The organism is Rothia nasimurium (genome assembly GCF_928381415.1).
GTDB lineage: Bacteria > Actinomycetota > Actinomycetes > Actinomycetales > Micrococcaceae > Rothia > Rothia nasimurium_H.
The window spans coordinates 227,073-283,646 of sequence record NZ_CAKMSF010000004.1; the positions used below are offsets into that span (position 1 = coordinate 227,073).

Consider the following 56,574-nt stretch of genomic DNA (forward strand, 5'->3'; position numbering starts at 1 on the left):
GCGACGACGCCGAGACCGGCAGCCAGCGGGTTCACCAGGAAGTAGAGGTACACGATTGAAACAACCGACAGCACCCAGGCAAAGATAAGGGCTTCCCGGTCGGTGAGCTCGCCGGTGACCAGCGGACGCTTCTCGGTGCGCTTCATCAGTCGATCAGCTTCGCGGTCGATATAGCAGTTGAAGGCACAGGACGCACCGGCGGCAAGTGAGCCGCCAATCATGGTGTGGAGCACCAGCCAGAGGTTGGGGAAGCCGCCGGCGGCAAAAATCATGGTGGGCGCGGTGGTCACCAGAAGCAGCTCAATAATCTGCGGCTTTGTGAGGTGAATGTAGGCCCTAATTTTGCGACCCAGGGAGACGCGGCCGGGTGCAGGCGCAGCGGGGGTTTGCTGGCCTTCTTCGGTACGGTCGATCACGGTGTTGATGCCATGGCCCTTCACGTATGCTGACTTCCCTTGACTGTTGTGTGTGCAGCTCTTCGGTTCCCCCGCCGGGTGATTCACTATGTGAAACAGGTGGCGGTTTTCGGCGTGTTGGGGTGCGGACGCCGTCTGCGCGCCCGAGTGCCCCTCGCACCGATTTTTTGGGTGGTGCCCATCACTTTTAGCCGGGGTTGGCCGGTTTGTGAGCACGCCAAAAGAGCTTTTGGTCAAATTACATCGTATAACGCCTACCTACCCCCTGGCTAATAGATTAAGCGCACCCCTAAAGCGGGGGCGTCCGCTGAGAGGCAAACCAAGCCCACATATGCGCAGGTGAACTATCCTGGAAGTAGCGTCTTTTGCCGGTTTTACCGTGTGCTTGTGTGGGCTTGCCCCGCGGGGCGGCGGTGGGCGGGTAGAAGAATAAGTTTGATGAATATTTCTGGGTAGCCAGATTGAGAGAGGACGGCTGATGCCTAACCTGAATCAGAAGCTTGAATGGACCGAGAAAGACCAGCGCGCGGTTGATACCGCGCGCGTGCTTGCTGCGGACGCCGTTGAGAAGGTTGGCTCGGGCCATCCCGGTACCGCGATGAGCCTGGCTCCTGTGGCCTACCTGCTCTTCCAGAAGGTCATGCGTCAGGATCCCCGCGATGACCGTTGGGAGGGTCGTGACCGCTTCATTCTCTCCCCCGGCCACACCTCGCTGACCCTGTACAACCAGCTCTTCCTGGGTGGTTTTGGTCTGGAACTTGACGACATTAAGGCCCTGCGCACCGCTGGCGCCCTGACTCCCGGCCACCCCGAATTTGGTCATACCAAGGGCGTCGAAATCACTACCGGCCCCCTGGGCCAGGGTCTGGCGTCCGCTGTGGGCTTTGCCTACGCCCAGCGTCGCATGCGCGGCCTCTTCGACCCCGAAGCTGCTCCCGGCACCTCCCCCTTTGACCACACCGTCTTCACCATTGCCTCTGAGGGCGATGTGCAGGAGGGTGTAACCGCCGAGGCGTCCGCTCTGGCCGGCCACCAGCAGCTGGGCAACCTGGTCGTGATCTACGACCGCAACCACATCTCCATTGAAGATGACACCGACGTCGCCTTCACCGAGGACGTCGCAGCCCGCTACGAGGCCTACGGCTGGGACGTTGCCAAGGTCGATTGGACCGCTGGCGGCGACTACAAGGAAGACGTCGAGGCCCTCTACGACGCTATCGTCGCAGCAACCAAGGTCACCGACAAGCCCTCCTTCATCGAGCTGCGCACCATTATCGGCTACCCCGCCCCCACCAAGCAGAACACCGGTGGCATCCACGGCTCCAAGCTGGGTGCCGACGAAGTTGCAGCCACCAAGAAGGTACTGGGCTTCGACCCCGAACAGCACTTCGTGGTGGAGCCCGAGATTCTTGAGCACACCCGCGCCCTGGTTGAGCGCAGCGCAGCTGAGCGTGACGAGTGGCAGAAGTCCTTCGATGCCTGGGCTGCCGCCAACCCCGAGCAGGCCAAGCTCTACGAGCGCATGGTTGCTGGCAAGCTGCCCGCCGAACTTGATGAGGCCCTGCCAACCTTTGAGGCTGGCACCTCCATCGCAACCCGTGCAGCATCGGGCAAGGTTATCAACGCAATCGCTCCGGTTCTGCCCGAGCTCTGGGGCGGTTCAGCCGACCTAGCAGGGTCAAACAACACCACCATCGATACCGAGAAGTCCTTCAACCCCGAGTCCCGCTCCACCAAGAGCTGGACCGGCCACCCCTACGGTCGTGTGCTGCACTTCGGTATTCGCGAGCACGCCGCCGCAGCTATCACCAACGGTATCGCGCTGTCTTCGCCCACCCGTCCTTTCTCCGGAACCTTCTTCGTCTTTACCGACTACCAGCGCCCGGCCGTCCGCCTGGCAGCGCTCATGGGTGTGCCCAACATCTTCGTCTGGACCCACGACTCTATCGGTCTGGGCGAGGACGGCCCCACCCACCAGCCCGTTGAGCACCTGACCGCTATGCGCGCAATCCCCAACCTCGATGTTGTGCGCCCCGCTGACGGTAACGAAACCGCTGTAGCCTGGCGCAAGATTCTGGACATCAAGGACCACCCCGCCGGCCTGGTGCTCTCCCGCCAGAACCTGACCAACGTGGCTCGTGAAGACCTGCACGCGGACGCCGAGGGTGAGAAGTTCGCTTCCGCTAACGGCGCTGCCCGCGGCGGTTACGTGCTGGCTGACACCGAAGGCACCCCCGACGTGATCCTCATTGCCACCGGTTCTGAGGTCGAGGTTGCCCTAGCTGCCCGCACCCAGCTAGCAGAAGAGGGTATCGCCGCCCGCGTTGTTTCCATGCCCTGCCGCGAGTGGTTCGCAGCTGAGTCTGCCGAGTACCGCGAATCAGTCATCCCCTCCGCCGTCAAGGCCCGCGTGACCGTTGAAGCCGGCCTGGCCATGCCCTGGATGGACATTCTAGGCGAAGCAGGCCGCGCCGTTTCCCTGGAACACTACGGTGCCTCAGCCTCAGCCGAGGAACTCTTCGCCGACTACGGCTTCACCGCCGAGAACGTCGCTGCCAAGGCTCGCGAGTCCATCGCCGCTGCCCGCTAACCGAACGTCAAGTTAAGGAAAACATTATGACTACCCCCACCCAGAAGCTTTCAGACGCAGGCGTCTCCATCTGGCTCGATGACCTCTCCCGCGAGCGTCTCACCAGCGGTAACCTGCAGGAGCTCATCGACACCAAGAACGTGGTCGGTGTAACCACCAACCCCTCCATCTTCGCTGCCGCTCTGTCGAACGGCGCAGCCTACGCCGAGCAGATGAAGAAGCTGGCAGCAGAGGGCACCGAGGCAGAGGCAGCTGGCTTTGCTGCCATGATTGACGACGTGCGCGACGCCTGCGACGTGTTTGCCCCCATCTACGAGGCAACCCAGGGCTTTGACGGCCGCGTCTCCATCGAGGTCTCTCCCCTGCTGGCCCGCGAATCAGCTGCAACCCTGGCCCAGGCTAAGGAGCTCTACTCAGCAGTTGGCCGCGAGAACGTCATGATCAAGATTCCCGCCACCGAAGAGGGCCTAGAGCCCATCGCTGAGGCCCTGGCTGAAGGTATCTCGGTCAACGTCACCCTGATTTTCTCCCTGGAGCGTTACCGCGCCGTCATCAACGCCTACCTGCTGGGTCTCGAAAAGGCACTGGAAAACGGTAAGGACCTCTCAAAGATCCACTCCGTTGCCTCCTTCTTCGTCTCCCGCGTCGACACTGAGATCGATGCCCGCCTTGAGGCTATCGGCACCGACGAAGCCCTCGCCCTGCGCGGCAAGGCCGGTGTAGCTAACGCCCGCCTGGCCTTCGAAGTCTACGAGCAGGCCTTCTCCTCAGAGCGCTGGGCCCGCCTGGAAGCCGCAGGTGCCAACCGCCAGCGTCCGCTCTGGGCATCCACCGGCGTGAAGAACCCCGCCTACCCCGACACCCTCTACGTCACCGAAATTGCAGCCCCCGGCACCGTCAATACCATGCCCGAGGCAACCCTCAACGCAACCTTCGACCACGCAGAGGTTGCGGGTAACGCTATCGAGGGCACCTACGAGGAATCCACCGAGATCCTCAACCAGCTCGAAGCTGTAGGTATCTCCTACAACGACGTGGTAGAAAAGCTGGAAACCGAAGGCGTTGAGAAGTTCGAGGTCTCCTGGAAGGAACTGCTCGACACCGTTACCGCCGCACTGGCTGACAGCAAGTAGTACCGTTTCACGCTGAGGGTGGGGGTCGTATCCCCCACCCTCACTGGACCCACTCACCATCACCCCAGCCCGGCGGCAAGCACCCGCCGGCCCGGTGGGCACTAGTACACTAGAACAAGAGAACCGCGGCAGCCCCCACACCTTTCACAGCTGCCGCCCCAACCAACCTGTGAAGGATTCACGGCGGTGGCCAACACTCACGATTCAAACCCCCTGCGCGACCCGCGCGATCGCAGACTGACCCGGGTGGCAGGCCCGTCCTCTCTGGTCTTCTTCGGCGTCACCGGCGACCTTGCGCGCAAGAAACTGCTCCCAGCCGTCTACGACCTGGTCAACCGTGGCCTGCTCCCACCGAGTTTCGGCCTGGTGGGCTTCGGACGCCGCGAGTGGAGCCACGAGGACTTCCAGAAGGAGGTGCGCGGGCACGTTGAAGCCCACGCCCGCACCCCCTTCCGCGAGGACGTCTGGAACCAGTTCGCTGCCGGTATTCGCTTTGTCACCGGCACCTTCGACTCCGATGAGTCCTTTGAAAAGCTCAAGGCAACCCTGGCCGAGCTCGACGAGACCCGTGGCACCCGAGGGAACCACGCCTTCTACCTATCTATTCCTCCCAAGGACTTCGACCAGGTCCTACAGAAGCTAGCTGACCATGACCTAGCCAACCACAACCAGCATGAGGGTTGGCGCCGTGTGGTCATAGAAAAGCCCTTTGGTCATAACCTGGAGACCGCCCGCGAACTCAACGCCATTGTAGAGCGAGTCTTCCCCGCCGATTCGGTCTTCCGCATCGACCACTACCTGGGTAAAGAGACCGTGCAGAACATTTTGGCCATGCGCTTTGCGAACCAGATGTTTGAGCCCCTCTGGAACGCCACCAACGTAGACCACGTACAAATCACCATGGCCGAGGACATCGGCATCGGAACCCGCGCTGGCTACTACGACGGCGTGGGCGCTGCCCGCGACGTCATTCAGAACCACCTGCTGCAGCTGCTGGCACTCACTGCCATGGAAGAGCCCGTCAGCTTCAACGCCGAGCACCTGCGCGCCGAGAAGGCCAAGGTGCTTGAGGCAGTCCAGATTCCCGATAATATTGCCTCAGCCTTTGCCATCGGCCAGTACGCTGCCGGCAACCAAGGCGGTGAAGAGGTCAACGGCTTCTTTGACGAGAACGACATTCCCGCCGACTCCCGCACCGAAACTTTCGCCGCCCTCAAGCTGAACATCAACACCCGCCGCTGGGCGGGCGTTCCCTTCTACCTGCGCGCGGGCAAGCGCCTGGGCCGCCGCGTCACCGAAATTGCTGTGGTCTTCAAGAAGGCCCCCAACCTGCTCTTTGGCGGCAGTGCCGATAGCTCCGGCCAGAACGCGATTGTGATTCGCGTGCAGCCCGATGAGGGAATGACCCTGCGCTTTGCCTCGAAGGTGCCCGGCACCCAGATGGAAATCCGCGACGTTAACATGGACTTTGGCTACTCCCACTCCTTCACCGAAGAGTCTCCCGAGGCCTACGAGCGTCTGATTCTCGATGTGCTGCTCGGTGAGCCCCCGCTCTTCCCCCGGCATGAAGAGGTTGAGCTCTCCTGGAAGATTCTTGACCCCTTCGAAGAGTACTGGGAAGAAAACAAGATTAAACCCGAAGCCTACGCCCCCGGTTCGTGGGGCCCGGCTTCAGCCCACGAAATGTTGGAACGCGACGGCCGTGCTTGGAGGCGCCCATGATGAAGAAACTCAAAGACACCACTGTGGGCGAGGTTGCCAAGGAGCTCTCCCGCCTGCGCAGTGAGGAGGGGGCAACCACGTCCTCTCGTGTGCTCACCCTGGTCATTCTGGCCGAGAAGGGCCACTCAAAAACCGCTGTTGAGGCGGCCTTGAAGGCCTCCTACGAGCACCCTTCCCGCATTATCGTCCACATTGATTACGGTCAGGACGCCGACGATCGGCTTGATGCCCGCATTTACGTGGGCGGCGACGCGGGTGCTTCAGAGCTCATCATTCTGCGCGGGTACGGTTCAGCGGCTGTTGCTACCGAGTCCCTGATTTCGGGGCTGCTGCTACCCGACTCCCCCATCGTTGCCTGGTGGCCCCACTCGGTTCCCGAGAACCCGGCAGAGCACTCTATCGGCAAGATTGCCCAGCGCCGTATCACCGATTCAGCCCGCGCCTACGACCCCCTGGGCGTGCTAGAGAAGCTGGCTGCCAGCTACAAGGACGGCGACACCGACCTGGCATGGATTCGCCTGACCCTCTGGCGTATTCAGATTGCCGCTGTCTTCGACCAGATTGAGCCCTCCCCCGTCAAGCGCGTGGTGGTCTCCGGTTCGTCCATGAGCCCCTCGGTCGTTCTGCTCGGTGCCTGGCTGGGTGACCGCCTGGGCGCTGAGGTGCACCTGCGCACCACCGACGTGCAGCGCGGTCTCTACAGGGTAGAACTTGAACGCGAAGACGGCTCCATCATCATCCACCGCCCCGGGCGCAACATTGCTACCATTTCTTCCCCCGGTGTGCCCGACCAGCAGATTTCCCTGCCGGCCCGCTCCCTGGCCGACTGCCTGGCAGAAGAGCTTCGCCGTCTTGACCCCGATGAGGTCTACGGTGAGGTGCTCAGGTCTGTTGTCTCTAGCGGCAACATCGTGGTGGATGTTAATGTCAATGACGTTCACGATGACAACGCTGATTACACGGAGGTCTACGATGCCTAACCCTGTAGTGGTTCCCCACCGCGATAAAGCCCAGCTCCAGCTGGCCGGCGCCACCCGCATCATCAATGTGGCTGCCACCGCTGTGGCAGCCCGCGGTATTGCCCACCTGTCGCTGACCGGCGGCACCATGGGTATTGCGGTGCTTGCGGGTATTGCAGAAAGCCCGCTGAGCGCTACCGTGGACTGGTCCAAGGTTCATTTCTGGTGGTCAGACGAGCGTTTTGTGCCGCGCGGCCACGCTGATCGCAACGAACAGCAGGCCAAGGACGCCTGGCTCACCTCCCTGGGGCTGCCGGAAGAGAACCTGCACGTCATGGGTGCCTCAGATGTTTTTGACACCCCGGAGGAAGCTGCCGAAGCCTACACCGCTGAGCTGGCTCGCTACGCCCCCGAGGGTGAAGCGTCCCCCCTCTTTGACCTGACCCTGCTGGGTATGGGGCCCGATGGCCACATCGCCTCCCTCTTCCCCGACCGGGCCGAGATTCTAGAGGCTGAGGTCACCACCCTTGCGGTGCACGACTCCCCCAAGCCCCCGCCCACCCGCGTAAGCCTGACCCTGCCGGTGATCAACTACTCGGAGCGTATCTGGTTCCTGGTTGCCGGTAGCGACAAGGCCGAGGCAACTGCCCGCCTGCGGGCGGCGTCCGCTCTGCCTGAAACCCAGCTAACCGCCGAGATCCTCACCCAGACCCCGGCAGCTGGGGCCCGCGGTCTGCTTGAAACCCTGATTCTGGCAACCGAGGACGCCATCGGCTCAGCTTCCTAGAGTTCAGGTATTCAGAGATAAAAAAATTCCCGCCTACCGGTGAACCGGTAGGCGGGAATTTTTGATGTAAGCCTAGATAACAGCAACCTCAGAGAAACGCAGCACCAGGGCGTAACCGATAATCGCAAAGACCCACAGCAGAATCACTGTAACGGTCAGGCGAATCAGGTTTTTAGATGCCATGCCCGAAGAGTTCAGGGAGGTGGTCATGCCACCACCGAACATATCTGAAAGGCCGCCGCCCTTACCGCGGTTCAGTAGAACCAGCAGGATGGTAAGAATGCTCGCGATAGCGATGAGGACCATCAGGATAATCTTGAGGGTTTCCACGCAGAACCTTTCAGTCGGGTTGAAGGGCGTTTCGAAGCGCCATCAATCTACTATACCCCTAGTTAGGGTATTTTTTAGGCCTTGTAACGAGCGATGTTAGCGAATTCGGTGGCGTCGAGGGAAGCGCCGCCCACCAGTACGCCGTCGACGTCTGCCTCAGCCATGATTTCGGGGGCTGATGCTGCCTTGACGGAGCCGCCGTAGAGTACGCGGACCTTGTCGGCGACCTCTGCGGAGTAGAGCTTGGTCAGTTCCTCGCGGATGGCCTTGCTCATTTCCTGGGCGTCAGCTGCGGTTGCAACCTTGCCAGTACCGATAGCCCAGACGGGCTCGTAGGCAACAACCAGGGTTTCAGCCTGTTCTGCGGTTAGGCCCTCGATGGAGCCGCGCAGCTGGTCCAGGGTGAAGTCGACGTGTTCGCCGGCTTCACGCTTGTCGAGGCCTTCACCGACGCAGAGTACGGGGGTGAGCTCGTTGCGGTAGGCAGCCTGTACCTTAGCGGCGCAGACGGCGTCGGTCTCACCGTGGATAGTGCGGCGCTCTGAGTGGCCGACCAGCACGTAGGTTGCACCGAGCTTCTTGAGGAAGACGCCGGAGATGTCTCCGGTGTAGGCGCCGGAGTCCTGGTCTGAGAGGTCCTGGCCGCCGTAGACGATGTTGAGCTTGTCGCCGTCAACGAGGGTCTGTACTGAGCGGATGTCGGTGAAGGGAGGGAAAACGGCAACTTCGGCGGTGTCGTAGTCGAAGTTGGTGTCGTCTAGGGTCCAGGCCAGTTTCTGGAGCAGGGTCACACCTTCGGTGTGGTCCATGTTCATCTTCCAGTTGCCTGCGATGAGGGGCTTGCGAGTCATGGGCTCGTTCCTTTCGCGAAATCTTGAGGTGGGTGGGCAGGACGCGGCGGGTGCGCCCGTCCTGCCCGCTGGCGGGTTAACCGCCGGGTGGCTTACTGCCACGTGGTGTTGTTTTAGGCGCCGAGTGCTTCGAGGCCGGGCAGGGTCTTACCTTCGATGTATTCGAGGGAAGCGCCACCGCCGGTGGAGATGTGGCCGAACTGGTCGTCGGAGAAGCCCAGGTTGCGCACTGCTGATGCTGAGTCGCCGCCACCGATGATGGAGAAGGCCTCTGACTCGACGAGGGCGTCGGCTACTGCCTTGGTGCCGCCTGCGAAGGCTTCAATTTCGAAGACGCCTACGGGGCCGTTCCAGAAGACCAGCTTAGCTTCCTTGATCTTCTGGGCGAAGAGTTCGCGGGTGGCGGGGCCGATGTCAAGGCCCTCTGCCTTGGCGCCCAGCTTACCGCCGGTGAGGTCTTCGATGGGGCGGATTTCAGTGTTAGCGTCGTTGGAGAAGTCATCTGACCAGACGATGTCTGAGGCGATGATGAGTTCGGTACCCTTCTTGGGGGCTTCTTCCATGTAGCGCTTGCAGTTTTCGATCTGGTCTTCTTCCAGCAGGGACTGGCCGATCTCGTAGCCCATGGCCTTGGCGAAGGTGTAGCCCATGCCGCCGCCGATCAGCAGGGTGTCTGCCTTGCCGATGAGGTTGTCGATAACTGCCAGTTTGTCTGAGACCTTAGCGCCACCCATCACAACGACGAAGGGGCGGTCGGGGTTCTTGATGACCTTCTGCAGAACGTCAACTTCGGTCTTGACCAGGTCACCCAGGTAGGCGGGCAGTTCCTTGGCAATGTCGTACACCGAGGCGTGCTTGCGGTGAACGGCGCCGAAAGCATCGTTGACGTAGGCACCGTTCTCGCCGGTCAGGGCAGCCAGTTCTGCTGCGAATTCGGCGCGCTCGGCGTCGTCCTTGGAGGTTTCACGGGCGTCGTAGCGCACGTTTTCTACGACCAGCAGTTCGCCGTCCTTCAGGGCCTCGGCCTTAGCCTTGGCGTCCTCGCCCACCAGGTCGGTTGCGATGACAACGGGGAAATCTGCCAGTTCAGCCAGGCGCTCAGCGGCGGGCTTGATGGAGTACTGGGGGTCTACCTTGCCCTTAGGGCGGCCCAGGTGGGCAGTGACGATGACGCGGGCACCAGCCTCGGTCAGCTTCTTGAGGACGGGCAGGGAGGCGCGGACGCGGCCGTCATCGGTGACGACGCCGTCCTTGAGGGGTACGTTCAGGTCTGAGCGGACGAGGACGCGGCGGCCTGCTACGCCACCGTCGATAAGCTCTGCAAGAGTCTTAGCCATGGGAGTTTTCTCTCCATTATTTGTGAGGGTGAATGGGGTGGGCACCTGGTGAGTGCTGGGTATAGGTAAGGGTTAGCGAATCGCGCGCGTGCGCGTGGATCCGCTAACCCTATCCTATTGCTGTCTCATGAAAGACCGGTGGATGTCAGCTTAGAGAGCTGCAACAACCTTGTTGGTGAACATGACCAGGCGTGATACGTAGCCGTATTCGTTGTCGTACCAGGCGATAACCTTGACCTGGTTGCCGATGACCTTGGTCAGGGGGGCGTCGAAGACGGTTGAGACGGGCTCACCTTCGATGTCCTTGGAGACGATGGGCTCCTCGGAGTAGGTGATGATGCCCTTCATGGCACCCTCTGCTGCTTCCTTGACGGCTGCGTTGACTTCTTCAACGGTAACTTCGCGTGAAGCGGTGAAGGTCAGGTCGGTGATGGAGCCGGTGGGGGTGGGAACGCGAACAGCGAAGCCGTCCAGCTTGCCCTTCAGTTCGGGCAGAACCAGGCCAACAGCTGCTGCTGCACCGGTTGAGGTGGGAACCATGTTCAGGGCTGCGGCGCGGGCGCGGCGCAGGTCTGAGTGGGGGGCGTCCTGCAGGCGCTGGTCAGCGGTGTAGGCGTGGATGGTGGTCATCAGACCGCGCTCGATACCGAACTTGTCGTTCAGTACCTTAGCCATGGGTGCCAGGCAGTTGGTGGTGCAGGATGCGTTTGAAACGATGTTCATGGTGGCTGAATCGTACTGGTCGTCGTTGACGCCCATAACGAAGGTGCCGTCGATGTTCTTACCGGGTGCAGAGAGGATAACCTTCTTGGCGCCAGCTTCGAGGTGAGCCTTTGCCTTCTCACCGTCGGTGAAGAAGCCGGTGGATTCGAGAACAACGTCTACGCCGAGGTCTGCCCAGGGGAGGTCTGCGGGGTTGCGCTCAGCCAGAACCTTGATTTCCTTGCCGTTGACGGTCAGGCCGTTTTCAGAAACAGCAACTTCGCCGTCGAAGCGACCCATGATGGAGTCGTACTTGAGCAGGTGTGCGAGGGTCTTGACGTCGGTCAGGTCGTTGATAGCAACGATTTCGAAGCCTTCGCCGTGCTGCTGTGCTGCGCGGAAGAAGGTACGACCGATGCGGCCAAAGCCGTTAATAGCTACGCGTACAGTCACTGAAATCAAACTCCTAGATACAGTTAGTGACGTTGGTGGACGAGACGCCGGTTCTGGCGTTTCATCGCCGAACTTGGGAAAACGTGGTTCCTTCAGCTCAAGCGGGTGAGCTCTCGTCCGGTTCGTTAACCATCATACCCTGTTTATGTGAGTTTTGGTGTGTTTCTGTCGTTTTTTTAAGTGGACTTACGTGCGTTTATGGACGCTTGACCCCCGTTTTGACCTGCAAATATGGGTTTTGTCGGGTGAGAGCATGAGGAAGACCACCCAGTAAAGGGCAAACCAACAAAAACCCACACAGCCTAGTTGGGGTGGTTTGTGCCGTTCACGCCCGCTTCAGTACCCGGGATTCCACGCTCGGCGGCTCGCTTATCGGCCATGGCAATCAGGCGGCGGATACGACCGGCGATAGCATCTTTGGTCATGGGTGGTTCAGCCAGGCGGCCCAATTCGTCAAGGGACGCCTGCTTGTGGGCAACACGCAGTTCGCCGGCGTAGCGCAGGTGCTCGGGTACCTTATCGCCCAGGATTTCCAGAGCCCGTTCAACGCGGGCACCGGCGGCGACAGCGGCCTGGGCTGAACGGCGCAGGTTGGCGTCGTCGAAGTTAGCGAGGCGGTTAGCGGTCGCGCGAACCTCTTTACGGGCGCGGCGTTCCCGCCAGTTGTCGAGGGCGTCAACAGCACCCATGCGCTCTAGCAGCAGGGAGATGGTCTCACCGTCGCGCACGACCACCCGGTCTACTCCGCGTACTTCGCGGGCCTTGGCAATCACGTCGAGTCGGCGGGCGGCACCGACCAGGGCTAGGGCAGCCTCGGGGCCGGGGCAGGTAAATTCCAGGGCGGACGAACGCCCGGGCTCGGTCAGCGAACCGTGAGCCAGGAAGGCCCCGCGCATGACAGCTTCAGCATCGGCCAGGGAGCCGTTGACCACGGCAGGGGGTAGACCGCGGACGGGGCGACCGCGTCCGTCCAGCAAACCGGTCTGACGGGCTAGCGCTTCGCCGCCCTGATCAACGCGAACAACGTAGCGTCCGCCCCGGCGCAGCCCGCCACCCGAGATAGAGGTAATGGAAGCCTCATGGCCGTACATTTCGGCGATGTTATAGCGCAGGCGCTCTGCGGTAGTTTCAAGGTCAACTTCAGCCTCGACCACGATTTTGCCTTGCACAAGGTGCAGACCGTTCGTGAAGCGCAAGATTGTGGCCACCTCAGCTTTGCGCACGGATGAGCGCGTGGCTTCGTAGTGTGCCAGCTCTTCTTTGACCGATGCCGTCAGGGCCATGCGGGTCTTCCTCCAAAGTAGTGTCTGCTCTTGTAAGCGAGGGTGCCGGTGTGTGGTCGGCGTTAGCGTTTGAAGACGTGCTTGTAGGCAGCTGCTAGTTTAAGGGGGTCGTGGACGCCCGGTTGGTCGGCTTCCGCTACATCAGCCCAGAGCACCTTCGCCCCTAGCTGGGCCGCTACGTCTTCAAATGTGGTGCGCTCTCCTGCGGTCGCAGGATCAGCGATAACTGTATTAACCCTAATTTCTGGAACGTATTCACGCAAAACGAGCAGGTGGTCTGCGGCACTCATACCGCGGGTTTCTTTGCCGTCAAGTTCCAGATTCATGACCAGGCAAATCTGGGCGCTGGTGTTGAGTATGGCGTCGCGCAGGCCGGGCAGGAGCAGGTGCGGGAGCAGGGAGGTGTAAAAAGAACCCGGCCCTAGCACCACCCAATCGGCCTCGTGCACCGCGCGGACGGCGTCCGGGCAGGCTTCGGTGTTCTCGGGTAGCAGGCGAACCTTGTCTACACGCCCTGCCTTGGCCAGGGTGGCCTGGCCCTGGACGGTATCGCGGAAGGTCACCCCGTGGTCGTTGGTGGTGACGATATCACCCTCGATTACCAGGGGCCTAGTAGCCATGGGGAGCACGCGTCCGCGGGCGTTAAGCAGGGCCCCGGCCCAGTCTAGCCCGGCGATGGTGTCGCCTAACAGCTCCCAGAGGGTGACAATCAGCAGATTGCCCAGGGCATGGTTTTCAAGGGCGGTGGGACGTTCGGGGCTGCGGGAGGTGAAGCGGTGCTGCATAACGTCGCGCCAGGTACGACCCCAGTCAGTGTCGTCGCACAGGGCCGAAAGGGCCATGCGCAGGTCGCCAGGTGGCAGCACGTCCAGCTCTTCGCGGAGCTTACCCGAGGAGCCACCGTCGTCCGCCACGGTCACCACGGCGGTCAGGGCGGTGGTAATGAGCTTGAGGGCAGATAGGGAGCCGTAGAGGCCGTGCCCACCACCCAGGGCAGTGACGCGCACGGGTAGGTCGTGCCCCTGGGCAGTGACAGGCAGTAGTCCGGTTTCGGGGAACCGGCTCATGCGGGTTGCCTCAGACATTATTCTCGCCCCATGTCGCGGTGGTGCACGGAGATGTTGACATCTTCCATCTCGCTCAGGCGGCGGGCGATTTCTTCGCTTACGGCCACAGAGCGGTGCTTACCGCCGGTGCAGCCGATAGCAAAGGTTGCATAGAGCTTGCCCTCACGGCGGTAGCCAGCGATCACCGGCTGCAGGGCAGCGATGTAGTTGCTGATGAACTCTTCAGTGCCGTCCTGGGCAAAGACAAAGTCGCGGACGCCGGCGTCCTGCCCGGTCTGGGCCCGTAAGCCGGGCACCCAGTGGGGGTTGGGGATGAAGCGCATATCGGCCATGTAGTGAACGTCCGAGGGGGTGCCGTACTTAAAACCGAAGCTCATGACGGTGATGTTGACCAGGCGTTCCTTGCCCGGAGCGTAGGTTTCACGCACCTTCTTAGCCAGCTGGTGGATATTCATGCCGGTGGTATCAATGACGTAGTCAGCCTCTTCTTGCAGGCCAGCAAAGATACGGCGTTCTTCGGCGATAGCTTCTGCAACCAGACCTCCCTGTTGCAGGGGGTGGGGGCGACGCTGGGCTTCGTAGCGAGCGATGATGTCCTTATCGGCAGCGTCCATAAAGAGCATGGAGAAGTCGATATCAGAGGCGCGGAGCTTATTGATAGCTTCGGGCAGGTCGGCCAGCTGTCGGCGGGCACGAATATCGATGCCCACAGCTACCTTGGGGAGTTTGCCCGGTGAATCTTTGACGAGCTGGGCCAGGGAGCCGAGCATCTGCGGGGGGATGTTATCGACCACGTACCAGCCCTCGTCTTCGAGGGTGTTGGCTGCGGTGGATCGACCGGCTCCCGAGATACCGGTGATCACAAGAATTTGCGGCTTGACGGTCTGCTCGCTGGAGTTGGGTGACATGGGTGGGGGTCTCTCGCTTCCACGAATCATTCGGTTGGTACTTCTAGCTTAGTGCACTGCTTCACTCTCGGGTTCATTCCCAGGTCCCGGAGCAAAGCGTTCCCGTATTTTCTGGGCCATAGCGGGGCCAATGCCCGGTACCTCTTGAAGTTCTTCGGCGCTTGCTTCAGAAAGCTGTTTGAGAGAGCCAAAGTGTTTGATGAGGGCTTCGCGTTTGGCGGGGCCCAGCCCGGGTACGGTGTCGAGGGCTGATTTGACCATTTCTTTACCCCGCTTAGAGCGGTGGAAAGTGATAGCGAAGCGGTGGGCCTCATCGCGAATACGCTGAATTAGGTACAAGGCGTTAGAGGTTCTGGGCAGAATGACGGGGAAGTCGTCGCCCGGCAGCCAGAGCTCTTCGAGTCGCTTGGCGATACCGACCACATAGATATCGGTAATTCCCAGGTCTTCGAGGGCCCGGGTGGCGGCGGCAACCTGGGGCTGGCCACCGTCCACCACGACCAGGTTGGGCGGGTAGGCGAACTTGGCCGGCTCCTTGGTGTGCAGGTCCTCGTCGCTGATTTGACCGGACGCCCGCACCCGGGCCCCTGGGGCCTCGTCGGTGAGATAGCGGCGGAAGCGTCGGTAGATGACGTCGTACATGCTGGCGGTATCGTCGCGGGCGGCGTCCCCGGTAATGGAGAACTTGCGGTAGTCGCTCTTCTTGGGCAGGCCGTCCTCAAAGACCACCATGGAGGCCACCACGTTAGTGCCCTGCACATGGGAGATGTCGTAGCACTCGATGCGCATGAGGGCTTCGGGCAGTTCCAGGGTCTCTTGGAGCTCTACCAGGGAGGCCGAGCGGGTGGTGAGGTCCCCTGCCCGGCGGGTCTTGTGCAGGGTCAGGGCCTGTTTGGCGTTCTCGGCAACGGTTGCCATCAGCTCAACCCGGTCGCCGCGCTGGGGCACGCTAATGGTCACCTTGGCACCGCGCACACCCGAGAGCCATTCTTCGAGCTTCTCGTGGTTTTCGGGTAGGACCGGCACGTTGATGTGGCGGGGTATCTCGTTGAGGTTGTGGTTAATCTCTTCCTCGGTTGACCCAGCGGCCAGGGCGGCAGCGGCCTCGCCGTAGACCTGAACCAGTAGGTGGTCGACCAGGGCTTCGGGGGTGGAGTCTTCGACCTTCTCAACGATCCAGCCTCGCTGGCCGCGAATGCGTCCGCCGCGCACATAAAACACCTGCACCGCAGCTTCTAGGTCATCTTCAACAAAGTTGAACAGGTCGGCATTCACCGAATCGGGCAGCACCACGGCGTTGCGTTCAAAAGCCTTGGTCAGGGCTTCGATGTCATCGCGCAGGCGGGCAGCCTTTTCAAAATCAAAGTCGGCGGCGGCGTCCTTCATCTGCCGAGTCAGGTCGGCAATGAACTTCTCGGCTCCCCCGGCCATGAAGGAGCACAGGTCCTCAGCGATTTTCTGGTGGTCTTCGCGGCTCACCCTACCCACGCAGGGGGCGGCGCACTTGTCGATGTAGCCCAGCAGGCAGGGCCGGTCGGACGCCTGCGCCCGGTTGAAAACGCCGGCTGAGCAGGTGCGCACCGGGAAGACCCGCAAGAGGGCGTCAAGGGTTTCGCGGATAGCCCAGGCCTGGGAGTAGGGGCCGAAATAGCGCACCCCCTTCTTCTTTTCCCCGCGCATGACCTGGGCGCGCGGGAAGCGGTCTTTAAGGGTGACAGCCAGGTAGGGGTAGGACTTATCATCGCGGAAGGCGATGTTGAAACGGGGCTTGTATTCCTTGATCCAGGTGTACTCCAGCTGCAGCGATTCGAGCTCGCTGCCCACCACCGTCCACTCCACCGAGGCGGCCGTGTGCACCATAGCGTAGGTTTTGGGGCTCAGGGAATCTACGCGGGCAAAATAGGAGTTCAGGCGGTTGCGCAGATTCTTGGCCTTACCCACGTAGATAATACGACCCACCTCGTCGCGGAAGCGGTAGACCCCGGGGTTGGTAGGGATTTCGCCGGACGCCGGGCGGTAGGAGGCAGGATCGGCCACGTGTATCAGGTCCTTTGAGCTAGGTCAGGAGCGGCAGGAGCCTCTAGCCCGCGCTGGGTGCTGGGCTAGATTCCCCCGTCGCGTTCTGCTGACGGTGAGACGTTGTATTCGTTTTTGCGGGGCTGGCCAGAGAGCTGGGCGATAGCGTCCATAATCTGGTCGGTGGTCTGGCGGCGCTGCTTGCCGCTCATACGCTCCCCCAGTTTTTCGAAGGTCATGGGCTCCCCCACCCGCACCGTAAAACGGTGAGGGTAGACCATGTTGGAGCCCGGCTTTTGAATCTTATCGGTACCAATCAGGCCGATGGGCACTACGGTGGCCCCGGTCATGTGAGCCAGCCAGGCCACCCCGATTTTTCCCTTATAGAGGTAGCCGTCGCGGGAGCGGGTGCCCTCGGGGTAGATACCGAAGACCTTGCCCTCGTTGAGGCGGTCGAGGGCGGTTTCGAGGGCCTTCATGGACTCTTTTTTGTCGGTGCGGTTGACCGGAATAATGTCGATGACCTGGAAGAGGGTCTTCATGGCCTTGCCCTTAAAGCCCGGTGAGTTGACGTACTCAGACTTGGCGAGAAAGGCAACCCGGCGGGGCATGAGGGCTGAGATAATCACGGAGTCAAGGAAGGCCAGGTGGTTGGAGGCCACGATGACGGGGCCCTCAGCGGGGAAGTTCTCAAGGCCGGTCACGCGGGCGCGGAAGACGGTACGGAGCAGGGCTTCGACGGTCTTTTGAGTTGCCTTGTATTTGAGGGACATGAGAACTCCTTGGTGCACAGCTGGCGGGGCCTACCGTGGCAGGCACCCCACCCGGGGTATGCTTTTTGAAATTTTAGGGCTGTTTTGACCTATTTAGCATACCCCGGCGGGGTGCTGCTGCCCTAGAGCATCTCAGCTAGGAAGCGGCCGGTGTGGGATTCGGGAACGGTTGCCAGCTGCTCGGGGGTACCGGTTGCCAGCACGGTGCCACCGCCGTCGCCGCCTTCGGGGCCCATGTCGATGAGCCAGTCGGCGCTCTTGATGACGTCCAGGTTGTGCTCGATGGTAATGACGGTGTTGCCCTTATCAACCAGGCCCTGCACCACCCCAAGAAGCTTGCGGATATCTTCAAAGTGCAGGCCGGTGGTGGGCTCATCGAGCACGTAGATGGAACGGCCGTTAGAGCGCTTTTGCAGCTCGGTAGCCAGCTTGACGCGCTGGGCTTCACCGCCGGAGAGGGTGGTCGCTGACTGACCCAAACGCACATAGCCGAGTCCCACGTCCACCAGGGTGTCAAGATAGCGCGAGATCTTGGTGAAGGCGGCGAAGAATTCGGCGGCTTCAGAGACCGGCATTTCAAGGACGTCGGCAATAGTCTTGCCCTTGTAGTGCACTTCGAGGGTCTCGCGGTTGTAGCGCTTACCCTTGCAGACCTCACAGGGCACGTAGACGTCGGGCAGGAAGTTCATCTCAATCTTGAGGGTGCCATCGCCCGAGCAGGCTTCGCAGCGCCCGCCCTTGACGTTGAAAGAGAAACGACCGGGCTGGTAGCCGCGCATCTTGGCTTCGGTGGTTTCTGCAAAGAGCTTGCGGATGTGGTCGAAGACGCCGGTATAGGTCGCCGGGTTTGAACGCGGGGTGCGGCCGATGGGCGACTGGTCCACGTGGATAATCTTGTCGAGGTGCTCCAGGCCGGTAATGGTCTTGTGACGGCCCGGCACCTGCTTGGCCCCGTTGAGCTTATTCGCCAGGGAGGTGTAGAGAATATCGTTGACCAGGGTGGACTTGCCCGAACCGGAGACGCCGGTGACGGCGGTGAGCACACCCAGGGGGAACTCGACATCTACGTTCTTGAGGTTGTTTTCACGAGCCCCAATGACCTTGATGGTGCGCTTGGGGTCAACCGGACGGCGGGTGGCGGGCACCGTGATGGCGCGGCGTCCGGCCATGTAGTCACCGGTCACGGAGTTTTTATTCTCAAGGAGCTCGGCAAAGGTACCCGAGTGCACGATCTGCCCGCCGTGCTCACCAGCGCCGGGGCCGACGTCCACGATCCAGTCGGCTTCCTTCATGGTGTCTTCGTCGTGCTCCACCACGATGAGGGTATTACCCATGTCGCGCAGCTTGGTGAGGGTTTCAATCAGTCGGCGGTTATCGCGCTGGTGCAGGCCGATGGAGGGTTCGTCCAGCACGTAGAGCACGCCCACCAGGCCGGAGCCAATCTGGGTTGCCAGGCGGATACGCTGGGCTTCGCCACCCGAGAGGGTACCCGCTGAGCGGGCCAGGTTCAGGTAGTCCAGGCCCACATCGAGCAGGAACTGCAGGCGGGCATCAATTTCTTTGAGCACCAGCTCAGCAATCTTAGCCTCGCGCTCACTCAGGGTCAGCGAGCGCATGAAGGTGAGGGCTTCGCGCATGGGCATGTCGGTGACATCAGCAATGGACTTGCCGCCGACGGTGACGGCCAGGATGGTGGGGTTGAGGCGGGCGCCGTTGCAGGAGGTGCAGGCGACCTTTCGCATGTACTGTTCGTAGCGGTCTTTTGACCAATCTGATTCGGTTTCTTCGTACTTGCGTTTGATGTAGGCGCTGGCGCCCTCGAAGCCGGAGGTGTAGCGGCGTTCGCGGCCGAAGCGGTTTTTGTAGGCGACGGTGACCTTGTAGTCCTTGCCGTTGAGGATGGCTTTTTTAACCTTGGCTGGCAGGTCTTTGAAGGGGGTAGCTAGGTCGAAGTCTAGTTCTTCGGCCAGGCCAGCTAGCAGGCGGAGCCAGTATTCACTGGTGGCCTTGCCGGTGGCCCAGGGGGCAACGGCGCCTTCGGCTAGGGAGAGGTCGGGGTTGGGGACGATGAGGTCGGTGTCCACTTCGAGGGTGGAGCCGATACCGTCGCAGGCTGCGCAGGCACCAAAGGGTGAGTTGAAGGAGAAGGCTCGGGGTTCGACCTCGGTGACGGCTAGGGGGTGGCCGTTGGGGCAGGCCAGGTTTTCGCTGAAGGAGCGGGTGCGGCCCGGGGCGTCGGCGTCCTCGTCCACGAAGTCGATGAGCACCTTGCCGTCGGCGAGCCCCAGCGCGGTTTCGACGGAGTCGGTCAGGCGCTGGTGGACGCTCTCCTTGATGGCAATACGGTCAACAACGACCTCGATGGTGTGCTTGTACTGCTTTTCGAGTTTGGGCGGGTCGGTGAGCTGGATGACCTCGCCGTCCACGCGGGCGCGGGCGTAGCCGGCGGTAGAAAGTTCTTTGAAGAGGTCGACGAACTCGCCCTTGCGGGCTGAGACCACGGGGGCGAGCACCTGCAGGCGGGTTTTCTCGGGGTAGTCCATGAGGGTATCAACGATTTGCTGGGGGGACTGCTTAGAGATTTCCTCGCCGCACTCGGGGCAGTGGGGGTGGCCCACACGCGCCCAGAGCAGGCGCATGTAGTCGTAGATTTCGGTGATGGTGCCGACGGTTGAGCGCGGGTTCTTAGAGGTAGATTTCTGGTCGATGGAGACGGCCGGTGAGAGGCCCTCGATGAAGTCGACGTCGGGTTTGTCGACCTGGCCCAGGAACATGCGGGCGTAGGAGGAGAGGGATTCGACGTAGCGGCGCTGGCCCTCGGCGAAGATGGTGTCGAAGGCGAGGGAGGATTTGCCCGACCCGGAGAGGCCGGTGAAGACGACCATGGCGTCGCGGGGGATGTCGAGGTCGACGTTTTTGAGGTTGTTTTCGCGGGCGCCCTGCACACGGATATGGGTGAGGTCGTTGCCGGTGGGTTGTGTGGCTGAGCCTGCCATGAGTCACCTATCTAAGAGATTGTTTCGAAGATATATTCTATAGGGTTTGCGTGGGCGATGAAAGCGTCTACCCCTCCCGGTTTGTACCGCCTCCTGCTCATTCTGGGGTCTTAAAACGGGCAGGGCATGGTACAAAGTGGTGTGAGAGCCTAGAATGGGGCCATGAGTGACCTAGCCAATACCCTAATTTTTGAGTCCGATGCCCTGACCGTGCGGTCCATTGCGGTATCGGAGATGGAAAACAACGTCTACCTGCTGACCCACCGGGCAAGCGGTGGGCAGGTGCTGATTGATGCCGCGGACGATTTTCCCGCCATCAACGCCTTCGCTCAGCAGGCTGCCGCCGCCGACTCCCCCGCTGCCCACGGCCAGGCGGGAGGCGGCGTCCGCGCCCTGGTAACCACCCATTCCCACTGGGATCATATTCGCGCCCTGCCCGAGGCTGTTGAGGCCTGGGACCCGGTAACCTACTGCGGTGCCCCCGATGCTGAGGCTATCGCCGAGCAGGAAGGCGTAGAGGTTGAAGAACGCCTGGTGGGCGGCGAGCGTCTGACCTTAGCCGGTATTGAGCTTGAGGTGATTGCCCTGCGCGGGCATACCCCGGGTTCAATTGCCCTGGCCCTGCGGGTACCTGAGGGGGCGGACGCCGGTAAGCGGGCTCTGCTGTTCACCGGGGATTCGCTCTTCCCGGGCGGGGTGGGTAAGACCAACTCTCCCCAGGATTTTGAGCAGCTTTTTGCCGATGTTTCAGAACGTATCTTCGCCCGCTTTGACGATAGCACCCTGGTGCTGCCGGGCCACGGCGACTCCACCACCCTGGGCAGGGAACGCCCCCAGCTGCCTGCGTGGAAGGAGCGGGGCTGGTAGTAGAATCAAAGTGAAAGCACTAACCCTCGACAGAAAGATGTGAGATGACCTCCCCAGCAAACTCAGGAGCCCATCAGCAGGCCCTCGCGGCATTCAAGGACATTGTGGGCTCTGACCATGTGCTCACCGCAGAGCACGCGACCATGCCCTACAGCAAGGGCTACCGCTTCGGCGGCGGCCCCCTGCTTGCCGTCCTCCGCCCCACCACCCTGGTGCAGATGTGGAAGGCGCTCCAGGTCTGCGTCGACCACAACCTCATGGTAATTCCCCAGGCCTCTAACACCGGTCTGACCGGCGGTTCCGGCCCCGGCTTCCAGGACTACGACCGCCCCATCGTGCTCATCTCAACCCACCTCATCAACCAGGTGCACCTGATTAACGACGCCCACGAGGCCATCTCCCTGGCGGGCGCCACCCTCACCCACCTGACCGAAGAACTGGCACCACACGGCCGCGAACCCCACTCGGTCATCGGGTCCACCTCCATCGGTGCCTCGGTCATCGGCGGTATCGCCAATAACTCCGGCGGCAGCCAGATTCGCAAGGGCCCGGCCTTCACACGCGAAGCCATCTACGCCCGCGTCACCGAAGAAGGCAAGGTCGAGCTGGTCAACCACCTGGGCATCTCCCTGGGCGATGACCCCGAGGTCGCCCTCGACCGCCTGCAGCGCGGCGCCTGGTCGGCGGACGATGTCACCCCCGCCCCTGCCGACAGCAGCGAGACCGAGTACGCCGCCCACCTGCGCAAGATGGAGCCGACCCCCGCCCGCTACAACTCCAACCCCGAGTACCTGTTTGAGGCGTCCGGATCCGCTGGCAAAATCATGGTCTTTGCCGTGCGAACCCGCACCTTCCCGCTCGAGAAGAACCCCGCCATGTTCTACATCGGCACCCACAACCCTCGCGAGCTCGAAGAAATCCGCCGCATCTTCCTCGAAGCTGACATGCCCCTGCCCATCTCGGGTGAGTACATGGGCCGCAGCGCCTTCGACCTGGCAGAAAAGTACGGCAAAGACACCTTCGTTTTCCTCAAGTACATGAGCTCTGCACTGCAGACCCGCATGTTTGCCTTCAAGACCTGGGCTAACGGGGTCTTCGGTAAGGTTCCAGGCATCGGCCCCACCTTCGCAGACACCGTCTCCCAGCGTTTCTTCGACCTGGTCCCCAGCCAGCTGCCCAAGCGTATGCTGGAGTACCGCGACCGCTTCGAACACCATCTGCTGCTCACCGTCAGCGAGGCCCAGAAGCAGGCGACCGAAACCATGCTTAAGGACTTCTTCGCGGCTCCCGAACATGAGGGCGACTTCTTCATCTGCACGGCGGACGAGGCACAGAGCGCCAACCTCCACCGCTTCGGCGCTGCCAGCGCCGCCACCCGCTACGCCAGTATGAAGCGCAAGGAGCTGGGCGAGCTCATCCCCATCGATGTTGCCCTGCGCCGCGATGACTGGGACTGGCTAGAAGTACTGCCCCCTGAAATTGCTAGCCAGCTGGATGTTACCGCCTACTACGGCCACTTCTTCTGCCACGTCATGCACCAGGACTACGTCGCTAAGAAGGGCGTTGACCCCCATAAGCTGCACGATGATATCCAGGAGCTGCTCGAGGCCCGTGGCGCCAAGCTGCCGGCTGAGCACAACTATGGGCGTCTCTACCACATGCCCGAAGCTATGGTGGAGCACTTTAAGGAGCTTGACCCCACCAACACCTTCAACGCCGGTATCGGTGGCACCTCCCCCAAGAAGGACTGGGCCTAGTTACCGTTTATCCGCCTGTAGGCGGGGAACAGGTTCATCCTGACGGCTGATTTCTTAAGACAGGTGTGAGACTACACTGGTTTTTACAGACACATGAAAACCATTCTCACCAGGTTGAGCCTGTTGCCTGCGCGACCCATACGCCGCGCAGGCAACAGGCTCAACCGTCGAAAGAAGACAGCCGTGACCATACTCCAGCACCAACCGGCCCGACGCCGTGCCGCCTACCTCACCACAGCCGTCCTGACCGCCAGCACCCTGGCCCTGGCAGGCTGTAGCTTCAGCGTCCCTTCTGCCCAGCAGCCGTCAGACCAGGCCCTCGCTCCCGCAGCCGACCGCACCCACGGGGCCAGCTGGCAGCGGGAAAACTTTGAAAACTTCTACGAACAGACCATCACCTGGGGCGAGTGCACCGCCGAGCACAGCGGCTTCTCTCCCGAGAACGAAGAGCTTCTAAAAGAAACCGGGTTCGACTACGCCAACTACGAGTGCGGCACCGTCACCGCCCCGCTCAACTGGGGAGACCCGGACGACAACCGCACCCTTGAGCTGGCCGTCAGCCGCACCGTCTCCACCGGCAGCGACCAGCAGGTGCCCCTCTTCACCAACCCCGGCGGGCCCGGAATCGGCGGAATTCAACACGCAATGTCACTGGCCACCGACCCGTCCTTTGCCCCCGTACTGGAAAGCCACCAGCTCTGGGGTTTTGACCCGCGCGGTATTGGGGCGTCCACCCCCGTGGTATGCGAGTCAGACTCTGAAGTTGCCGCCGTACAGCTTGCCGAATGCGCCGCCAGCTCAGAGGTCGCCAACTACATGGGCACCTCCCAGGTGGCCCGCGATATGGAACTGCTCCGCTCCCTAGCCGGGGGTGAGCGCCTCGACTACCTGGGCTACTCCTACGGCACCATGCTGGGAGCCACCTACGCTACCCTCTTCCCCGAGAAGGCAGGACGCATGGTGCTCGACTCGGCTGAAAATGCCCAGTGGGGTGCCCTGACCCACAACTACGACCAGATGGTGGCGGTATCGAAAGCTGTGGGTACCCTGGCAGAGCGCTGCTCCGACCTCACCACCTCAGAAGGTGCAGCCGTGACCTGCCCCTTCACCAGCGAGCGCGAAATGCTCGACTACCAGAAGTCCCTGACCGACAAGCCCCTGGTGGCCAGTGACGGCACCGAGATTACCGGTTTGGAGCTGCGTGATTATCTGACCAGCCAGCTCTACGGGCCGGACGTCATGCAGGGGGACGGCCTGGACCTGCTGGGTAAAGCCAAGGCCGGGGACAAGGAAGCTGTAGACGCCCTAGCCCAGATGATTGCGCATAACAGCGCTGAGATTGATACGGCCGGGCAGCTGGTGGTGTGCCCCTCTAAGCCTAAGACTCCGGACGTAGAGGCCCTGCTGGCTCATATGAAGGAGGTGGGCGTTCCCGAGTTCATTGGCGGCCCCGAGATCACCGATGAGGTGCTAGCTGAATTTACCGAGTTCGACTGTGCGGTTTTGCCCGCTACCGGCACCGATATCACGACGTCTTTCGACGCTTCGAAGGTTTCAACCGACCTGCTGGTTATTGGCATTACCGGTGACCACGCCACCCCCTACCAGCACGGTAAGGAGCTGGCCCGTCAGCTGGGGAAGGCTTCCTTCGTAACCTTGGAAGGGACTGGCCACGGGGCGTCCTTCTCCGGCCGCTCTACCTGCGTCGATGAGCTGGCGACCGCATACCTGGTCGATGGCACTGTGCCCAAGGACGGCACCGTGTGCCAGCCGGACGCCCCAGAGGCTTATTCATAGGAGGTTCCGCAGGCTCACGCTCGCTGCCGACCCTCTCGCTGGTTCGCTTCGCTCACAAGCGATTCACGCCAGCCACCGAGCCAGCAGCTTCGCTGTGAGCCTGCTCCACCTACCCTAATAAATAAGCATCATTTTAGAAGAGGCCGACCATAGTGCCGTTCTCGTCAAAACCGATACGCTCGGCAGCCGGGGACTTGGCCAGGCCCGGCATAGTCCGCATGGTGCCGCAGATAGCGTAAACATAACCGGCACCTGCCGCCAGACGCACCTCGCGCACGGGCAGGGTCCAACCGGTCGGAGCACCCTTCAGCGAGGCGTCAGCCGAAATCGACAGGTGGGTCTTGGCAATGACGACCGGCAGCTTGCCGTAGCCCAGCTCCTCGTAGCGAGCCAGCTGCTTGGCCGCAGCCGGGGCGACCTCAATGCCGTCCGCCCCGTAGACCTTGGTGGCGACCTTCTCAATCTTGGTGGTCAGACTGTCTTCGTCCTCGTAGGTGTAGGTCAGTTCGCTCACGTCATCGCAGGCTGCGGCGACGGCGTCCGCCAGCTCGGTCACGCCCTTACCGCCCTCGGCAACGCCGCGGTGAATCGCCACGCGAGCGCCTGCCTCCTCGGCAATGCGGCGGATCGTCTCGTGTTCTGACTCGAAATCGGTGGGGAAGGCGTTGATAGCAACCACCGGCTGAACGCCGAAGGAACGCACAATCTCGATGTGCTTGAGCAGGTTAGCGGCGCCTGCCTCGACGTCCTCGGTGTTCTCTGCCAGCAGGCCCTCGGGCAGGGGCTTGCCGGGCACAATCTTGTAACGGCCTGAGTGGGACTTGAGGGAGCGGACGGTGACCACCAGGACGGCGGCGTCCGGCTTGAGGCCGGAGACGCGGCACTTGACGTTGAAGAAGCGCTCCGCCCCCATGTCTGCGCCGAAGCCGGCCTCGGTAATCACATAGTCGGCGTGCTCAAGACCAACGTAGTCAGCGACGACCGAGGAGTTGCCAGTGGCGATATTACCGAAGGGGCCTGCGTGAATCAGGGCGGGGGTCTTCTCGAGGGTCTGGAGCAGGTTGGGGTTGATAGCGTCAGCCAGGATGACGGCCATAGCACCGTCGGCCTTAAGGTCGGCTGCAGTGACGGGGTCCCCGTCTACATTGAGGCCAATCACGATCTTGGCCAGGCGCTCCTGCAAGTCGGCGAAGCTGGTGGAAAGCGAGAGAATCACCATGATTTCGCTGGCTGAGGTGATGTCGAAGCCGGTTTCGCGGGGCACGCCGTCCATGCGCTCGCCCAGACCGATAACGATGTTGCGCAGGGCGCGATCGTTCATGTCGATGACGCGGCGCCAGGTGATAGCGCGGGTGTCGATGCGCAGCTCGTTGCCGTGGTGCAGGTGGTTGTCAATCATGGCAGCAAGCAGGTTGTGGGCTGCGGTGACGGCGTGGAAGTCACCGGTCAGGTGCAAGTTGAGCTTCTCCATAGGGACGATCTGGGAGTAGCCGCCGCCTGCTGCGCCGCCCTTGATGCCGAAGGTGGGGCCCATGGAGGGCTGACGCAGGGTCAGCATGGCCTTACGGCCGGTTGCTGCCATACCCTGGGCAAGGGAGACCGAGGTTGCGGTCTTACCTTCGCCAAGAGGGGTGGGGGTAACGGCGGTGACCACGATGTACTTGGAGCCGCGGGCTAGGGCCTTTTCTGCGGTGGTGTCGTCGGTCAGCTGCACCTTGGCAACGTACTTGCCGTAGGGCTCTAGGCGATCTTCATTGATGCCTGATGCCGCGGCAATCTCGGTAATCGGCTGCAGGGTCGCTGCCTGGGCGATTTCAAGATCAGAGGGGAAGGGCTTGCTCATAATGTGAACTTCCTTGTTAACTAGCTTATCTGCCACCACCCAGTTTAGTGCCCTGAGTCATGTTTTGCAGACCCAGCACACTCAACACATCTCAAGGAATACTCAAAATTTTAGAAGAGCTACCAGGCCCGCCACCCCTAGGACAGGTAGCATACGCCAGCCGTCGGCATGAGGTAATGTTGAGCGCATCACTACACATTGAATTTCGCCAGCAGACATACATCTCAGAGGAAAGCTTCATGTCAGTTCTTGATAGGTCAGCCATCATTGCGCCCGTCACTTTTAACCGCTGGTTCATGGCGCCAGCGGCACTTGCCATTCATCTCTGTATCGGGCAGGTCTACGCCTGGTCAGTTTTCAAGACCCAGCTAGTCACCCACTTTGGCTCAACCGAAACCGCGGTGGGCTGGGTCTTCTCTCTTGCCATCGCTATGCTGGGCATCTCAGCGGCCATCGGCGGCACCTGGGTGGAACGGGTTGGCCCTCGCAAGTCGATGCTAACGGCGGGAACCTGCTGGGTTCTAGGCTTTCTTATCGCGTCTCTGGGTGTGACCACCAACCAGCTGTGGTTAGTTTTCCTGGGCTACGGTGCACTCGGTGGCGTTGGGCTTGGCCTGGGCTATATTTCCCCGGTATCTACCCTCATGAAGTGGTTCCCTGACCGCCCGGGTATGGCCACCGGGCTTGCCATCATGGGGTTCGGTGGCGGTGCGCTCATCGCCTCCCCCGTATCAGCCCAGCTCATGGAACTCTTTTCAGGATCAGCCGAAAAGACAGAACAGGCATCAGCGCTCGTCCCCTCCTTCTTGGTTCTCGCTGCCTCCTACGCTCTTATTATTCTGCTGGGCGCTTTCGTCATCAGGGTCCCCCACCCCGATTGGAAGCCCGCCGGTTTCGACCCGTCCCAGCAGAAGCCCAACACCATGCGCACCAATAAGAACGTCACCGCAGCCCAGGCTATCCGCACTCCCCAGTTCTGGCTGCTCTGGACGGTACTGTTCACCAACGTCACCGCCGGTATCGGCCTGCTTGAATCAGCCTCCCCCATGATTCAGTCCTACTTCCCCATCTCCGCCGCAGCGGCAGCAGGCTTCGTCGGCCTGCTGTCCCTGGGCAACATGGGTGGCCGCTTCGTCTGGTCATCGACCTCAGATATCATCGGTCGCAAGAACATCTACGTCATGTACCTGGGTGTAGGGCTGGCCCTCTACATCATCTGGGCGCTCTTCGGCAACGTCAGCCTGGTGCTCTTCATCGCTACCGCTTTCATCATCATTTCCTTCTACGGCGGTGGCTTTGCCACTATCCCGGCCTACCTGCGCGATATGTTTGGCACCCTACAGGTAGGGGCCATCCACGGCCGTCTGCTGACCGCCTGGTCAGCTGCGGGTATTGCCGGGCCGCTCATCGTCAACCTGGCTCAGGACACCGTGCGCGGTGGCAACCCCGAGGCCTCGGGTGCCGAGCTCTACCAACCCTCCCTCTTCATCATGGTGGGCGTGCTAGCTATCGGGTTCATCGCCAACCTGCTGGTTAAGCCGGTGAACGAGAAGCATCATGCCTCAGAAAAGGACATGGCCAAGCTGGCAGGCCACGGGAAGCTGGGCACCTCCGACCAGCAGGTTAAGGTCAACGCCGGTGGCCCGCTGCATACCCTGGCAGCCTGGGCCCTGACCCTGCTCGTCACAAGTGGCTTGGTCTATGGCCTGGCCCAGACCGTGATTCGTTCACTGGCGCTTTTTAGCTAAAGACCAGAGGCCCTGCCCTGACAGCTCCCCGCAAGTTCAGAGCAGGGCCTTAGTCGTCGTCGAGGTCGCCAGCTAAGGCCTTGGCGGCCAACGATTCCTCATGGGCGGTTTCCCATACTTCCTTAGCAGCCCCCAGGTTCAGCACCAGGATGAGGGCACCAAGTACCAGATCAGGCCAGCCGCTTCCTACCCAGGCGGTGAGACCGGCTACAACGATAATAGCGAGGTTGATGAGCACATCGTTACGAGCTGCCAAAAAGGCGGCTGCGGTGAGCGACCCGGCACCGGTACGGAAACGGGCCAGAATCAGGGTACAGATGAGGTTGACCACCACGGCCCCGCCCGCTGTAACGAAGAGGGTGAGCGCATCGGGGGCGCCAGGGTCAGGGAATTTAGCCACGATCTGCCAGACGGCGGCCAGGGCCGGGAGCAGGATAATGAGGGCGGACGCCTTCCCCGCCCGCGCCTGCCAGGTCAGTGACCAGCCCAGAGCGATTGCAATGAGAGTATTGACCGCGAAGTCCTCGAAGAAATCTACGCTGTCGGCCAGCAGGCTGACCGAGCCAATGGCCAGGGCGATAGCTCCCTCGATGAAGAAGTAGGCCAGGTTGAGACCGGCAACCAGCAGGACGGCGCGGCGCAGGCGGACGGGGTCAATTAGGGGCTTAGATGAACTCACGAGTCTAGATTAGCACCGCTCCGCCCCGCCCGGGGTCTCGGGCGGGGTCTCGGGAGGGGCGGCGGCTTAGTCAGAGCGAATGTGGCCCAGACGGCTTAGACCTGTGAGGTTTCTTAGGCGCGGGCAAAGATTTCTGCCGGAGCCCCCTCTGCAACCAGCTCACCGTTTTCCAGGAGCACGGCCCGGTCAGCCAGTGAGGCGATGCGGGCGTCGTGGGAGATGATGATGACGGCTCGGCCCTGCATCACCGCAGCCAGGGACTGGCGGGCGTCCGCCAGTTCTAGCTGGGTAGTTGACTCATCCAGAATCACCGCGTGGGGGTTGGCTGCCACGATACGGGCTAGACCCAGCTGCTGAATCTGGTCGCGGGTGAGCTCTGTGCTACCGCCACCGACCCGACTCTCCAGCCCCTCGGGCAAGTCATCAACCCAGGTGGCGCCGACCGACCGCAGGGCGGTGAGCATCTGCTCGGCGCTAGCGTCGGGGGCTGCCACGGTCATGTTCTCGGCCAGGGAGCCGACAAAGACGTGGGCCTCCTGGGTGCAAATCAGCAGGGCGGGGCGTCCGCTGGCATCGGGCTGGGTGGGGTACAGCCCGTTGCCCACCAGCTGACTACCGACCTGCACGGTGCCGCTATCTGCGGTGAGCGACCCGGCAATCAGGCGGGCCAGTGTGGTCTTGCCCGAGCCGGAGCGTCCTACCAGGGCAAGGCTCTCCCCCGCTGCCAGCTGCAGGTCCACCCCCTTAATCACGGGGGCGTCCGGGTCGTACCCGTAGGTCACGCCCTGCAGGCTGATGACCGGGGCGGACGCACCCTGCTCAGGCAGGTGCGCCGGGGCATCTACCTGCCCGGCGGCACGGCGGGCCTGCTGCTGGTTCGATAGGTCAATAACACCAAAGACGCGCCCCATGGTGACGGTCATTTCGCGCAGGCGGTCAAGCCAGAAGGTGAAGATATCTGAGTTGACGCGCATGGTGAAGAGCATGATAGAGGCGGTTGCAACGTCGCCCCAGGTCGCCCAGCCCTGTTCCACGCAGTAGGCACCCCAGACCATGGAGAGCACCAGGGGTAGGAAGGAGTTGAAGGCGTCCACGGCCCAGAAGATGGAGCGCACCACAACCATGCGATCGCTGACCTCAAAGGTTTTCCAGATGCGCTCATCCTGCACCCGGGCACGGGCCTCACTGATCCCCAGCTCTTCAACGGTTCCAGCACCGCGAATGTTTTCGGTTGCCACTACGGTTAGGTCGCTGACTGCCTCGGTCTTTTCCCGGGTGAGCTTGGCGATCCGGGGTAGGAAGATTGAGAGCACGATGGTCATCACGATAAACATGGGCACGGTCACCAGACCGATGGCCGGGTTGACGGTGAAGATGGTAGCCGCGGTAATCAGCATGTAGATGCTGATATGGGCGAATTCCGGCAGGCCGGTGGCCAGTACCTGGCGTACGCTGTCGACGTCGTCGGTCAGGCGGGCTACCAGGTCGCCGGAGCCAGCGTCCTCAACGGTTTGGGCGTCCAGCTGCAGGGAGGCCCCGACCAGGTCAATGCCTAGGTCGCGGTTGAGGCGCACACCCATTTTCTGGCCCTGGAAGGTCCAGGCGCGGGCCAGCAGGGCACCGGCGACCACAGCAAGGCCAATGACCGTCAGCTCTGCCCAGGGGTAGCCGGTCAGCTGCCCGGTGGTGGCCCGGTCAATGAGCTGCCCCACCATAATAGGGGTCACCAGGGTAGCCACGGAGCTAGCCACAAACAGAACCACCAGCCAAATCAGCTGCCAGGGGGTTTTGAGAATCGAGCGGGCCAGTAGCCTCCAGGTAGTCTTACCGTCAGTAATGGGGAGGAGGTTAGCCACGGGCCTCACCTGCTTTCAGTCGTCGCTCAACCTCCATGGTGGTTGAGACCAGGTAAATCTGGCGGATGTGTTCGAGGGGGCCGGGCTGGCCCGTATGGGTTTCGAGCTGGTTCAGGATGAACTTCTGGCTGGGTTCGTCCACCGAGTTCAGCGGTTCGGTGAGCACCAGCACGGACGCCGGCTGGGCTAGTGCCCGGGCTAGGGCAAGGCGCTGCCGCTGGCCGCCAGAGAGGTTGGTGCCTTCTGAGGCCAGGGTGCTGGCCAGGTACTTTTCGGGGTCGCGTCCACCGAGTCGGAAGGCGATTTCTTCGGAGTCGGTGAGCTTCAGTAGCTCAATCATGCGCTCCCGGCTCAGCCCCTCGGTGCCCATCTGCAGGTGGTCAGCCAGGGAGCCGGCAAAAATCATGGGGTTGGGTTCCGAAAGAAGCACGCGCTCACCCCCGGCGAGGACGCCCGCCGCCCGTTCCCCACCCGGGGCAGGTTGAGCTTGGCGTAGGGCTTCGGTCAGGGCTTCGGCGTAGTCCTGGGCTGGCAACCCGGCTTCGCGCGGGTTGATGTAGTGCACCGGGGCGCTGGCCCGGGGAATCTCAACCAGCGCCTGCCCTGCTGCGGCGCTGGTCGCCGGGGCAACAGCGTCCTTACTCTCTACCTGAGAGTTACCCTCAACCTCAGCTGCAAGTCTATCTACGCGTTTGAGGGCAACGCGGGCATTACGCCAGGAGAAGAGCAACATTTCCACTGACCAGATGGGCCCGGTCAGGGTGTTGATCAGACCAACCACCGTGACTAGCTGGCCAGCGGGGACCTCAGTAATCCAGGTACCTTCGGGGGCAGCCCCGCGCAGGGCGAGCGCAATGACCACCCAGGTCACGGTTCCTACCAGCAGGTTGCGCACCGCATAGGACCAGGTCTGCACGCTCTCTAGGCGAATCTGGGAGGTGTAGACGTCCTGGGCTGTTGCCCCGTAGCGGTCCATCATGCGGCGCTGGGCACCCAGGCCCAAGATGGTGCGAATCGAGGAGGCTACGTCAGAGGCGCGGGAGGTAGACACGCCCACCTTGTCGCGGAAGACGTCCGCGTGCTTCTCGAGCAGCTTGGAAATCCAGGTGAGGGTCAGCATGGTCAGGATCAAGCCACCCAAGCTCACCACCGCAATCGCCGGGCTAATGCGCCACAGCTGCCAGGTGCCCAGGGCGGTCACGCCCACCGCAGAAAAGGCCAGAATCATGGGCTGCCACATCTGGGCCATGGAGCGGGCGTCCTTGTTCAAAATCGCAATGAGGGCGCCGGTATCACGGTTGGGGCTGCGGGACATCAGGCTGGCAATGTAGAGACGCCAATCCCGCTCAATGCGGGCCACCACCCTAAAGGTGATACCCCAACCCACGAACTCAACAACCGACAGGTAGACCACCACGCCCACCAACAACCAGACCAGCCGCCAGGCCCCTGCCTCATCACCTGAGGTGTGCAGGTCAATAATCGTGCCCACCAGAACCGGCAGAAAGACCAGGGCAAGGGAGGTCAGAATATCGAGGGGGAAGGGCAGAAAGAAGAGGGGCCGCCAGCGGAAGCCCGGCGGGGCGATACGGAACTTAACTTTTTCTTTGGGCGTCTTTGTCTCGTCAGTCATCTCAGCCATCAGGCTACTCTTTCAGCGTGTGCGTGCGGGTGTGCAGGTCGTGTGTGAGGGAAAAACCCGCAGGGCATAAAAATACCTACCGGGTTCGCTTGCCCCGATAGGTGTGTCTACGTCAGGTTATCGTACCCGTCTAACCAGCAGTCGGGCTAGAAGCGAGCGCACCATCGATGTGTCTACCCACGGGGAGGCTGTTGAAGGGAATAGGTCGATTATTCATTTCGTGGGCCTCCTTTCGTGAGCTAGATATGCGGTTAAGTTCTGCCCTTTACCTTAGAACACTCTGGGCAGGTTTGACAAGCGTCACACCCGTCTTTATCTTGACCGGTCTATTAAACTAGAAGAACCATGAAGATTCTTCCCTTTCTCTCCCCCTCTTTAGCCGATAACAGCAAGCCCTATTTCCGTGGCGATTTTGCCTCTAACCCGCTCACGGGCGATGAAGCCTACGAGGCCTTTCTAGCTTGGATTGAGGCTCGCGGTATGCAGCTCTACCCTGCCCAGGACGAAGCTGTGCTTGATTTGGCGGCGGGCAACAACGTCATTTTGGCGACCCCCACCGGGTCGGGCAAGTCAACCGTGGCGGTTGCGGCTCATTTTATGGGCCTGGCGTCGGGCCAGCGCTCCTACTACACTGCGCCCATTAAGGCCCTGGTGTCTGAGAAGTTCTTTGATCTCTGCGAGATTTTTGGGGCTGAGAACGTGGGCATGGTGACCGGCGATTCTTCTATTAACGCCGATGCCCCCATCGTCTGCTGCACCGCCGAGATTCTTGCCAACATTGTGCTGCGTGAGGGTGAAGGGGCTGATCTGACCCAGGTGGTCATGGATGAGTTCCATTTCTATTCTGATCCCCAGCGCGGTTGGGCTTGGCAGGCTCCTCTGCTTGACCTGCCCCAGGCCCAGTTCCTGCTCATGAGCGCGACCCTGGGCGACACCAGCCGCTTTGAACGGGAGCTGACCGAGCTAACCGGCCGCCAGACCTCCTTGGTCACCAGCGAAACCCGCCCTATCCCCCTCAACTACACCTATTCGCGTGAGCCCCTGGTTGAGAAGGTAGACGAGCTAGTGAGCACCCACCAGGCCCCGGTCTACATTGTGCATTTCTCTCAGCTTCAGGCCATTGATACAGCCGCTTCGCTCATGAGCCTGGCTATTGCGTCTAAGGAAGACAAGGAGCGTATCAACGAACTGACCGCCGGCTTCCGCTACTCGGCGGGCTTTGGTAAGCAGCTGCAGAAGTACATCAAGAACGGTATCGGCATTCACCATGCCGGCATGCTGCCCAAGTACCGCCGCCTGGTGGAGCAGCTAGCCCAAGCGGGTCTGCTCAAGGTCATTTGCGGTACCGATACGCTGGGTGTGGGTATTAACGTCCCCATCCGCACGGTGCTCGTAACTGCTCTTTCCAAGTTTGACGGGCAGCGCACCCGCCGCCTGAAGTCCCGTGAGTTCCACCAGATTGCAGGACGCGCGGGCCGAGCTGGCTTTGATACGGCCGGTTACGCGGTGGTTCAGGCCCCCGAACACGAGATTGAGAACGACCGGCTTGAGGCCAAGGCCCGGGAGAAGTTCAACGGGGACGAGAAGAAGATGGCCCAGTCGTTGCGGGGTAAAAAGAAGAAGCCCCCGCAGGGCTTTGTGGCGTGGAGCGAAAAGACCTTCGAGCAGATTATTGCCGCAGAACCCGAGCCGCTGACCTCGTCCTTCCAGATGACCCACTCCATGATGCTCAATATGCTGCAGCGTGAGGCTGACCCCTTTGAGACCGTCATGCTCTTCCTCACCGCCAACCACGAGCCGCCGATTAAGCAGCGCGCCCTCAAGCGCAAGGCGATTGGCATCTACCGGGAGCTTCTCAACGGGGGCGTGGTGGAGCGCCTGCCGGAGCCCGACGAGTTTGGCCGCACCGTGCGCCTGACCGTCTCACTGCAGGAGAACTTCGCCCTGAACCAGCCGCTCTCCCCCTTCGCGCTGGCTTCGCTGTCTCTGCTCGATAAGGAGTCGGAGTCCTACGCCCTCGATGCGGTCTCGGTGATTGAGTCCACCCTGGAAAAGCCCCGCCAGGTGCTGATTGGCCAGGAGAAGAAGGCTAAGAGTGAGGCCCTGGCCGAGATGAAGGCTGAAGGACTCGACTACAACGAGCGTATGGCTGAGCTCGACAAAATCACCTACCCACAGCCCCTGGCTGACCTGCTAGAACAGGCCTTTGAGACCTACTCGGCGGGCGCTCCCTTCATGAAGGAGTTTGAGGTAGAGCCCAAGAGCGTGGTGCGCGATATGTACGAGCGGGCCATGGGCTTTGGCGACTACATCCAGTTCTACGGGCTTGAGCGTTCCGAGGGTATTCTGCTGCGCTACCTGTCGGACGCCTACAAGGCCCTGCGCCAGACCGTGCCCCTATCTGCCCTGACCGATGAGCTCACCGACGTGATCGAGTGGCTGGGCGAGGTTATCCGCCAGACCGACTCCTCCCTGGTGGACGAGTGGGAGCGCCTGGCCGCCGGTGAAGAAGGTATCCCCGTCCAGGACTCTCTCGAAGAGCTTGTTTCCGAGTCTGCCCCCAAGGTGACGAGTAACGTCCGCGCCTTTAAGGTGATGGTGCGCAACGCGATGTTCCGCCGGGTGGAGCTCTTTGCGGACGAGCACGACCGCCTGCTGGGCGAGCTGGACGGTGAGCGCTCGGGCTGGGATGCCGACCGCTGGGCTGAGGCCATGGATGATTACTTTGAGGAGTATGAGGATATCTATACGGACGCCGAGGCCCGCTCCCCGCGCCTGATTGAGATTGACGACGACACGGCGGCCCACCCCGGGGTGTGGAAGGTTCGTCAGGTCTTTGCCGACCCCGACGATAACCACGATTTCGGGATTGTCGCCAGGGTCGACCTGGACGCCTCAGACGAGGAAGGTGCGCCGGTGGTGCTGATTGAGAGCGTGGGAGCTTTCTAGTTTCCCGATAAGGGACCAGATTCCTACCGAAGTCCTGATGGGCATGACGTACTATCGGTAGTTATCTGGTCCCTACTAGGTGGGGGTAGCGATTCTCACTTCTAAAGCGGTCACATTAGAACTTCTTACGCACCACCTCAGAGCCGGTGCGGGGAAGCTAGGGTAGCCTATCGATAGAAGAAAGACCTGATTTGCGCGCAAAGGAGCCCCATGCCTACCCACCCTCGCCTGCCCCAGCCGTCCCACCGCGTCGGCGCCACCCACACCATTGACTCCCTCAAGCTAGTAGACCACTGGTTCACTGTGCCCCTCACCCACGGGCTCATCTACGGCAAGGGCGAGGCAGCCGCCTTAGACTCCCGCTTTGCCAATCAGACCATCACTGTCTTTGCCCGCGAAGTCATCGACACCTCTAATGCCCTGACCACCCCCGTGGACGAGCGCCCCTACATGGTCTACCTGCAGGGCGGCCCCGGCGGCAAGAGCCCCCGCCCCATCTCGGAAGGCGGCTGGGTCCACGAGCTAGCCAAGACCCACCGCCTGGTTCTGCTAGACCAGCGCGGCACCGGCAATTCAACCCCGCTTTCTGCCCGCGTCATCACCGCCCAGGGCACCCCCGAGGTGCAGGCTGAGTTCTGCGAGCTCTTCCGCGCCGATTCCATCATTGCCGACGCCGAGGTCGTCCGTGAATTCCTGTTGGCAGACCGCACAGACAAGCGCTGGTCGACTATGGGCCAGAGCTTCGGCGGCTTCTTGACTCTCTCCTACCTCTCCTTTGCGCCCGAGTCCGTCAAGGATTCCCGCATGACTGCCGGGCTTGCCCCCATCCGTGCCCATGTGGACGATGTCTACCGCTCCACCCTCGACCGCATGAAGGAGCGCACCGAGGAATACTACGGCTGGTACCCCGAAGATAAGGACCTGGCCGTCCGCATCTGCGAGCACCTGGCCAAGAACGAGGAATACCTGCCCACCGGCGAGCGCCTGACCCCGCACCGCTTCCAGATGCTGGGCAATATTCTGGGGGGTAACGGCCGGGCTAGGGGCCTGCACTATGTACTGGAGTCGGCTTTTGCTGAGTCTGATAAGTGGCTCTCTGACCAGTTCCTGGCAGAGGTTAGCGCCCAGGTCAGCTTCCAGGCTGGCCCCCTCTACGGCCTGCTGCACGAGACGATTTATGCGGACGGACCCGCGCAGGAGCTGGGGGGAACCTCGCCGTCCGCTTCACCGACGAACTGGTCTGCTGCCCGCATGTACGCGGAGCGCCCGGACTTTGCCGAAGACGCCTCTCCCCTGCTTCTGACCGGTGAGCATATCTTCCCCTGGTATTACGAGGAGGACCCGGCTCTGCGTCCGCTGGCTGAGGTTGCCCAGCTGCTGGCTGAGAAGAAGGATTGGGGCCGTCTGTACGACCACGACCAGCTGACCCGCAACGAGGTGCCCCTGGTTGCAGCAGCCTACGTGCCCGATGTGTACGTGGATTACGCCCACTCAATGAAGACCGCCGAGTTCGTGGGTAATACCCGTGTGTGGACCTCTAAGACCCACCACCATGACGGTCTGGGCGCGGACGGCCCCCTGATTCTGGGCCATCTGAAGAATCTGCTGGCTGATATGCGCTAACGGAGTTTAGCTATAACAAGAAGGCCGAGGGATGCAGCTGCACCTCTCGGCCATTTTGTTTAGTGATGGGTTGGGGATGCCTGCTGGCCCTGTTCCCAGGCCCGGTGGGCGTCGTTGGCGGCGGAGGTTCCTCGCGTCATGGCAGCTACCACCATGGCGAAGGTGGGAAGAATCAGAAAGGCGAGACCAACAGGAATAACTGCGGAATTCTGAGCCATCAGCCCCAGAGCCAGGACGAGGGCCGCCCCAGCAATCTGAGCCCAGGCGCAGATTCGCAGAACTGGAGCAATCGCCCTATGGGCCGCGTACCAGGCGGCATCCGACTGCATGGTTGCTGTGGTGCGGACGCCCACCAGTCCGTTACGGCGCAAGGTACCGGCTGCACCCATGCGGGCTATCGCCAGAAAGAGCCCGCCCAGCAAGAGCAGGCAAAAGACCAGGGGTAGATACTCGGCTACAGACATGGGTGCTCCTTTTCCGGTTCAGGCGAGGGGGGTTAAGGTCAATTCTACTCAAACCTGAAATCTAGTTCTAGAGTCCCAGCCCTTATAACACCTCCACACGCAAAGACCGCTGGCCCCTTCCCTCTCGGGATGGGGCCAGCGGTCGTGAAGCCGGGGCGGGCGTCCGCGCCCCTAGTTATTGGGGCGGACGCCTACCGCACCTTAGGCAGTACGCTCGGCGTGAGCGGTGCGGGCTCGACGGACCAGGTCCTGGTACTCGTTCTCCGACTCAATCAGCTCGTCGCGGTACTTCTGCGGAATCTCACGGGATTTAGCAACCTGCTCATCCAGCTGGCGCTGAATCTCAGCGCGCTCAGCCTCAGAAGCATCGGCGGGCAGGTTCAGGTACTTCTCAGACAGGGTCTGAACACGCTGGATGGTTGCCAGAGCACGACCCTTCGGGCTGTAAAGAGAAGCCAGAACAGTGACAATCAGAACGCCTACAATAACAGTAAGTGAGAGCTCAATTCCAACTTCAACAACGTGAACCGGCTGGCCATCGTTAACAAACGGCAGCGTGTTGGAATGCAGGGCGTGCAGCAGCAGCTTAACACCGATGAAGGCCAGGATGATGGACAGACCCCAGGAGAGGTAAATCAGGCGGTCCAGCAGGCCGTCAATCAGGAAGTAGAGCTGACGCAGACCCATCAGGGAGAAGGCGGTTGCCGTGAAGACGATGTAGGCTTCCTGGGTCAGACCGAAAATCGCGGGGATAGAGTCCAGAGCGAAGAGGATGTCGGTACCACCGATTGCGACCATGACCAGCAGCATGGGGGTCATGACCTTCTTGCCGTTCTCTACGGTGAAGAGCTTGTCGCCGTCGTAGTAGTCAACGGTGTGGAACATCTTCTTGGCAAGGCGCACGACGAAGTTGTTGGCCTCGTCCTCTTCTTCCTTGTCGGTGATTTCACCCTTGATGAGGTTACCGGCGGTGTAAATTAGAACCAGACCGAAGAGGTAGAAGACCCAGCTCCAGCGCTCAATAGCGGCGGCACCCACCAGAATGAAGGCGGTACGGGCAATCATGGCAAAGATAATGCCGAAGAGTAGGACCTTCTGCTGGTCTTCGCGCGGCACACGGAAGGAGGCCATGATAATCAGGAAGACGAAGAGGTTATCAACGCTCAGGGCCTTCTCGGTGATGTAACCGCCGTAGTATTCTGCGGCGAACTGGGGGCCGTCCCAGAAGAGGATAACCAGGCCGAAGAGCAGGGCGATACCCACGTAGACGGCCGACCAAATCGCGGCTTCCTTGATGGTGGGTTCGTGCGCTTTACGCACGTGGAAGAAGAAGTCATAAGCAAGCAGTGCCAGGATGAACGCAATCGTTACACCCCACTGCAACCCAGTGATATGCATTGGGAGCCTTTCTTGTGGTTGGGGTTTGCCAAAATCCACAAGTCTCTCCCACCACCTCTGTGGGTGGTTTCCTGCCCCGGTTGGGCGCCTTCGATCAACGTGCTGACGATGCAGGAATTAGTGGGATACTCCCTTGCTCGGTCTACAACTATAACCCATCTTGTTACTTTTGAACAGACGCGCGGGCGTCCCTCAGGCCGAGCACGATGGCGCAGACCAGGAGAAGGACGGCCGCGCCCACCCAGGCTGCGGCAAAGCTGGTCGCCTGCGCGGCGGCACCGATGGCAAGAGAGCCGAGGCCGGTGCCGATGTCGAAGTGGGAGTTCCAAGCGACGGACGCCCGCTGGGTGGCGTCCGCCCCACCGGCGTCCGACAGGGCTCGCACCATGGTGACCGACTGTAGGAAGCCGTAGCCGAACCCGATCAGGGTTGCACCAGCCAGGAGGAAGATGATGGAAGGCAGGCTCGCGCCATTGACCCAGCCGACAAAGGCGACGCCCAAGGCCGTGAGGGCCAGTACCGGGGTCATGAGTAGGCGGGTGCCAAACCTGTCGGTGAGGGAGCCGCCGTAGAGACGGGTGGGGGTTGCCAGGGCACAGAGCAGGAGCAGGGCCCCGGTCGCCAGAGTGGCAGTGGGGGCAATTTCGGTGGAGAAGGTCATGAAGGCACCGCCGACGCTGGTGACCAGAGTGAGCGTTAACAGGGCAGGCCAGATGCGGGCGATAATGGTGGCTGTTGAAGTGACAGGAGCGGGTTCGTTCCCCTGCTGCCCGCTGCGCTGTTCGGCCATAAAGTGATCAACCAGTCGCCCCAACTGTAGGGCAAAGGGGGCTGCGATAGCGGCGATTGCTCCGGCCGAAATCACCGAACGGTAACCGAAGGTTTCAAGAGCCCAGGGGGCAACGGGTGTGAAGAAAAGCTGAGAACCAGCTGCCGCTAGTCCGTAGAGCCCCACTGCCCGACCACGGAATTCGACCGGAATGAGGTAGGACATAGCTGATGAGCAGCAGACAGTGACGATACCGAAGCCGATACCGCGTAGACCAGATGTAATCAGGACGTTGAGCAGGTCGGGGCTCAGCGCTTGAAGCAGGGAGGGTAGCCCCATAAAGAGAGTGCCTACAGGCAAAACGAGCGCCCAGGAGAAACGGCGGGTGAGGGCGGGGACGCTGAACTGGGTCGCTACGGTCACAGCCATGAGCACCGCGTTGGTGGCCCCTGCACCCAGAGAGCCTGCCCCGCCTGCCAGTGCCCAGGCAGGTGATGCTGGCAGGAGGATGGAGAGGCTACAGATGGTCAGCCCGAAGGTGAGCAGAATCTGGGGCATGCCTGGCATGCTGGCAACGCTGGGGCGCTCGGTTTTCTGGCTCATGGGACCTCCCGGGGTGGTTCTGACGCAAACTGCACTAGTCTACACCAATGCCACAGGCCGGTGAAGCACTGAGGAAAACTCTTCTATAGCTTTAGGCGTGCCCAGCTTCCTGCATAGCGCGTAGCTCCTTCTTCAGGTCGGCAATTTCATCGCGCAGGCGGCCCGCCAGCTCGAACTTGAGCTCTTCGGCGGCCTGCATCATCTGGGCGTGCATCTCTTCGATCAGACCCAGCAGGTCTTCGGCGGGAGCTGCCGCAAGGCCGTCCTGACGTACCCGGGCTTCTGCCTTCTTGAAGAGCTCTTCGGCTTCGGGGCTGGTCGCCGCGTACTTTGTGCCCTTCTTGACCGGAGCCAGCTTGCCCGATGCTCCCTTGCGGGTGGCAAGGAGCTCAGCGGTATCTTCAGATTCCCGTGCCAGGCTATCGGTGATATCGGCGATTTTCTTGCGCAGGGGTTGCGGATCAATGCCGTGCTCACGGTTGTAGGCCTGCTGAATTTCACGGCGGCGGTTGGTTTCGTCGATGGCAGTACGCATGGAATCGGTGATTTTATCAGCGTACATGTGTACCTGCCCGCCCACGTTACGGGCGGCTCGCCCGATGGTCTGAATCAGAGAGGTGGTGGAACGCAAGAAGCCCTGCTTATCGGCATCCAGAATTGCGACCAGGGAGACCTCGGGAAGGTCCAGGCCCTCACGCAGCAGGTTAATACCCACCAGGACATCAAAGACGCCCTGGCGTAGTTCGCTCAGCAGCTCCACTCGGCGCAGGGTATCGACATCGGAGTGTAGGTACTGCACCTTGACCCCGTGCTCCAACAGGTAGTCGGTGAGGTCTTCTGCCATACGCTTGGTCAGGGTGGTAACCAGCACACGCTCGTCGCGCTCTACGCGCAGGCGGATCTCTTCCAGAAGGTCATCGATCTGCCCCTCGGTAGGCTTGACGACGATTTCGGGGTCAACCAATCCGGTGGGGCGAATGATTTGCTCAACAACCCCGTCGGCCTGGGCCAGTTCGTATTTGCCGGGGGTCGCGGACAGGTAAACGGTCTGCCCGATACGGTCGAGGAACTCCTCCCATTTGAGGGGGCGGTTGTCCATGGCTGAGGGCAGGCGGAAGCCGTGCTCAACCAGGGTGCGCTTGCGGCTCATATCGCCCTCAAACATTGCCCCGATTTGGGGAATCGTCACGTGAGACTCATCAACGATGAGCAGAAAGTCGTCGGGGAAGTAGTCCAGTAGACAGTGCGGAGCGGTACCGCGAGCGCGTCCGTCGATATGGCTGGAGTAGTTTTCGATGCCGTTGCAAAAACCCATCTGCTCCATCATCTCTAGATCGTATTGGGTGCGCATGCGCAGGCGTTGGGCTTCAACGAGCTTGTTCTGGGATTCGAGTTCTTGCAGGCGGTCGCGCAGCTCGTCCTCGATGGAGGTAATAGCTCGGGCCATGCGTTCAGCGCCGGCAACGTAGTGGGAGGCCGGGAAGACGTACATTTCGGTTTCTTCGCGGATGACGTCGCCGGTGAGCGGGTGCAGGGTGTAGATGGCTTCGATTTCGTCGCCGAAGAATTCGATGCGAATGGCGTTTTCTTCGTACATGGGGATGATTTCGACGGTATCGCCGCGCACGCGGAAGGTGCCGCGGTGGAAGTCTAGGTCGTTGCGGGCATACTGCATGGAGACAAACCGGCGCAGCAGCTCGTCCCGGTCGATTTCTTCGCCCTGTCGCAAGGTCACCATCTGGGCAACGTATTCTTCGGGGGTGCCCAGGCCATAGATGCAGGAGACGGTAGCAACCACCACAACGTCGCGGCGGGTCAGCAGGGAGTTGGTGGCGGAGTGGCGCAGGCGTTCGACTTCTTCGTTGATGGAGGAGTCTTTTTCGATGAAGGTATCGGTCTGCGGCACGTAGGCTTCGGGCTGGTAGTAGTCGTAGTAGGAAACGAAGTACTCAACAGCGTTGTTGGGCAGTAGCTCGCGCAGTTCGTTAGCTAACTGGGCAGCCAGGGTCTTGTTTTGCACCATAACCAGGGTGGGGCGCTGGACGGCCTCAATGAGCCAGGCAGACGTTGCAGACTTACCGGTGCCGGTGGCACCCATGAGCACGATGTCTTTTTCACCGTTCTGGACGCGCTCGGTCAGCTCCGCGATTGCCTTAGGCTGGTCGCCAGCCGGCTGATACTCAGAGACAACTTCAAAAGGTGCAACGACGCGGTTAATTTCTTGGGCAAGGCTCATGCCCTCTACCCTACCGAAAAACCCCCGACAAAACTAGAACATATGTACTAGTTTCATCGGGGGCTAACAAGCGGTCGCTCAGACCTTACTTCTTCGGGTCGATATCGGTAGCGGGCAGGTCACCGGTTACCACAGCGGTGTGGGTGCCCTGCTCTTCAGCCGGCTTGGAGGCTGCCTTCTTCGCGGCGGCGTCCTCAGCAATATCTTCGGCCGTTACCACAGGAATCTGACCGGTATTGGGAACCAGACCCTCGAACTCGGGTTCGGTGCCCAGCTCGTACTCGGGGCGAATAGTGACCTCTTCAATCGACGAGAAGTCTTCCTGAGCACGGCGGTGGTATTCCTCGATGGGGATAACCTGCTTCCACTGGCGGGTGCGCATGGGAGGCAGTTCACCGGCGTCCTCGCGCAGGGCGCGCACCAGCATCCACATCTGCATGAAGCCGATAAGCCAGACAGGGAAGCCGATCACAATAATGACGTTCTGCAGGGCGGTCAGACCGTTATCGCCTGCTGCTACCAGGATGGAAGCCGATACAACGCCGATGGAGGCAGCCCAGAAAATACCCTGCTTCTTGGGGGCCGGGTCCTCATGACCGTTAGCAATCGCGTCCATGACCAGGGCTGCTGAGTCAATGGAGGTGATGAAGAAGATGGTAATCACCACGAGGGTCACCGCAGCGACCAGCTGGTAGAGCGGGAAGTGGCCCAGGAACTCGAAGAGGGCAGCGGGAATGTCGCCTTCTTCCACTACGGTCTGCACCAGGGTTCCGTTTTCATTGCGCTCGATATTGAAAGCGCTCAGGCCAAAGACACCAACCCACATCAGGGTAAAGGTGGTAGGGGCAGCCAGCACGCCGACAACAAACTGACGGATGGTGCGGCCCTGAGAAATCTTGGCAATAAAGAGGCCAACAAAGGGCGCCCAGGTCACGGTCCAAGCCCAGTAGAAGACCGTCCAGGAGCCAATCCAACCGGTATCTGCAAAGGCGTCGTTGAAGAGCATCATCACGGGCAGCTTCTGCAGGAAGTAGCCGGCTGACTCGATGGTGCCCAGGGTGACGAAGCGGGTTGCGCCGGTCATCAGGATGAAGATCATCAGGGAAATAACCAGCAGAATGTTGATGTAGGACAGGCGCTTAACGCCCTTATCCATACCCATCAGCACCGAGGTAATACCGGCGGCAGTAATCACAGCAACGATAGCGGCCTGAATCCAGCCACCCAGGGGCACACCGTACATGATGCCCATACCCGAGTTGATCTGCAGAGCGCCCAGACCCACCGAAACCGCAATACCGAAAACGGTAGAAACGATGGCAACCGAGTCAATGGTCTTACCGATAGGGCCGTGGATGCGCTCGCCCAGCAGGGGCTGGAAGATGGATGAGACGCGCGGGGGCAGCTTGCGCTTGTAGGTAAAGTATCCGAAAGCCAGGGCGGGAATAGTGAGAATAATCCAGACGCCCAGGCCGATGTGCCAGTTAGCAATAGCGAGTGCTTCGAGAGCCGCGTGATCCGACTGGGGCTCTACCCCGTCGTAGGGCGGGTTGGCGTAGTGGGTGATGGGCTCTGCCGCGCCCCAGAAGAGCAGGACGGCGCCAACACCAGCTGCGAAGAGCATACCGAACCAGGCAAGGCCGGAGTACTCGGGTTCAGCGTCGTCATCACCGATTTTGATGCGGCCAAAGCGGCTCATCGCCATGTAAATCAGGAAGAAAAAGAAGATGGCGATACCCAGGGTGTAGACCCAGCCCAGGTAGGTGATGATGAAGTCAGAGATGACGCCGATGCCGTCTGACATGGCCGTTGGGAAGATCATCATCAGCATGGTGAAGACGATGATAAAGAGTGCAGATGAGAAGAAAATGACGGGGTTGGTTCGCAGCCCCAGTCTGTCGTGTAGCTTGTTCAGCACAGGATTATCCCGGTGGAAGTACGTGTGTGACCGTGCGGGCCCCTTGCATCCACCGCCCGCACAGCGGCTGCCCGGTCTCTGGGCAACGTATCAATAATAAGAGGGCTTGGGGTTGTTTTCCAGGGGAGATAAGCCTACTTGATTTTTACGCTTTCCCCTGTTCTCACCTATTTACGCTGGTCACAACCGGCTTTTTTAGACCAAAAGTTCAAATACTCTTTGCTAAAAATTTATTCATGTAACGAACCGGCTGTGATTTTGGCAAAGACCTCGCGCACCTGCGCAGCAGTGCGCTCTAAACTTCCCGAATTATCAATGACCCAGGTGGCAATAGCCCGGCGCTGCTCGTCACTGGCCTGCACAGCAATGCGGGCGCGGGCGTCCGCCTCACTCATACCGCGCACCTCAACCAGGCGGCGTAGCCGCTCCTGGCGCTGCGCCTCAACCACAATCACCGCATCAAAGTCTGCCGCCTGACCGGTCTCGGCCAGCAGGGGGATATCCTCAACAATGACGGCGCCCTCCCCCAGCTTCTGCACCGCCACCTCACGCTGCCGCGCAGCTTCAGCCCGCACCGCCGGGTGCACGATGGCGTTCAGGCGGGCACGGGCAGACTCGTCCGCAAAGACCTGGGACGCCAGGGCAGCCCGGTCAAGCTCCCCGGTAGGGGTCAAAATACCCTCACCAAAGGCGCGGACGGTCTCAGCCAACACCGCCCGACCCGGCTCCATCAGCTGACGGGAGATAGCGTCGGCGTCGATCAGCACGGCCCCGCACTCCACCAGTATCTTCGCCACCGTCGACTTACCCGACCCGATACCGCCGGTCAGACCAATTCTCGCAACCACAGGCGTCCTTTCGTCTCTAAGCATCGGGTACGGTACCCGCTCCCACCAGCCTACGCGCCCCACCGACCGCACACTAGAATAGACACCATGACTGATGAAACCCGCGCCAACCGCTACACCGTGCTCGCCACCCGCACCGAGACCCGGCACCTGCTAGAAATCAAGCGCAGCGAGTTCATCGGCTATGTTCAGCGCGTGGAAACTGAAGAAGAAGCCCGCGCTTTTATTGAGTCCAAGCGCAAGGCCTACCACGATGCCCGCCATGTCTGCTCTGCTTTTATCATCGGGGCAGACCGGCAGACCCAGCGCTCCAACGACGACGGCGAGCCCGCAGGTACCGCTGGGATTCCCATGCTCCAGGCCCTGCTGGCCCGCCGCACCGAAGGGCGCAACGGCGAAACCACCGACCTCTCCGATATCTGCGCTGTGGTGGTGCGCTATTTCGGTGGCATCAAGCTGGGTGCCGGTGGGCTGGTGCGTGCCTATACGGACGCGGTGGTCGCCACCCTAGACGCCGCTCCCCTGGTGCCCCGCGAGCGCCTGCGACTGGGAACCGTTACCGCCTCCCACGCCGAAGCAGGACGCTTCGAGAACGACCTGCGTGCGCTGGGCTACACGGTACTGGGTACAGATTACACAGCCAGCGGCGCCCACATCACCCTGGGCGTTTTTGATGATGCCGCAACCCGCGCCCAAACAGAAACGGCCCTGGCCGAGCTGACAGCCGGCGCAGGGCACATTTCGTGGGGTGAAACCCAGTGGGTTGATTTAGCCTAGAAGATTGCTGAAATAGCCAGCACACCTACCGAGCCGATAGCGGCTGAGATGGGCAGGGTGATGATCCAGGCAAGGGCGATGGGTCGCATGAGCTTCCAGTTAGCTGAGCGGTTGACGATACCGACGCCCAGCACCGCACCGATCAGGATGTGAGTGGACGAAACGGGCAGACCCAGAACAGACGCAGCCATGACCACACCGGCAGCGGCCAGCTCAGCGGCAAAGCCCGATGAGGGGTGCATCTTGGTCAGGCCGTGACCGACGGTAGCAATCACGTTACGACCCACAAACCAAAGACCCACGATGAGGGCGATACCGAAGGCCACCAGAGCGGGCATAGGCACGACGGCCTCGTCGCCAATGGCACCGGTCTTGAGCACATCAAGAATTGCCACGAAGGGGCCGATAGCGTTGGCGATATCGTTGGCACCGTGGCTAAAGGCGAAGGCAGCTGCGGTGAAGACCTGCAACCAGGCAAAGATGGTAAAGGTGGCGCGGGAGAGTTCCTGCTTCTGCAGGCTGCGGGCAAAGACGGAAACACTCACCCAGGCGATAGCCGCAACCATCACCATAATCATGACGTTACCCATAGTTGAGATACCCAGCTCCAGGTTATCCAGACCCTTGAAGAGCAGCATGGCTGCAATCAGAGCCGCACCAAAGGCAGCCAGGATAGGCACATAAACCTCAAGTGCCCGGTGGGAGTCAGCGCGCTTAGCCTTCTGGTCAAGCTTGTGCACCTGGCGGTAGTACTCGCTCTCGGGGGCCGCGGGGTCAAGCTTCTTGAGCTTGAACTTCTTCTTGCGCAGCATAGCGTTGGAGTAGGCGTCCTGCTGCAGGTCGGTGATGCGCTGGAAACCGTCGTGCGGGGTGTGGGCTGCGCGTTCTTCTTCCTGGTGCTTCTTGATTTCGAGCATGGCCGCATCGACCTTCTCGTTGTAGCCCAGGATGTACTTCTTGATGAAGCCAAAGAGAACCCAGGCGAACAGACCGCCCAGGAGCGGTGAAAGAACCCAAGAAATGGCAATCTGGCCGATCTTGCTCCACTGCACCATGTCCATGCCGCCGGTGCCGGTGGTGAAGCCGATGGTCAGGGCCGCACCCACGATACCGCCGATGATGGAGTGGGTGGTAGAGACGGGCCAGCCCATCTTGGTGGCGACCAGCAGCCAGATAGCTGCGCCCAGAAGGGCTGCCATCATGATGTAGACGAACTGCATGGGGTCCAGGTCGATAGCACCCAGGTCGACGATGCCTGAACGCACGGTGTCGGTCACCGAACCGCCAGCGATCACAGCGCCCGATACCTCGAAGACAGCCGCGATGAGCAGGGCCTGCTTGATGGTCAGGGTACCCGCGCCCACGGAGGTTCCGAAGGAGTTCGCTACGTCGTTACCGCCGATGTTGAAGGCCATGAAGAGACCCAGGAGGACGGCTGCGATAAGGACGAGGGTGCGAGCTGACTGGTCGACGTAGTTGAGGGACCAGAGTGTAAAGAGTGTCAGTGAGACAGCCATGAGGCCGCCGAAGGCGAGGTGCCACCATTTGTCGGTGGTGTCTCGTTGCAACGCGGGGGTTGCGAGATGTGAACCCGAATTCGCGCTGGAATCCACGAGTCCCCCTTTGAGGTTGTGTTCATACGGTCTTAAGGCAAAATTTGAGCCCTGTTAATAGTCTGGGGAAAAGGTTAACGCAAGGTTAACTAACCCTAGCCTGAGCATGAACTATAGGTATGAGTCTGGCCCTACTCCTAGCCTCCTCAAAATTATCGGGGAAAGCTGAAGGGCCCCTCCCACCCGAAGGTGGAAGGGGCCCTTGATTGCTGTGACTAATTCAGAGAATTAGTTACCGGTCAGCTTCTTGCGGGGATGGAAGCGAAGATTCCGAGCGCGCGAGGAAATAAATCTTCGCTGGAATCGGAACTCCGCTTCCTTCACCTACTAGTTGCCGGTCAGCTTCTTGCGGAGTTCCGCAAGTGCCTCATCGGAAGCCAGGGTGCCGGTTTCGGCAGGCTTCTCGGATGAGTATGAGGTGGGTGCAGCTTCGGCGGGAGCGGACGCGGGGGCAGCAGCTGCTGCTTCTGCGTCGGCTTCGAGAGCCTTAGCAACCTGTACCTTGTGAGCTTCCCAGCGAGCCTGGGCGTCAGCGTACTGCTGCTCCCATGCTGCACGCTGGGTTTCGAAGCCTTCGAGCCATTCGTTGGTCTCGGGGTCGAAGCCCTCGGGGTACTTGTAGTTGCCTTCTTCGTCGTACTCTGCAGCCATGCCGTAGAGAGCGGGGTCGAACTCGGTGGACTCGGGGTCTACACCTTCGTTGGCCTGCTTCAGTGACAGGGAGATGCGGCGACGGTCGAGATCGATGTCGATAACCTTGACGAACAGTTCGTCACCGACGGAGACAACCTGCTCTGCCAGGTCCACGTGGCGAACGGCGAGTTCGGAGATGTGGACGAGGCCTTCGATGCCGTCTTCAACGCGAACGAATGCGCCGAAGGGTACGAGCTTGGTGACCTTACCGGGTACAACCTGACCCAGTGCGTGGGTGCGAGCGAATGCCTGCCAGGGATCTTCCTGGGTAGCCTTCAGTGACAGTGAGACGCGCTCACGGTCGTGATCAACTTCGAGGACCTCAACGGTGACTTCGTCGCCAACTTCGACAACCTCTGAGGGGTGATCGATGTGCTTCCAGGAGAGCTCGGATACGTGGACGAGACCGTCAACGCCGCCGAGGTCAACGAAGGCACCGAAGTTAACGATGGAGGAGACAACGCCGGTACGAACCTGGCCCTTTTCGAGCTGGTTGAGGAAGGTTGAGCGGACCTCTGACTGGGTCTGCTCGAGCCATGCACGGCGTGACAGAACAACGTTGTTGCGGTTCTTGTCGAGCTCGATGATCTTGGCTTCGATTTCCTGGCCGATGTAGGGTGCCAGGTCGCGGACGCGACGCATTTCGACGAGTGAAGCGGGGAGGAAGCCACGCAGGCCGATGTCGAGGATAAGACCACCCTTGACGACCTCGATGACGGTACCGGTAACGACGCCGTCTTCTTCCTTGACCTTCTCGATGTCGCCCCAGGCGCGCTCGTACTGTGCGCGCTTCTTGGAGAGAATCAGGCGGCCTTCCTTGTCTTCCTTGGTGAGGACAAGAGCTTCAACGGTGTCACCAACAGAAACAACTTCGTCGGGATCTACGTCGTGCTTGATGGAAAGTTCACGTGAGGGGATGACGCCTTCGGTCTTGTAGCCGATGTCGAGCAGTACCTCGTCGTGGTCAACCTTGACAACTTCGCCTGAAACGAGATCGCCGTCGTTGAAGTACTTGATGGTTGCGTCGACTGCTGCGAGGAATTCTTCTTCGTTGCCGATGTCGTTGATTGCAACCTGGGGAACGTTGGTGCTCATAGAGAGTAGGGCTCCAATATGGATAGTTTTCTAGGTCAATACAGGCAGGGCCTTACTGGGTCCCGCGGTGTAGCTTGTGGCTGTGGGCGGGGTAAGGTCCGCATGGTTCTCTGTATTGAGCGTTGATACGGACAATATGATGTGCGGGTGCGGCGCACGCCAAAGCGGGCACTGTACACGCACAGATTCAAGTCTAGGGCGCGTGCGGGTGCCGGTCAATGGTTTGGTGGGCGTTTTCACCGCGTGTTCACGGGAAAGTGGGGTGATGTTGGTCTTAACCCGCGCCCGGGTGTGTTGCACCGGCGTCCGCGCACCTTTTGCCCGCCCTGCTAGTGCCCTGCCTCGTGCCAGGAGCGGCCCCAGCCGACCTGGACGTCCAGGGGGACACGCAGGGAGGCTGCCCCACTCATTTCTTCAACCAGGATTGCCTCGGCGAGCTTTTCTTCACCTGCGGCAACTTCGAGGATCAATTCGTCGTGTACCTGCAGGAGCATGCGGCTGGCGAGGTTTTCGCGGCGAAGGCGCTCGTCGATGTTGATCATGGCGATTTTGATGATGTCGGCGGCCGTGCCCTGAATGGGTGAGTTGAGGGCTGCGCGTTCGGCGGCTTCACGGCGCTGACGGTTGGACGAGGCCAAGTCGGGCAGGGCGCGGCGACGGCCAAACATGGTTTCGGTATAGCCGGTCTTGTGGGCTTCACGCACGATAGAGCGCAGGAACCTACCGACCTTGCCGAAGCGCTGGAAGTAGTTGGCGCGCAGGCTGGTAGCTTCGTCCACGCTGATACCCAGCTGCTTAGAGAGCCCAAAGGGTGAGAGGCCGTAGGCAAGTCCGTAGCTCATGGCCTTGACCTTTGAACGCATCTCGGGGGTTACGTCTTCGGGTGCTACGCCGAAAACTTCTGAGCCGACGAAGCGGTGTAGGTCCTCCCCCGCCTGATAGGCGGCAATGAGGTCTTCATCGTCCGACAGGTGCACCATGATGCGCATTTCGATCTGGGAGTAGTCGGCGGTCAGCAGGGTGGTGTAGTCGGTGCCGTCAACCGGTTCGGGGGCCACGACAAAAGCGTCGCGGATCTTGCGGCCTTCTTCGGTGCGAATCGGGATGTTCTGCAGGTTGGGGTCGGTTGAGGAGAGGCGACCGGTAGCTGCGACGTTCTGCTGGTAGGTGGTGTGGATGCGGCCGTCTGCGGCGGTTGCCTTGCCCAGCCCCTCAACGGTCTGCTTGAGCTTGGTGTAGTCGCGGTAGGTTTGCAGCTCACCCAGGAAGGAGGCCCCCTGGCTCTCGGGGTCTACCTGACCGAGAATTCCCGCGAGCGAGTCGGCGTCGGTGGAGTAGCCGCTCTTGAGCTTGCGGGTGGTCGGCAGGCCCAGCTCGTCGAAGAGGACGCCCTGCAGCTGCTTGGGGGACGAAAGATTGACCTCGTGACCCAGAATCTCGTAGGCCGCTTCGGTGGCGCGGGTGACGTGTTCGCCGTAGTAGCCCTTGAGTTCCGAGATGGCGCTGGCGTCGATTGCTACACCGGCAATTTCCATGCGGGCCAGGGCGGACGCAGCCGGCAACTCAATTTCTTCATAGAGGCCGAGCTGGTTTTTGGCAACCAGGTCAAGGTGTAGGGCGTAGGCCAGTTCTTGTACGTGGCGGGCAGCAAGGGCCTGATAGTCGGTATCAACGGCAGGTTCGAGCGAGAAGAGCTCCCCCTGGTCTTCCTGTTCAGGGGCGGCCGGGTAGGTCTGCCCCAGGTAGTCGCGGGTGAGGTCTTCGAGCATCTCGCGGTGACCGCGGCGGCGGGCGGTGGGGATGAAGCCACAGACGTAGGAAGAGAGTACCGGATCTTCGATGACGCCCGCTAGGGGCAGGTCGTAGGCGGCTAGCGACTTAAAGTTCTGCTTAACATCGAAGGTGATTTTGGGGGTGGACGCGTCCCCCAGCCAGTCACGCAGAGCCGCGCGGACGCCGTCCGCCTGCTTCTCAACATCAAGGTAGGCTGCGCGGGCACCGGCAACCAGCATGAGGCCGTACAGGGCCTGGCCGTGGGCCAGCCCCTTTTCACCGGCCTGCTCATCAACCACAGGCCAGAGGGTGATGGCCTGCGCCAGGCGTTCAGGTACTTCGGCCGACCGTTCAACCGCCGCGAGCGCTTCGGGGGCAGCCGCCAGGAAGGCGGTGAGGTCGTCCGCGCTGGTGATGGTCTCAACCGTTTCAATATCAATCTCAACCGCAGGTGTAGCTTGCTGCATGCCCTCAAAGAGCTCAGCGACGCGCTTGCGAATAGAATTGAACTCCAGGTAATCAAAGAGCTCTTCAAGCTCCTCAGCGTTAGGGCCGTAGCCCTCAGCATCATCGAGGGTTACCGGCAGGTCAAGGTCGTCCACCAGGCGGTTGAGGCGGCGATTGCGCAGCACGTCGTCGATATGCTCGCGCAGGGCCTCCCCCTTCTTACCCTTAATCTTCTCAGCATTGTCCAGCACACCCTTGAGATCACCGTATTCGTTAATCCACTTGGCAGCAAAGCCAGGGCCCACACCGGGCACGCCCGGCAGGTTGTCCGCCTGCTCACCAGTGAGGGCAGCAAGATCAGGATAAAGGTGAGGTGCAACCTTATACTTTTCCTCGACGGCAGCCGGGGTCATGTAGCGGATACCCTTGGTAGGGCCGGTCGTGACCGGGTACAGCACAGTAACGGTATCGGTCACCAGCTGGAAGGCATCGCGGTCACCCGACACAATCTGCACCTCAAAGCCAGCCTCCCGCCCCTGGCGGGTGTAGGTTGCGACAATATCGTCAGCCTCATAGCGCGGCAGGGTCACCGAAGGAATGTTCAGGGCCGCCAGGGCCTTCTGAATCAGCTCAATCTGACCAAAGAACTCCTGTGGGGTTTCATTACGCCCACCCTTATACTCACCGTATTCCTCGGTGCGGAAGGTTCCGCCAGAGAGGTCAAAGGCCACAATAATGTGGCTGGGCTGCTCATTTTTAATCAGAGAAATCAGGGTTGAGAGGAAGCCATGGACCGCGTTGGTGTGCTGGCCCTCAGCATTCACGAAGACATCCACCGGGGTGCCGTAGAAAGAACGGAACGCCAGGGAATGCCCGTCAATGAGCATGAGCTTACCGGGTGCAGGTGCAGAAGTTTCAGGTCTAGTCATCACGCCTACCATCCTACCGCCTGCCCCTGCCCTACGATTGAAGGCAGACAATCTCCCCTTATTTTCTAAGGAGCACCCATGACCGAGACCCGGGAGCAGGACGCCCGCTACCAGCAGATACTTGAACGGCTAGGCGCGGGGGCCCTGGCGCAGAAGCTGGGCATCACGATTCTCGAAGCCTCCCCCGAACTGACCGTCGCTACCATGCCGGTGGAGGGCAACACCCAACCGGTGGGCCTGCTTCACGGCGGTGCCTCTGCCGCCCTGGCAGAAACCCTGGGGTCTATCTCTGCCTTTCTTTCGGTGGCGGAGCAGAAGAAGGCTGCTGTGGGCGTTGACTTGAACATCACCCACCTGCGCTCGGTTCGTTCCGGAACCGTCACCGCGACCTGCCGGGCGATCAAGCTGGGCCGCACCGTCTGCGTCCACGCCATTGATATCACCGACGATGCGGGCAAACTCATCGCTACCGCCCGCATCACCAACAACATCATTAACCTGCCCTAGCGATTTACTCTAACCCCGGCGCCCGCCCCTTAACTCAGGGCGCCCCTGGCGGCGTCCTGATAAACTGACACAGTCCGTGCAAACGCACACAAGACCACACAACACCAAGGAACCCCATGAAGAAGATTCCTCTGCTCGTGTGGATTATCGTCGCAATCATCGGCGGTATCCTCATCGGTGCCTTCACCCCCGGCCTTATCTCCGGCATCAACGATGCCCTGGGAACCTCCATTCCCACCGACTTCGTCGTCCAGCTCTTCGTCTCCTTCTCCACTATTTTTAGTGCCTTCTTGAGCTTCGCGATTCCGCTGATCATCATCGGCTTCATCGTGCCCGGTATCGGCTCACTGGCTAAGGGCGCTGGCAAGCTGCTGGGCACCACCGTGGGGCTGGCCTACACCTCCTCCATCGCAGCGGGCTTCCTTGCCGTGACCGTGGCCCACTTCATTTACCCCATCATCCTCAAGGGCCAGCAGCTCACTGCCTTCGAGAACCCTGAAGAAGCCCTCTCTGCCGGCTACCTGGAATTCACTCTTGACCCCATCATGTCGGTCATGAGCGCCCTGATTCTGGCCTTCATCATGGGCCTGGGCATCACCGCCCTGAACAGCAAGAACATGCTGAACCTCTTCCAGGACTTCCAGACCATCATCGAAAAGCTCCTGGGCTACGTCATCATCCCCCTGCTGCCCGTCCACATCGTGGGTGTCTTTGCCAACATGACCATGGCCGGCCAGGTCGGCCAGATTCTTGCGGTCTTCGGCAAGGTCTTCATCATGGTCATCATCCTGCACTGGGTCATGCTGGCTATCCAGTACACCGTCGCCGGCACCGTCTCCAAGCGCAACCCCATCACCATGCTGCGCGGCATGCTGCCCGCCTACTTCACCGCAATCGGCACCCAGTCATCAGCCGCCACCATCCCCGTGACCGTGGCGTCCGCTAAGAACGTGGGTATCAAGGGCAAGATCGTGGACTTCGCAATCCCCCTCTGCGCCACCATCCATCTCTCCGGCTCCATGATTACCATTACCTCCTGCGCGGTTGCCGTGGTGTACATGACCAGCGGCTCCCTCAGCTTCACCGCCATGATCCCCGTGGTTCTGGTTCTGGGCCTCATGATGGTTGCAGCCCCCGGCGTGCCCGGCGGCGCAGTGATGACCGCTATCGGCCTGCTCCAGTCCATGCTGGGCTTCGATGAATCCATGATTGCCCTGATGATCGCCCTTTACCTGGCCCAGGACTCCTTTGGCACCGCCACCAACGTCACCGGCGACGCCGCTATCGCCTCACTCACTGAGCGCGTGGCTAAGGCCTTCGGCGCGGACGAGGACGACCTGCCCGAGGCCGACGAGCGCGACGGCAGCCTGGCAGCAGCCCACTAACCTCCAGTTCACGAAAGGCCCACCATGACCGCACGCCGCAAACTCATCGGCAATATCTTCCTGGTACTGACCCTCATCTTCACGGTGACAGCTCTGAGCCAGGGCGGCCTCTGGTGGGCCGCTGTGACTATCAGCGCCGCCATTACCCTCTGGGGAATCGGAACTAGGAGCGACCACAAGGACGCCCTCTAGCACCACGAAGCAGGGGCGGACGCCTACCCCACCGGCAGGCGTCTGCCCCCTTCTTTTGATACACCAAAGCCCGCTCCAGCAATACGCTGGGGCGGGCTTTGTTACAGGCTAGGGGTGCTACCCTACTGAACCTGCTTGACGATGGTTTCGGCGACCTCGCGCATGGAGAGGCGGCGGTCCATGGAGGTCTTCTGAATCCAGCGGAAGGCCTCGGGCTCGCTCAGGCCCATCTTGGTCATCAGCAGGGACTTAGCGCGGTCAACCAGCTTGCGGGTCTCGAACTGTTCCTTGATGCTGGTGACTTCGTCCTGAAGGGCACGAATCTGCTCGTAGCGGCTAATTGCCACCTCGATGGCGGGAATCAGGTCGTTGGGGGTGAAGGGCTTAACCACGTAGGCCATGGCGCCTGCTTCGGTGGCGCGGTCTACCAGCTCTTTCTGGCTGAAGGCGGTGAGCAGGACGACCGGGGCCAGCTGCTGCTCGCTAATCTGACCCGCTGCTTCGATGCCGTCCATAATAGGCATATTGACGTCCATGAGGACCAGGTCGGGGCGGTGCTCTTCGGCCAGCTCTACAGCCTTTTTACCGTTGTCGGTTTCGGCAATGACGTTAAAGCCCTGGTCTTTGAGGATTTCGACGATGTCGAGGCGAATCAGCGCCTCGTCTTCAGCGACGACGACGGTGCGTGCGGGCTGCTGATCGTGGTTCTCGGGCTCCTGGGTGGTCTGCTCTGACATACCCTGCTCCTTAGGTCGTTTCAGCGTTTAGTTGAGGTTCGCTATCTATTTTCGCACGCGCACAACCTTGTGGGCGTGCATGCAACGGGTGACGGTGCGTACCCTCTTCGGTTCCTATCTTAGTCGGGGGCGGGCCCTTTCTTCCAGGGTGAGGGCCGATTGGCTTTTAGCGGGCAAAAACGTGTATTGTAGAAGAGCTTTCGCACTTGCCCAAGTGGCGGAATTGGCAGACGCGCCGCACTCAAAATGCGGTTCTTCGGAGTGTGGGTTCGAGTCCCACCTTGGGCACCATGAGACGCCTCGTCAGAGCGATACAAACCCTCTCCCGTTGACAGGAGAGGGTTTTTTGTTGACGCGAGGGCCCTACTCGCGCTGAAAATCTAGAAATCATCCCGTTACAGTCAGGCTGGCGATTCCTATTTAGCTCCGTTTTTAGTTGCGGGGCGCCCTACGCCATGCTTTTCCCGATAGGTTTTATCCCAGTCTTCAGCAGTACCTGGAAGCCAGCACTCACGCCCTCCAACGGAGATAAAGTCAGCCGGCGGTAGCTCACCTCGTTTGTATAGCCCTTGCTTAGTAAGACCTAGGAAGGTGGCTAGCTCGATGGTGCTGACGATGACGGTCTTAGCCATTTCGACTGCCTGCTTTTAGATGCAGTGCCAAAGTTGCCGCGTTAGCTGCTGCCAGCACACCCCAGAGAATTGCCATGCCGGAGTTACCCTGACCTATCTGCATGATGACCAGTGTTACTGATAGCACCAGAATGGCTACATTGAGAGCTATCAGTGTTTTTCTATTCTGCTTCATAGTGTTTCCTTTCTGCCTTTCCTATCCTTGCTATTGTGGCGCAAGATGAGGGCTATCCCCCGCAGCACTAGCGCCAGGACAAAGAGCCCGATTGCAATCCCGCAGAGAATCGGGTGTCGAGGGTAAAGCCAGATGGCTACGACCAGTGCAAAGGTATAGAAAATAGTTCCATAGAGGCTTATTCAAAAGTCCCACCCGCAGCCAAAAACACCAACCCCCGCACCACCGAAAACACCCGCCCATACAACCCCAACGGCCGCCTAAACCCCGTGTGAAGAATCCGCCAAGTCTTGATATGA

Annotated in this window: 41 protein-coding genes and 1 tRNA gene (1 of these 42 cut by a window edge); 16 read left to right on the forward strand and 26 right to left on the reverse strand. The window is 60.9% G+C overall.

The features are described from left to right. Positions 1-416, reverse strand: partial view of a heme o synthase gene (locus L7A20_RS06350; RefSeq protein ID WP_423816782.1) — the start only. The gene continues 544 nt to the left of window position 1, outside the view; only the first 416 of its 960 coding nucleotides appear in the window; it begins with the start codon at positions 414-416; its stop codon lies off the left edge, out of view. A gap of 478 nt (positions 417-894) precedes the next feature. Between L7A20_RS06350 and tkt the strand changes: the two genes are divergently transcribed. The 5 genes from tkt to pgl all read left to right on the forward strand — a co-directional run bounded on the left by tkt (position 895) and on the right by pgl (position 7,607). Continuing rightward, positions 895-3,006 carry a transketolase gene (gene tkt / locus L7A20_RS06355; protein WP_237222804.1) on the forward strand — a complete coding sequence of 704 codons (2,112 nt, stop codon included), beginning with the start codon at positions 895-897 and terminating at the stop codon, positions 3,004-3,006. Positions 3,007-3,032: 26 nt separating this feature from the next. Beyond that, the gene (tal, locus tag L7A20_RS06360; RefSeq protein ID WP_237222805.1) at positions 3,033-4,139 is read left to right on the forward strand and encodes a transaldolase; all 1,107 of its coding nucleotides are present in this window, start codon (positions 3,033-3,035) and stop codon (positions 4,137-4,139) included. A 186-nt stretch (positions 4,140-4,325) separates the two neighbouring features. After that, entirely contained in the window at positions 4,326-5,861 is a 1,536-nt protein-coding gene (zwf, locus tag L7A20_RS06365) for a glucose-6-phosphate dehydrogenase (RefSeq protein ID WP_237222806.1), read from the forward strand. Beyond that, positions 5,858-6,841: a glucose-6-phosphate dehydrogenase assembly protein OpcA gene (locus L7A20_RS06370; RefSeq protein WP_237222807.1), complete on the forward strand. Its 984-nt coding sequence runs from the start codon at positions 5,858-5,860 to the stop codon at positions 6,839-6,841. The genes zwf and L7A20_RS06370 overlap by 4 nt, the downstream gene beginning before the upstream one ends. Then, on the forward strand, positions 6,834-7,607 hold the full coding sequence (pgl, locus tag L7A20_RS06375; RefSeq protein ID WP_237222808.1) for a 6-phosphogluconolactonase: 774 nt from the start codon (positions 6,834-6,836) through the stop codon (positions 7,605-7,607). The genes L7A20_RS06370 and pgl overlap by 8 nt, the downstream gene beginning before the upstream one ends. Positions 7,608-7,679: 72 nt before the next feature. Here pgl and secG read toward each other — a convergent pair whose 3' ends face one another. The 10 genes from secG to uvrA form a co-directional block, all read right to left on the reverse strand. Continuing rightward, positions 7,680-7,937, reverse strand: coding sequence for a preprotein translocase subunit SecG (gene secG, locus L7A20_RS06380; RefSeq protein WP_237185606.1), 258 nt, complete (start codon positions 7,935-7,937; stop codon positions 7,680-7,682). 74 nt (positions 7,938-8,011) lie between these two features. Beyond that, positions 8,012-8,788: a triose-phosphate isomerase gene (gene tpiA, locus L7A20_RS06385; RefSeq protein WP_185172977.1), complete on the reverse strand. Its 777-nt coding sequence runs from the start codon at positions 8,786-8,788 to the stop codon at positions 8,012-8,014. A gap of 113 nt (positions 8,789-8,901) precedes the next feature. Beyond that, on the reverse strand, positions 8,902-10,125 hold the full coding sequence (locus tag L7A20_RS06390) for a phosphoglycerate kinase (RefSeq protein WP_237222809.1): 1,224 nt from the start codon (positions 10,123-10,125) through the stop codon (positions 8,902-8,904). A gap of 150 nt (positions 10,126-10,275) precedes the next feature. After that, on the reverse strand, positions 10,276-11,280 hold the full coding sequence (gap, locus tag L7A20_RS06395) for a type I glyceraldehyde-3-phosphate dehydrogenase (protein ID WP_237185603.1): 1,005 nt from the start codon (positions 11,278-11,280) through the stop codon (positions 10,276-10,278). Positions 11,281-11,582: 302 nt separating this feature from the next. Next, positions 11,583-12,563: a DNA-binding protein WhiA gene (whiA, locus tag L7A20_RS06400; RefSeq protein ID WP_237195868.1), complete on the reverse strand. Its 981-nt coding sequence runs from the start codon at positions 12,561-12,563 to the stop codon at positions 11,583-11,585. 62 nt (positions 12,564-12,625) lie between these two features. Continuing rightward, on the reverse strand, positions 12,626-13,648 hold the full coding sequence (locus tag L7A20_RS06405; RefSeq protein ID WP_423817430.1) for a gluconeogenesis factor YvcK family protein: 1,023 nt from the start codon (positions 13,646-13,648) through the stop codon (positions 12,626-12,628). Continuing rightward, positions 13,648-14,538, reverse strand: a complete 891-nt coding sequence (gene rapZ, locus L7A20_RS06410; protein ID WP_237195866.1) for an RNase adapter RapZ — start codon at positions 14,536-14,538, stop codon at positions 13,648-13,650. The genes L7A20_RS06405 and rapZ overlap by 1 nt, the downstream gene beginning before the upstream one ends. A gap of 48 nt (positions 14,539-14,586) precedes the next feature. Beyond that, on the reverse strand, positions 14,587-16,575 hold the full coding sequence (gene uvrC / locus L7A20_RS06415) for an excinuclease ABC subunit UvrC (protein WP_237185600.1): 1,989 nt from the start codon (positions 16,573-16,575) through the stop codon (positions 14,587-14,589). A gap of 65 nt (positions 16,576-16,640) precedes the next feature. Then, complete coding sequence (locus tag L7A20_RS06420) at positions 16,641-17,327, reverse strand: lysophospholipid acyltransferase family protein (RefSeq protein ID WP_237185599.1); 687 nt, start codon at positions 17,325-17,327, stop codon at positions 16,641-16,643. Between the two features lie 122 nt (positions 17,328-17,449). Next, entirely contained in the window at positions 17,450-20,323 is a 2,874-nt protein-coding gene (gene uvrA, locus L7A20_RS06425) for an excinuclease ABC subunit UvrA (RefSeq protein ID WP_237222810.1), read from the reverse strand. Between the two features lie 162 nt (positions 20,324-20,485). Between uvrA and L7A20_RS06430 the strand changes: the two genes are divergently transcribed. The 3 genes from L7A20_RS06430 to L7A20_RS06440 all read left to right on the forward strand — a co-directional run bounded on the left by L7A20_RS06430 (position 20,486) and on the right by L7A20_RS06440 (position 24,744). After that, complete coding sequence (locus tag L7A20_RS06430; RefSeq protein ID WP_237222811.1) at positions 20,486-21,190, forward strand: MBL fold metallo-hydrolase; 705 nt, start codon at positions 20,486-20,488, stop codon at positions 21,188-21,190. Between the two features lie 44 nt (positions 21,191-21,234). Then, positions 21,235-22,947: a D-lactate dehydrogenase gene (dld, locus tag L7A20_RS06435; RefSeq protein ID WP_237222812.1), complete on the forward strand. Its 1,713-nt coding sequence runs from the start codon at positions 21,235-21,237 to the stop codon at positions 22,945-22,947. Between the two features lie 183 nt (positions 22,948-23,130). Beyond that, positions 23,131-24,744 carry an alpha/beta hydrolase gene (locus L7A20_RS06440; protein WP_237222813.1) on the forward strand — a complete coding sequence of 538 codons (1,614 nt, stop codon included), beginning with the start codon at positions 23,131-23,133 and terminating at the stop codon, positions 24,742-24,744. A 133-nt stretch (positions 24,745-24,877) separates the two neighbouring features. On the opposite strand, the gene L7A20_RS06445 is transcribed toward L7A20_RS06440, so the two are convergent. Next, the gene (locus L7A20_RS06445) at positions 24,878-26,587 is read right to left on the reverse strand and encodes a formate--tetrahydrofolate ligase (RefSeq protein ID WP_237185594.1); all 1,710 of its coding nucleotides are present in this window, start codon (positions 26,585-26,587) and stop codon (positions 24,878-24,880) included. A gap of 239 nt (positions 26,588-26,826) precedes the next feature. On the opposite strand from L7A20_RS06445, the gene L7A20_RS06450 reads away from it, so the two are divergent. After that, positions 26,827-28,335, forward strand: coding sequence for an L-lactate MFS transporter (locus tag L7A20_RS06450; protein ID WP_237209341.1), 1,509 nt, complete (start codon positions 26,827-26,829; stop codon positions 28,333-28,335). A gap of 49 nt (positions 28,336-28,384) precedes the next feature. Here L7A20_RS06450 and L7A20_RS06455 read toward each other — a convergent pair whose 3' ends face one another. The 3 genes from L7A20_RS06455 to L7A20_RS06465 all read right to left on the reverse strand — a co-directional run bounded on the left by L7A20_RS06455 (position 28,385) and on the right by L7A20_RS06465 (position 32,512). Further along, on the reverse strand, positions 28,385-29,014 hold the full coding sequence (locus L7A20_RS06455; protein ID WP_237198841.1) for a cation transporter: 630 nt from the start codon (positions 29,012-29,014) through the stop codon (positions 28,385-28,387). A 113-nt stretch (positions 29,015-29,127) separates the two neighbouring features. After that, positions 29,128-30,870 carry an ABC transporter ATP-binding protein gene (locus tag L7A20_RS06460; protein WP_237222814.1) on the reverse strand — a complete coding sequence of 581 codons (1,743 nt, stop codon included), beginning with the start codon at positions 30,868-30,870 and terminating at the stop codon, positions 29,128-29,130. Further along, positions 30,863-32,512, reverse strand: a complete 1,650-nt coding sequence (locus L7A20_RS06465) for an ABC transporter transmembrane domain-containing protein (protein ID WP_237222815.1) — start codon at positions 32,510-32,512, stop codon at positions 30,863-30,865. Before L7A20_RS06465 ends, L7A20_RS06460 begins: the two co-directional genes overlap by 8 nt. A 345-nt stretch (positions 32,513-32,857) precedes the next feature. Here L7A20_RS06465 and L7A20_RS06470 point away from each other — a divergent pair, with 345 nt between their 5' ends. Beyond that, on the forward strand, positions 32,858-35,461 hold the full coding sequence (locus L7A20_RS06470; protein WP_237222816.1) for a DEAD/DEAH box helicase: 2,604 nt from the start codon (positions 32,858-32,860) through the stop codon (positions 35,459-35,461). 210 nt (positions 35,462-35,671) lie between these two features. Then, complete coding sequence (locus tag L7A20_RS06475; RefSeq protein ID WP_237212025.1) at positions 35,672-37,084, forward strand: alpha/beta fold hydrolase; 1,413 nt, start codon at positions 35,672-35,674, stop codon at positions 37,082-37,084. Between the two features lie 59 nt (positions 37,085-37,143). Here the strand turns inward: L7A20_RS06475 and L7A20_RS06480 are convergent, their stop codons facing one another. From L7A20_RS06480 to coaE, 6 genes are all read right to left on the reverse strand, one after another. Next, positions 37,144-37,548, reverse strand: a complete 405-nt coding sequence (locus L7A20_RS06480) for an SdpI family protein (protein WP_237212024.1) — start codon at positions 37,546-37,548, stop codon at positions 37,144-37,146. A gap of 201 nt (positions 37,549-37,749) precedes the next feature. After that, positions 37,750-38,946, reverse strand: coding sequence for a TerC family protein (locus L7A20_RS06485; protein ID WP_237212023.1), 1,197 nt, complete (start codon positions 38,944-38,946; stop codon positions 37,750-37,752). 163 nt (positions 38,947-39,109) lie between these two features. Further along, complete coding sequence (locus L7A20_RS06490; protein WP_237222817.1) at positions 39,110-40,318, reverse strand: MFS transporter; 1,209 nt, start codon at positions 40,316-40,318, stop codon at positions 39,110-39,112. Positions 40,319-40,409: 91 nt separating this feature from the next. Then, the gene (uvrB, locus tag L7A20_RS06495) at positions 40,410-42,554 is read right to left on the reverse strand and encodes an excinuclease ABC subunit UvrB (RefSeq protein ID WP_237222818.1); all 2,145 of its coding nucleotides are present in this window, start codon (positions 42,552-42,554) and stop codon (positions 40,410-40,412) included. An 85-nt stretch (positions 42,555-42,639) separates the two neighbouring features. After that, positions 42,640-44,472, reverse strand: a complete 1,833-nt coding sequence (locus tag L7A20_RS06500; RefSeq protein ID WP_237222819.1) for a BCCT family transporter — start codon at positions 44,470-44,472, stop codon at positions 42,640-42,642. 230 nt (positions 44,473-44,702) lie between these two features. Further along, positions 44,703-45,344, reverse strand: coding sequence for a dephospho-CoA kinase (gene coaE / locus L7A20_RS06505; RefSeq protein WP_237212020.1), 642 nt, complete (start codon positions 45,342-45,344; stop codon positions 44,703-44,705). A 63-nt stretch (positions 45,345-45,407) separates the two neighbouring features. Between coaE and L7A20_RS06510 the strand changes: the two genes are divergently transcribed. Further along, the gene (locus L7A20_RS06510) at positions 45,408-46,097 is read left to right on the forward strand and encodes an IMPACT family protein (RefSeq protein WP_237212019.1); all 690 of its coding nucleotides are present in this window, start codon (positions 45,408-45,410) and stop codon (positions 46,095-46,097) included. Here L7A20_RS06510 and L7A20_RS06515 read toward each other — a convergent pair. The 3 genes from L7A20_RS06515 to polA all read right to left on the reverse strand — a co-directional run bounded on the left by L7A20_RS06515 (position 46,094) and on the right by polA (position 52,647). Further along, the gene (locus L7A20_RS06515) at positions 46,094-47,614 is read right to left on the reverse strand and encodes an inorganic phosphate transporter (protein WP_423816955.1); all 1,521 of its coding nucleotides are present in this window, start codon (positions 47,612-47,614) and stop codon (positions 46,094-46,096) included. The two genes, L7A20_RS06510 and L7A20_RS06515, sit on opposite strands and share 4 nt — an antisense overlap. A gap of 423 nt (positions 47,615-48,037) precedes the next feature. Next, positions 48,038-49,498 (reverse strand): 30S ribosomal protein S1, encoded by a 1,461-nt coding sequence (rpsA, locus tag L7A20_RS06520; protein WP_237185579.1) that lies wholly within the window; start codon positions 49,496-49,498, stop codon positions 48,038-48,040. A 329-nt stretch (positions 49,499-49,827) separates the two neighbouring features. Next, positions 49,828-52,647, reverse strand: a complete 2,820-nt coding sequence (gene polA / locus L7A20_RS06525) for a DNA polymerase I (protein ID WP_237222820.1) — start codon at positions 52,645-52,647, stop codon at positions 49,828-49,830. Between the two features lie 78 nt (positions 52,648-52,725). Here polA and L7A20_RS06530 point away from each other — a divergent pair, with 78 nt between their 5' ends. From L7A20_RS06530 to L7A20_RS06540, 3 genes are all read left to right on the forward strand, one after another. Then, entirely contained in the window at positions 52,726-53,154 is a 429-nt protein-coding gene (locus L7A20_RS06530) for a PaaI family thioesterase (protein ID WP_237222821.1), read from the forward strand. Between the two features lie 116 nt (positions 53,155-53,270). Further along, positions 53,271-54,539 (forward strand): dicarboxylate/amino acid:cation symporter, encoded by a 1,269-nt coding sequence (locus L7A20_RS06535; protein ID WP_237222822.1) that lies wholly within the window; start codon positions 53,271-53,273, stop codon positions 54,537-54,539. Between the two features lie 24 nt (positions 54,540-54,563). Continuing rightward, positions 54,564-54,731 carry a hypothetical protein gene (locus tag L7A20_RS06540; RefSeq protein ID WP_237212015.1) on the forward strand — a complete coding sequence of 56 codons (168 nt, stop codon included), beginning with the start codon at positions 54,564-54,566 and terminating at the stop codon, positions 54,729-54,731. A 122-nt stretch (positions 54,732-54,853) separates the two neighbouring features. Here L7A20_RS06540 and L7A20_RS06545 read toward each other — a convergent pair whose 3' ends face one another. Then, positions 54,854-55,468, reverse strand: coding sequence for an ANTAR domain-containing response regulator (locus L7A20_RS06545; RefSeq protein ID WP_135012073.1), 615 nt, complete (start codon positions 55,466-55,468; stop codon positions 54,854-54,856). Between the two features lie 208 nt (positions 55,469-55,676). Between L7A20_RS06545 and L7A20_RS06550 the strand changes: the two genes are divergently transcribed. Continuing rightward, a tRNA-Leu gene (locus L7A20_RS06550) sits at positions 55,677-55,759 on the forward strand. Between the two features lie 333 nt (positions 55,760-56,092). On the opposite strand, the gene L7A20_RS06555 is transcribed toward L7A20_RS06550, so the two are convergent. Then, entirely contained in the window at positions 56,093-56,275 is a 183-nt protein-coding gene (locus L7A20_RS06555; RefSeq protein ID WP_237222823.1) for a hypothetical protein, read from the reverse strand. Positions 56,276-56,574 lie beyond the last annotated feature (299 nt).

Coding starts and splice junctions, on each gene's coding strand:
- tkt (WP_237222804.1), top strand. CDS start 895: ATGCCTAACCTGAATCAGAAGCTTGAATGGACCGAGAAAGACCAGCGC.
- tal (WP_237222805.1), top strand. CDS start 3,033: ATGACTACCCCCACCCAGAAGCTTTCAGACGCAGGCGTCTCCATCTGG.
- L7A20_RS06370 (WP_237222807.1), top strand. CDS start 5,858: ATGATGAAGAAACTCAAAGACACCACTGTGGGCGAGGTTGCCAAGGAG.
- pgl (WP_237222808.1), top strand. CDS start 6,834: ATGCCTAACCCTGTAGTGGTTCCCCACCGCGATAAAGCCCAGCTCCAG.
- tpiA (WP_185172977.1), bottom strand. CDS start 8,788: ATGACTCGCAAGCCCCTCATCGCAGGCAACTGGAAGATGAACATGGAC.
- L7A20_RS06390 (WP_237222809.1), bottom strand. CDS start 10,125: ATGGCTAAGACTCTTGCAGAGCTTATCGACGGTGGCGTAGCAGGCCGC.
- whiA (WP_237195868.1), bottom strand. CDS start 12,563: ATGGCCCTGACGGCATCGGTCAAAGAAGAGCTGGCACACTACGAAGCC.
- L7A20_RS06405 (WP_423817430.1), bottom strand. CDS start 13,648: ATGTCTGAGGCAACCCGCATGAGCCGGTTCCCCGAAACCGGACTACTG.
- rapZ (WP_237195866.1), bottom strand. CDS start 14,538: ATGTCACCCAACTCCAGCGAGCAGACCGTCAAGCCGCAAATTCTTGTG.
- L7A20_RS06420 (WP_237185599.1), bottom strand. CDS start 17,327: ATGTCCCTCAAATACAAGGCAACTCAAAAGACCGTCGAAGCCCTGCTC.
- uvrA (WP_237222810.1), bottom strand. CDS start 20,323: ATGGCAGGCTCAGCCACACAACCCACCGGCAACGACCTCACCCATATC.
- L7A20_RS06430 (WP_237222811.1), top strand. CDS start 20,486: ATGAGTGACCTAGCCAATACCCTAATTTTTGAGTCCGATGCCCTGACC.
- dld (WP_237222812.1), top strand. CDS start 21,235: ATGACCTCCCCAGCAAACTCAGGAGCCCATCAGCAGGCCCTCGCGGCA.
- L7A20_RS06445 (WP_237185594.1), bottom strand. CDS start 26,587: ATGAGCAAGCCCTTCCCCTCTGATCTTGAAATCGCCCAGGCAGCGACC.
- L7A20_RS06450 (WP_237209341.1), top strand. CDS start 26,827: ATGTCAGTTCTTGATAGGTCAGCCATCATTGCGCCCGTCACTTTTAAC.
- L7A20_RS06465 (WP_237222815.1), bottom strand. CDS start 32,512: ATGGCTGAGATGACTGACGAGACAAAGACGCCCAAAGAAAAAGTTAAG.
- L7A20_RS06470 (WP_237222816.1), top strand. CDS start 32,858: ATGAAGATTCTTCCCTTTCTCTCCCCCTCTTTAGCCGATAACAGCAAG.
- L7A20_RS06475 (WP_237212025.1), top strand. CDS start 35,672: ATGCCTACCCACCCTCGCCTGCCCCAGCCGTCCCACCGCGTCGGCGCC.
- L7A20_RS06480 (WP_237212024.1), bottom strand. CDS start 37,548: ATGTCTGTAGCCGAGTATCTACCCCTGGTCTTTTGCCTGCTCTTGCTG.
- L7A20_RS06485 (WP_237212023.1), bottom strand. CDS start 38,946: ATGCATATCACTGGGTTGCAGTGGGGTGTAACGATTGCGTTCATCCTG.
- L7A20_RS06490 (WP_237222817.1), bottom strand. CDS start 40,318: ATGAGCCAGAAAACCGAGCGCCCCAGCGTTGCCAGCATGCCAGGCATG.
- uvrB (WP_237222818.1), bottom strand. CDS start 42,554: ATGAGCCTTGCCCAAGAAATTAACCGCGTCGTTGCACCTTTTGAAGTT.
- coaE (WP_237212020.1), bottom strand. CDS start 45,344: ATGCTTAGAGACGAAAGGACGCCTGTGGTTGCGAGAATTGGTCTGACC.
- L7A20_RS06510 (WP_237212019.1), top strand. CDS start 45,408: ATGACTGATGAAACCCGCGCCAACCGCTACACCGTGCTCGCCACCCGC.
- L7A20_RS06515 (WP_423816955.1), bottom strand. CDS start 47,614: ATGGCTGTCTCACTGACACTCTTTACACTCTGGTCCCTCAACTACGTC.
- rpsA (WP_237185579.1), bottom strand. CDS start 49,498: ATGAGCACCAACGTTCCCCAGGTTGCAATCAACGACATCGGCAACGAA.
- polA (WP_237222820.1), bottom strand. CDS start 52,647: ATGACTAGACCTGAAACTTCTGCACCTGCACCCGGTAAGCTCATGCTC.
- L7A20_RS06530 (WP_237222821.1), top strand. CDS start 52,726: ATGACCGAGACCCGGGAGCAGGACGCCCGCTACCAGCAGATACTTGAA.
- L7A20_RS06535 (WP_237222822.1), top strand. CDS start 53,271: ATGAAGAAGATTCCTCTGCTCGTGTGGATTATCGTCGCAATCATCGGC.
- L7A20_RS06540 (WP_237212015.1), top strand. CDS start 54,564: ATGACCGCACGCCGCAAACTCATCGGCAATATCTTCCTGGTACTGACC.
- L7A20_RS06545 (WP_135012073.1), bottom strand. CDS start 55,468: ATGTCAGAGCAGACCACCCAGGAGCCCGAGAACCACGATCAGCAGCCC.
- L7A20_RS06555 (WP_237222823.1), bottom strand. CDS start 56,275: ATGAAGCAGAATAGAAAAACACTGATAGCTCTCAATGTAGCCATTCTG.